This window comes from Herbidospora yilanensis (assembly GCF_001570565.1).
Lineage (GTDB): Bacteria > Actinomycetota > Actinomycetes > Streptosporangiales > Streptosporangiaceae > Herbidospora > Herbidospora yilanensis.
Map to the genome: position 1 here is coordinate 1 of NZ_BBXE01000034.1, position 56,876 is coordinate 56,876.

Annotated in this window: 54 protein-coding genes (1 of these 54 running past the window's edge); 30 read left to right on the forward strand and 24 right to left on the reverse strand. The window is 69.8% G+C overall.

All coding sequences use genetic code 11. The features are described 5' to 3' along the window. From AW273_RS26695 to AW273_RS26710, 4 genes are all read right to left on the reverse strand, one after another. The coding region (locus AW273_RS26695) for an endo-1,4-beta-xylanase (RefSeq protein WP_198168376.1) at positions 1-381 on the reverse strand (381 nt) is incomplete at its 3' end. Positions 382-468: 87 nt separating this feature from the next. After that, a complete protein-coding gene (locus AW273_RS26700) occupies positions 469-2,520 on the reverse strand; it encodes an RICIN domain-containing protein (protein ID WP_198168377.1) in 2,052 nt (683 codons plus the stop codon). Next, entirely contained in the window at positions 2,517-5,213 is a 2,697-nt protein-coding gene (locus tag AW273_RS26705) for a beta-L-arabinofuranosidase domain-containing protein (protein WP_062353705.1), read from the reverse strand. The genes AW273_RS26700 and AW273_RS26705 overlap by 4 nt, the downstream gene beginning before the upstream one ends. A 162-nt stretch (positions 5,214-5,375) precedes the next feature. Further along, a complete protein-coding gene (locus tag AW273_RS26710) occupies positions 5,376-5,663 on the reverse strand; it encodes a hypothetical protein (RefSeq protein ID WP_062353708.1) in 288 nt (95 codons plus the stop codon). Positions 5,664-6,136: 473 nt separating this feature from the next. On the opposite strand from AW273_RS26710, the gene AW273_RS26715 reads away from it, so the two are divergent. After that, positions 6,137-7,180: a LacI family DNA-binding transcriptional regulator gene (locus tag AW273_RS26715; protein ID WP_062353711.1), complete on the forward strand. Its 1,044-nt coding sequence runs from the start codon at positions 6,137-6,139 to the stop codon at positions 7,178-7,180. A gap of 7 nt (positions 7,181-7,187) precedes the next feature. Here the strand turns inward: AW273_RS26715 and AW273_RS26720 are convergent, their stop codons facing one another. Next, positions 7,188-8,000 carry an MBL fold metallo-hydrolase gene (locus AW273_RS26720; RefSeq protein ID WP_062353714.1) on the reverse strand — a complete coding sequence of 271 codons (813 nt, stop codon included), beginning with the start codon at positions 7,998-8,000 and terminating at the stop codon, positions 7,188-7,190. 330 nt (positions 8,001-8,330) lie between these two features. Between AW273_RS26720 and AW273_RS26725 the strand changes: the two genes are divergently transcribed. The 5 genes from AW273_RS26725 (at position 8,331) to AW273_RS26745 (ending at position 15,469) form a co-directional block, all read left to right on the forward strand. After that, complete coding sequence (locus AW273_RS26725; RefSeq protein ID WP_232327613.1) at positions 8,331-11,645, forward strand: S8 family serine peptidase; 3,315 nt, start codon at positions 8,331-8,333, stop codon at positions 11,643-11,645. Positions 11,646-11,752: 107 nt separating this feature from the next. Continuing rightward, on the forward strand, positions 11,753-13,240 hold the full coding sequence (locus tag AW273_RS26730) for a gamma-glutamyltransferase family protein (RefSeq protein WP_232327614.1): 1,488 nt from the start codon (positions 11,753-11,755) through the stop codon (positions 13,238-13,240). 77 nt (positions 13,241-13,317) lie between these two features. After that, positions 13,318-14,097, forward strand: a complete 780-nt coding sequence (locus AW273_RS26735) for a maleylpyruvate isomerase family mycothiol-dependent enzyme (RefSeq protein WP_062353720.1) — start codon at positions 13,318-13,320, stop codon at positions 14,095-14,097. 51 nt (positions 14,098-14,148) lie between these two features. Then, complete coding sequence (locus AW273_RS26740; RefSeq protein ID WP_157556186.1) at positions 14,149-15,144, forward strand: right-handed parallel beta-helix repeat-containing protein; 996 nt, start codon at positions 14,149-14,151, stop codon at positions 15,142-15,144. A 31-nt stretch (positions 15,145-15,175) separates the two neighbouring features. Further along, positions 15,176-15,469: a PASTA domain-containing protein gene (locus tag AW273_RS26745; RefSeq protein ID WP_062353726.1), complete on the forward strand. Its 294-nt coding sequence runs from the start codon at positions 15,176-15,178 to the stop codon at positions 15,467-15,469. Between the two features lie 48 nt (positions 15,470-15,517). Here the strand turns inward: AW273_RS26745 and AW273_RS26750 are convergent, their stop codons facing one another. Both AW273_RS26750 and AW273_RS26755 read right to left on the reverse strand, forming a co-directional pair. Beyond that, the gene (locus AW273_RS26750; RefSeq protein ID WP_062353729.1) at positions 15,518-15,988 is read right to left on the reverse strand and encodes an SRPBCC family protein; all 471 of its coding nucleotides are present in this window, start codon (positions 15,986-15,988) and stop codon (positions 15,518-15,520) included. Continuing rightward, complete coding sequence (locus AW273_RS26755; protein WP_030457079.1) at positions 15,985-16,317, reverse strand: metalloregulator ArsR/SmtB family transcription factor; 333 nt, start codon at positions 16,315-16,317, stop codon at positions 15,985-15,987. The genes AW273_RS26750 and AW273_RS26755 overlap by 4 nt, the downstream gene beginning before the upstream one ends. A gap of 65 nt (positions 16,318-16,382) precedes the next feature. Here AW273_RS26755 and AW273_RS26760 point away from each other — a divergent pair, with 65 nt between their 5' ends. Continuing rightward, a complete protein-coding gene (locus AW273_RS26760) occupies positions 16,383-17,474 on the forward strand; it encodes a carboxylate-amine ligase (protein ID WP_062353731.1) in 1,092 nt (363 codons plus the stop codon). Positions 17,475-17,669: 195 nt separating this feature from the next. After that, complete coding sequence (locus tag AW273_RS26765; RefSeq protein WP_062353734.1) at positions 17,670-19,523, forward strand: DUF2075 domain-containing protein; 1,854 nt, start codon at positions 17,670-17,672, stop codon at positions 19,521-19,523. On the opposite strand, the gene AW273_RS26770 is transcribed toward AW273_RS26765, so the two are convergent. The 3 genes from AW273_RS26770 to AW273_RS26780 form a co-directional block, all read right to left on the reverse strand. Then, positions 19,492-21,297: a DUF2075 domain-containing protein gene (locus AW273_RS26770; protein WP_083950078.1), complete on the reverse strand. Its 1,806-nt coding sequence runs from the start codon at positions 21,295-21,297 to the stop codon at positions 19,492-19,494. The two genes, AW273_RS26765 and AW273_RS26770, sit on opposite strands and share 32 nt — an antisense overlap. An 84-nt stretch (positions 21,298-21,381) precedes the next feature. Further along, positions 21,382-21,702, reverse strand: a complete 321-nt coding sequence (locus tag AW273_RS26775; RefSeq protein ID WP_062353737.1) for a nucleotide pyrophosphohydrolase — start codon at positions 21,700-21,702, stop codon at positions 21,382-21,384. Between the two features lie 9 nt (positions 21,703-21,711). Next, a complete protein-coding gene (locus AW273_RS26780; protein WP_062353740.1) occupies positions 21,712-22,176 on the reverse strand; it encodes an MSMEG_6728 family protein in 465 nt (154 codons plus the stop codon). A 73-nt stretch (positions 22,177-22,249) separates the two neighbouring features. Here AW273_RS26780 and AW273_RS26785 point away from each other — a divergent pair, with 73 nt between their 5' ends. Continuing rightward, positions 22,250-22,783 carry a DUF6232 family protein gene (locus AW273_RS26785; protein WP_157556188.1) on the forward strand — a complete coding sequence of 178 codons (534 nt, stop codon included), beginning with the start codon at positions 22,250-22,252 and terminating at the stop codon, positions 22,781-22,783. Positions 22,784-22,791: 8 nt separating this feature from the next. Further along, positions 22,792-23,124 carry a hypothetical protein gene (locus tag AW273_RS26790; protein WP_062353746.1) on the forward strand — a complete coding sequence of 111 codons (333 nt, stop codon included), beginning with the start codon at positions 22,792-22,794 and terminating at the stop codon, positions 23,122-23,124. Here the strand turns inward: AW273_RS26790 and AW273_RS26795 are convergent. Beyond that, the gene (locus tag AW273_RS26795; RefSeq protein WP_062353749.1) at positions 23,114-23,998 is read right to left on the reverse strand and encodes a helix-turn-helix transcriptional regulator; all 885 of its coding nucleotides are present in this window, start codon (positions 23,996-23,998) and stop codon (positions 23,114-23,116) included. The genes AW273_RS26790 and AW273_RS26795 overlap by 11 nt on opposite strands. Before the next feature lie 39 nt (positions 23,999-24,037). Between AW273_RS26795 and AW273_RS26800 the strand changes: the two genes are divergently transcribed. The 5 genes from AW273_RS26800 to AW273_RS26820 are packed head-to-tail and all read left to right on the forward strand — an operon-like array spanning position 24,038 to position 27,440. After that, positions 24,038-24,496, forward strand: a complete 459-nt coding sequence (locus tag AW273_RS26800) for a hypothetical protein (RefSeq protein ID WP_062353752.1) — start codon at positions 24,038-24,040, stop codon at positions 24,494-24,496. Next, positions 24,493-24,936 (forward strand): hypothetical protein, encoded by a 444-nt coding sequence (locus AW273_RS26805; protein ID WP_062353754.1) that lies wholly within the window; start codon positions 24,493-24,495, stop codon positions 24,934-24,936. Before AW273_RS26800 ends, AW273_RS26805 begins: the two co-directional genes overlap by 4 nt. A gap of 25 nt (positions 24,937-24,961) precedes the next feature. Continuing rightward, the gene (locus AW273_RS26810; RefSeq protein ID WP_062353756.1) at positions 24,962-25,354 is read left to right on the forward strand and encodes a VOC family protein; all 393 of its coding nucleotides are present in this window, start codon (positions 24,962-24,964) and stop codon (positions 25,352-25,354) included. Then, positions 25,351-26,286 carry an NADP-dependent oxidoreductase gene (locus AW273_RS26815; protein WP_062353758.1) on the forward strand — a complete coding sequence of 312 codons (936 nt, stop codon included), beginning with the start codon at positions 25,351-25,353 and terminating at the stop codon, positions 26,284-26,286. Before AW273_RS26810 ends, AW273_RS26815 begins: the two co-directional genes overlap by 4 nt. 38 nt (positions 26,287-26,324) lie before the next feature. After that, positions 26,325-27,440: an acyltransferase family protein gene (locus AW273_RS26820; RefSeq protein ID WP_062353760.1), complete on the forward strand. Its 1,116-nt coding sequence runs from the start codon at positions 26,325-26,327 to the stop codon at positions 27,438-27,440. Here AW273_RS26820 and AW273_RS26825 read toward each other — a convergent pair. After that, entirely contained in the window at positions 27,422-29,689 is a 2,268-nt protein-coding gene (locus AW273_RS26825; RefSeq protein WP_062353762.1) for a right-handed parallel beta-helix repeat-containing protein, read from the reverse strand. The genes AW273_RS26820 and AW273_RS26825 overlap by 19 nt on opposite strands. 175 nt (positions 29,690-29,864) lie before the next feature. On the opposite strand from AW273_RS26825, the gene AW273_RS26830 reads away from it, so the two are divergent. Continuing rightward, positions 29,865-30,230, forward strand: coding sequence for a hypothetical protein (locus tag AW273_RS26830; RefSeq protein ID WP_062353765.1), 366 nt, complete (start codon positions 29,865-29,867; stop codon positions 30,228-30,230). Here the strand turns inward: AW273_RS26830 and AW273_RS26835 are convergent. The 3 genes from AW273_RS26835 to AW273_RS26845 all read right to left on the reverse strand — a co-directional run bounded on the left by AW273_RS26835 (position 30,205) and on the right by AW273_RS26845 (position 33,415). Continuing rightward, on the reverse strand, positions 30,205-30,546 hold the full coding sequence (locus AW273_RS26835) for a DUF742 domain-containing protein (protein ID WP_062353768.1): 342 nt from the start codon (positions 30,544-30,546) through the stop codon (positions 30,205-30,207). The genes AW273_RS26830 and AW273_RS26835 overlap by 26 nt on opposite strands. Continuing rightward, entirely contained in the window at positions 30,543-32,669 is a 2,127-nt protein-coding gene (locus AW273_RS26840) for a sensor histidine kinase (RefSeq protein ID WP_062353771.1), read from the reverse strand. The genes AW273_RS26835 and AW273_RS26840 overlap by 4 nt, the downstream gene beginning before the upstream one ends. A gap of 371 nt (positions 32,670-33,040) precedes the next feature. Continuing rightward, positions 33,041-33,415, reverse strand: a complete 375-nt coding sequence (locus AW273_RS26845; RefSeq protein WP_083950081.1) for a barstar family protein — start codon at positions 33,413-33,415, stop codon at positions 33,041-33,043. Positions 33,416-33,945: 530 nt separating this feature from the next. On the opposite strand from AW273_RS26845, the gene AW273_RS26850 reads away from it, so the two are divergent. From AW273_RS26850 to AW273_RS37495, 5 genes are all read left to right on the forward strand, one after another. Further along, positions 33,946-34,776, forward strand: coding sequence for an EamA family transporter (locus AW273_RS26850; protein ID WP_063910116.1), 831 nt, complete (start codon positions 33,946-33,948; stop codon positions 34,774-34,776). Continuing rightward, positions 34,773-35,381 (forward strand): GntR family transcriptional regulator, encoded by a 609-nt coding sequence (locus AW273_RS26855; protein ID WP_062353774.1) that lies wholly within the window; start codon positions 34,773-34,775, stop codon positions 35,379-35,381. Before AW273_RS26850 ends, AW273_RS26855 begins: the two co-directional genes overlap by 4 nt. Before the next feature lie 58 nt (positions 35,382-35,439). Next, the gene (locus AW273_RS26860) at positions 35,440-35,781 is read left to right on the forward strand and encodes a hypothetical protein (RefSeq protein WP_030457060.1); all 342 of its coding nucleotides are present in this window, start codon (positions 35,440-35,442) and stop codon (positions 35,779-35,781) included. A 71-nt stretch (positions 35,782-35,852) separates the two neighbouring features. Then, positions 35,853-36,917: an aminoglycoside phosphotransferase/kinase family protein gene (locus tag AW273_RS26865; RefSeq protein ID WP_062353777.1), complete on the forward strand. Its 1,065-nt coding sequence runs from the start codon at positions 35,853-35,855 to the stop codon at positions 36,915-36,917. Between the two features lie 146 nt (positions 36,918-37,063). Then, entirely contained in the window at positions 37,064-37,558 is a 495-nt protein-coding gene (locus AW273_RS37495) for a hypothetical protein (RefSeq protein WP_157556192.1), read from the forward strand. 147 nt (positions 37,559-37,705) lie between these two features. On the opposite strand, the gene AW273_RS26875 is transcribed toward AW273_RS37495, so the two are convergent. Further along, positions 37,706-37,897 (reverse strand): hypothetical protein, encoded by a 192-nt coding sequence (locus tag AW273_RS26875; RefSeq protein ID WP_062353780.1) that lies wholly within the window; start codon positions 37,895-37,897, stop codon positions 37,706-37,708. A 73-nt stretch (positions 37,898-37,970) separates the two neighbouring features. Between AW273_RS26875 and AW273_RS26880 the strand changes: the two genes are divergently transcribed. Further along, positions 37,971-38,873 (forward strand): NmrA family NAD(P)-binding protein, encoded by a 903-nt coding sequence (locus tag AW273_RS26880; protein ID WP_198168379.1) that lies wholly within the window; start codon positions 37,971-37,973, stop codon positions 38,871-38,873. Here the strand turns inward: AW273_RS26880 and AW273_RS26885 are convergent. Continuing rightward, the gene (locus AW273_RS26885) at positions 38,866-39,762 is read right to left on the reverse strand and encodes an LCP family protein (protein ID WP_062353787.1); all 897 of its coding nucleotides are present in this window, start codon (positions 39,760-39,762) and stop codon (positions 38,866-38,868) included. The genes AW273_RS26880 and AW273_RS26885 overlap by 8 nt on opposite strands. A gap of 472 nt (positions 39,763-40,234) precedes the next feature. On the opposite strand from AW273_RS26885, the gene AW273_RS26890 reads away from it, so the two are divergent. From AW273_RS26890 to rfbD, 4 genes are read left to right on the forward strand one after another with little or no spacing between them, the layout of a single operon-like run. Continuing rightward, on the forward strand, positions 40,235-41,596 hold the full coding sequence (locus tag AW273_RS26890; protein ID WP_232327615.1) for a sugar transferase: 1,362 nt from the start codon (positions 40,235-40,237) through the stop codon (positions 41,594-41,596). A gap of 4 nt (positions 41,597-41,600) precedes the next feature. Then, positions 41,601-42,668: a glucose-1-phosphate thymidylyltransferase gene (locus tag AW273_RS26895; RefSeq protein ID WP_062353793.1), complete on the forward strand. Its 1,068-nt coding sequence runs from the start codon at positions 41,601-41,603 to the stop codon at positions 42,666-42,668. Continuing rightward, positions 42,665-43,606 carry a dTDP-glucose 4,6-dehydratase gene (gene rfbB, locus AW273_RS26900; protein ID WP_062353796.1) on the forward strand — a complete coding sequence of 314 codons (942 nt, stop codon included), beginning with the start codon at positions 42,665-42,667 and terminating at the stop codon, positions 43,604-43,606. Before AW273_RS26895 ends, rfbB begins: the two co-directional genes overlap by 4 nt. Then, positions 43,603-44,427: a dTDP-4-dehydrorhamnose reductase gene (rfbD, locus tag AW273_RS26905; protein ID WP_062353798.1), complete on the forward strand. Its 825-nt coding sequence runs from the start codon at positions 43,603-43,605 to the stop codon at positions 44,425-44,427. Before rfbB ends, rfbD begins: the two co-directional genes overlap by 4 nt. Here rfbD and AW273_RS26910 read toward each other — a convergent pair. From AW273_RS26910 to AW273_RS26935, 6 genes are all read right to left on the reverse strand, one after another. Beyond that, a complete protein-coding gene (locus tag AW273_RS26910) occupies positions 44,424-45,383 on the reverse strand; it encodes an FkbM family methyltransferase (protein ID WP_062353801.1) in 960 nt (319 codons plus the stop codon). The genes rfbD and AW273_RS26910 overlap by 4 nt on opposite strands. A gap of 105 nt (positions 45,384-45,488) precedes the next feature. Continuing rightward, a complete protein-coding gene (locus tag AW273_RS26915) occupies positions 45,489-47,111 on the reverse strand; it encodes a PQQ-binding-like beta-propeller repeat protein (RefSeq protein ID WP_062353803.1) in 1,623 nt (540 codons plus the stop codon). A gap of 19 nt (positions 47,112-47,130) precedes the next feature. Continuing rightward, positions 47,131-48,144: a YncE family protein gene (locus tag AW273_RS26920; RefSeq protein ID WP_062353807.1), complete on the reverse strand. Its 1,014-nt coding sequence runs from the start codon at positions 48,142-48,144 to the stop codon at positions 47,131-47,133. Further along, complete coding sequence (locus AW273_RS26925) at positions 48,122-49,390, reverse strand: MATE family efflux transporter (RefSeq protein WP_062353810.1); 1,269 nt, start codon at positions 49,388-49,390, stop codon at positions 48,122-48,124. The genes AW273_RS26920 and AW273_RS26925 overlap by 23 nt, the downstream gene beginning before the upstream one ends. Continuing rightward, entirely contained in the window at positions 49,390-50,547 is a 1,158-nt protein-coding gene (locus AW273_RS26930) for a GumC domain-containing protein (protein ID WP_062353813.1), read from the reverse strand. The genes AW273_RS26925 and AW273_RS26930 overlap by 1 nt, the downstream gene beginning before the upstream one ends. Positions 50,548-50,608: 61 nt before the next feature. Beyond that, a complete protein-coding gene (locus AW273_RS26935; protein ID WP_062353816.1) occupies positions 50,609-51,727 on the reverse strand; it encodes a glycosyltransferase family 4 protein in 1,119 nt (372 codons plus the stop codon). 72 nt (positions 51,728-51,799) lie between these two features. Between AW273_RS26935 and AW273_RS26940 the strand changes: the two genes are divergently transcribed. Next, positions 51,800-52,891 (forward strand): DUF1972 domain-containing protein, encoded by a 1,092-nt coding sequence (locus AW273_RS26940; RefSeq protein ID WP_062353818.1) that lies wholly within the window; start codon positions 51,800-51,802, stop codon positions 52,889-52,891. Further along, positions 52,888-53,745, forward strand: coding sequence for a phosphotransferase (locus AW273_RS26945; RefSeq protein WP_062353821.1), 858 nt, complete (start codon positions 52,888-52,890; stop codon positions 53,743-53,745). Before AW273_RS26940 ends, AW273_RS26945 begins: the two co-directional genes overlap by 4 nt. On the opposite strand, the gene AW273_RS26950 is transcribed toward AW273_RS26945, so the two are convergent. Further along, a complete protein-coding gene (locus AW273_RS26950; protein WP_062353824.1) occupies positions 53,723-54,619 on the reverse strand; it encodes a sulfotransferase domain-containing protein in 897 nt (298 codons plus the stop codon). The two genes, AW273_RS26945 and AW273_RS26950, sit on opposite strands and share 23 nt — an antisense overlap. A gap of 97 nt (positions 54,620-54,716) precedes the next feature. On the opposite strand from AW273_RS26950, the gene AW273_RS26955 reads away from it, so the two are divergent. After that, positions 54,717-55,991, forward strand: a complete 1,275-nt coding sequence (locus AW273_RS26955) for an O-antigen ligase family protein (protein ID WP_062353827.1) — start codon at positions 54,717-54,719, stop codon at positions 55,989-55,991. Between the two features lie 10 nt (positions 55,992-56,001). After that, positions 56,002-56,876: the 5' portion of a hypothetical protein gene (locus tag AW273_RS26960; RefSeq protein WP_062353830.1), read on the forward strand. The gene runs 757 nt beyond the window's last position; 875 of the gene's 1,632 nt are visible here — the first part of the coding sequence; its start codon is at positions 56,002-56,004; the stop codon falls past the right edge of the window.

A 56,876-nucleotide genomic window follows, 5' to 3' on the forward strand; every position in this document is an offset into this window, starting at 1 on the left:
GTCGGAGCCCTCCATCCCGCGCGCCCAGCCCGGCTGCTGCTGGTGCCAGAGGAGGGCGTGGCCGCGGATCTTCATGCCCCGCGAGATCGCGTGGTTGGCGATGCGGTCGCCGTTGCTGAAGTTGAAGCTGTTGCGCGACGGCTCGGTCGCGTCCCACTTCATCTCGTTCTCGGCGGTGACCTGGTTGAACTCCCGGTTGAGGATGTTCATGTACGTCGAGTCGCCCATGCGGCCCGCGGCGATGGCCGCGCCGAAGTAGCGGCCGCCGCGTTCGGCCGCCGAGGCGCCCAGTGTCGACGCGGCGTCGGCCGGCCCGGTCAGCGTCACCGACAGGCCGGCACCGAGCAGCGCCGCGGTGACCAGTGACAAGAGTCGTTTCATGAACGTACTTGCCTTTCTTGGGTAGGTGGTCGCCCGGCCGCCCGGTCCGGTCGTCCTGCCACGAACGGACCGGGCGGCTCGGATGTGCTACGGGGTGGTGAGGTCGAAGCGGTTCACGGTCACCGCTCCGCCGAGCGACTGGGTCGCGTAGTTGAAGATCCCGAAGCGGTAGCCCATGAAGAACTGCCAGGCGTTGTTCAACGTGAAGGCCGGGCCGAGGGTGGTGAAGTTCGTCCCGTCGGTGCTGTAGGAGAAGCGGGCCGTCCTGCCGGAACCCGGCCTGATGTCGGCGTTCACCCGCAACCAGATCCGGCCGCCCGAGATGTTCGCGCCCGCCTGTTCGCTGCCGGTGCCGGTGGTCGCCCAACTGCTGTTCATGGTCAGCCCGTTGGTCATCACGACCCGGTAGGCGCCGTTGTCGCGTCTGACCCCGATCCAGGCCGACTGGTCACGCAGCATGGCCAGGCCGGCGCGGTCGCCGTTGGCCATCTGCGAGTAGTCGAGCTCGATCGTCGCCGTGGACGTCGGACCCTGGATGCGGTGGGTCAGCGTGTTGCGGGCGTTGTAGAGGTCGTTGGTCACCGTCGCGGTCTGCAGGCGCAGGCCGTTGCCGGTGGAGAATCGGCTCGTGTCGGGGTTGTGGTTCCACTCCCACCGGTGGCCCAGGCTGCTCCCGGAGAAGGTGTCCGGGCCGATCATGGACGCGACCGTGCGGTTGGTCTGGATGTTCGGCTTGGGGTAGTTCACACCCCAGCCGCCGTTCACGGTCTGGATGACCGGCCAGTCGTTGACCCAGTTGATCGGCGCGAGCGCCGGCACCCGGCCGCCCGGGTAGGCGTCGACGAAGGACATGTAGTACCAGGCGCCGCTCTGGGTCTGGACCAGCCCGCCCTGGTGCGGCGTGCCGCCGCCGGAGATCGGGCTGGGCATGTTGAGCAGGACCTGCTGCATCGTGTACGGGCCCCACGGCGAGGTGGAGCGCAGCACGTACTGGCCGTTGGCGGGGCGGGTGAGCCAGATGTAGTAGTAGTTGCCGCGCTTGTAGAAGCGCGCGCCCTCCAGGGTGCCCACGCTGCTCGGGGTCTGGAAGACCTGCTGGGCGCGCACCTGGCTGAGGCCGTCGGCCGAGAGCTGGGCGACGCTGATCGTCCCGTTGCCGTACGCGACGTACATCGTGTCGTTGGTGTCGATCAGCAGGCCGGCGTCGTAGTAGCACTGGTTCATCCGGGCCCGCTTGGTCCACGTGCCGTCGACGGCGGAGGCGGTGTAGACGTAGGTGCGGTTGAACTCGGTGCAGCCGTACCAGTAGTAGGTGCTGTTACTGGGCCGGTAGTTCAGCGTCGAGGCCCAGATGCCCTTCACGTACGCGCGCCCGCCGTTGAGGTCGTAGGCGTTCGAGTCGAAGTCGAGGCGGGGCACCGAGTGGCCCGCGTACTCCCAGTCGACCAGGTTGTAGGAGCGCAGGATCGGCGCGCCCGGCGAGTAGTGCATGGTCGAGGCCGAGTAGTAGTAGGCGTCGCCGACCCGGATGATGTCGCCGTCGGCGAAGTCCTGCCAGACCACCGGGTTGGTGTAGTTGCCGCCGGGGTTCGGCGTGGGAGTGGGCGTGGGGGTCGGGGTGGCACCGCCGACCGGCACGAACTGCCACTGCTGGTTGGCGCCGCCCCAGTCGTCGTACTGGACGATGTTGCCGCCGTCGGCCGTGGAGGCGCTCTGCACTTCCAGGGCCTTGTTGCTGTGCCGTGCGATCAGCCGGACGTAGCCGTCGGGGGAGTCGGCGAGCCGCCACTGCTGGTTGGTGCCGTTGAGGTCGGTCCACTGGACGACGGCCGCGCCGTTGGCGGTGGAGACGCCGGAGACGTCGAGCACCTTGCCGCTGTGGCGCGACTTGACCCGGTAGTAGCCGCCGCCGGAGTCGACGAACTGCCACTGCTGCTGGTTGCCGTTGTTGCGGGTCCACTGGGTGATGCGGGCGCCGTCGTTGGTCGCCAGGTTGTAGACGTCGAGCGCCTTGCCGCTGTTGCGGTTGACCAGGACGTACCACGCGTTGGTGTCGACCGTCGCGGCCGACGCCTGCTGGGTGGTGATGAACGCCCCCACCAGCAGTAACGAGGAAAGTATCGCCAGCAGGCGTCTCACAGGAACCTCCAGAGGTTGTTGGCCGAGCCGTTGTCGTCGGCGAGCACCGCCTGCGCGCCCTGAGCGGTGCCGCTCAGGCCGAGGACGCGGCCGCCGTTGGCGCACTGGATGCGGAAGGCGGCGTTGGACCCGTACCGCAACCGCCAGCGGTGGTCGTTGGCGCCGTTGTCGGCCCACTGCAAGATGCGCGACCCGGCGGCGGTGGCGGCGTTCTCCACGCCGAGCACCTTCTGGCTGTTGGAGTTGCGCAGGCGCAGGTAACCGGCGGTGTCGACGACCGCCGTCCACAGGTGGTCGGCGGTGCCGGTGTCGCCCCACTGCACGACGAGAGCGCCGTCGGCGGTGGACATGTTCGTGACGCCCAGGACCATGCCGGTGCCGACGTTCTGGATGCGGCGGGCGCCGTTGGGCACGAACCGCCACAGGTTGTCGGCGCTGCCGTTGTCGGAGTCCTGGACGGCCTGCGCGCCGTTGGCCGTGGAGCCGTTCTGGGTGCCGAGCAGTTTGGCGCTGTTGACGTTGCGGATCTTGACCGCGCCGTCGCCGTTGTCGGTGATCGTCCAGCGGTGGTCGGCGGTGCCGTTGTCGGCCCACTGGAGCACGCGGGCGTTGTCGGCCGTCGACATGTTCTCGACGCCCAGCACCTTGTTGCTGTTGACGTTGCGGAACCGCAGGGCGTTGCCGTCGACGATGGGCACCCAGTCGTGGTCGGCGGTGCCGTTGTCGGTCCACTGCAACGCGAGGCCACCGTCGGCGGTGGACATGTTCTGGATGCCGAGGGCCAGGCCGCTGGCCGCGTTGAGCAGGCGGAAGCTGGCCTGCGTGCCGCCTCCGCCGCCGTTGGTCGCCCAGTAGACGACGTAGTTGTGGTTGTGCGCGTCGTAGAAGGGGCCGAGGTTGACCGAGCCGTTGGCGGTGAAGGCCAGCGACGAGGTGCTCGTGCGGGTGATCGTCGAGGGGGTCAGGGCCGGGGCCGCCGACAGGGACGTGTTGCCGTAGTTGCCCGACAACACGACCGGGCCGTACACGATGGCCTGGAGGTTCGGGTTGTCGTTGGCGGCCTTCATGATCACGCGCATCGGGAGCTGCACGGTCACGGTGTCGCCCGAGGTCCAGGTGCGGGTCAGGGCCGCATAGGTGCCCGGCGTGGTGGTGATGTTCTGCGGCACGCCGTTGACGCTGATCGTCGCGCCCAGGGTCCAGCCCGGGATGCGGATCTGCATCGTCCACGAGCCGCTCACGTTGCCGGTGACCTGCAACGACGTGGTGTCGCTGACCGGATAGGAGGTGGTCTGGGTGACCGTGATGCCGCGCTGCGACCAGTTGAGCGTGGAGGGCTGGAACAGGTTCACGAACAGCGTGGTGCCGTTGTGGAAGTAGATCGAGTCCATCAGCTTGGTGTTGGTCTCGATGCCGGTGCCCTGGCAGCACCACATGGAGTTGTAGTCGGTGCTCCACGTGCCGCCGCCCCAGGCCGGGCCGACGCCGCGCCGCCCGCCGGGGTTGAGCGGGGTGAAGTAGGTGACGTGGCCGCGTGCGTCGGCCGGGTTCTGCTGCCCGATCAGGTGGTTGATCAGCGCGTTCTCGTAGAAGTCGAAATAGTCGGCCCGAGAGGGGTTGAGCTGCCAGAGCTCCCGGGTGAGCTTCAGCATGTTGTAGGTGTTGCACGCCTCCCCGGTGTCGCGGCTCAGGTAGCCGGCGATGGCGTTGGGGGCGCGGAAGTGCTCGGCCTGGCTGTTGGAGCCGTTGGCGTAGCTGTGCGCGTTGACGGTCATGGTCCAGGCGTTGGACGCGATGTCGCGGTAGCGCGTCGTGCCGGTGGCCTTGTACTCGCGGGCCGCGCCGATCCACTTGGGCACCTGCGTGTTGGCGTGCAGGCCGTTGAGCTGGTCCTGGTTGCCGGCCAGCGGGTTGAAGACGGCGGCGTGGTCGAACCGCTGGGCGGTGGCGAGCCAGCGGGAGTCGCCGGTCATCTGGTAGATGTCGGTCAGCACGGCGTTCATGCCGCCGAACTCGGTGCCGAGCATCGACTGCATCTGGCTCGACGACAACCGCGACGTGCGGGTGTCGACCCAGCCGGCCAGGTTCAGCAGCACCGTCCTGGCCTCGGTGTTGCCGATCAGCCGCCATACGTCCAGCAACCCGGCCAGGGTCTTGTGGATGCAGTAGTAGGGCACGTTGCCGTTCGACAGGGTGCGGTTCTCCACCGCGGTGATGTCCGACTCGGGGAAGCCCGACAGGTAGCCGTTGGACGCCTGGCATTTGGCCAGCTCGGCGACCATGTAGTTGGCCTTGTCCCGGCAGGTCGTGTCGCCGAGCACGGCGTAGGCCTGCGCCCAGGCGGTCAGGAAGTGCCCCTGCATGTGCGAGCGGAAGGGGAAGTTGGGGGCGTCCCACCCGCCGTTGGCCGCGGCCCCGTTGGTGGACCGGCCGTGGTTGGCGCGGAAGACGTACAGCAACCGGTCGACGTCGACGAACCGCAGGTAGGCGAGGGTGCGGTTCTGGTTGTCGAGCCAGCGGCCGGAGGTGAGTCTCACCTGGCCGAAATCGAATTCGTAGGCGGACACGCCGATGTCGGCCCGGGCCCAGGGCAGCGCGGCCTGGGCGGCGGAGGTACTGATCACCTGGCCGGCGGCCGAGAACGCGACGGTCGCGCCCGCGGCCTGGAAGAGCTGGCGACGGCTCAAGGACATGGGGGAGCTCTCCTTGGGGAGGGGGGAGACGACCGGCGGGTTGGCTCACGGCCGGTCATCGGTTTTCACCTGGTCAGGCCGGGTGACGGCCTGCGGATTCTGTTAGCGATAACATTCAGCGCCGGAGAACGCCCGGCGGAACATTGCTCTGCGCCGCGGCGCTCAGACGTGGAAGCGCCTGCACCGATGGGGTGCGGGGGTGGTCGGCGCGGCGGCGTCGCGTTCGGGCTCTGTCTGGGGACCGGTCTCGACGACGGCCTGATGCGCGTCCGTCGAGTCGGTCCGGTTCTCCGCGGTTGCGATGGCGCGGAGATAACCGCTGTTCCGGCAGGTGGCAAAGGCGGAAGGCGGGGTGGTCGCCGTGGCGCCGGCTCTGGAGGCGGGGGCGGCGGCGAGGGTGGGGGTTCGTCGGGAAGAGTGCGCGATGGTCAGGATCGCGGTGGGGAGCATGCCGGTTCCTTGGGGGGTGAGGAGTCAGCAGGTAGGACGGTCCGGTCAACGGGCGTGATCACCGAAAATCTGTTATCGCTAACATTCGTGATCTCAGTGATCCATGGTCTGCTCCTGCGGGGGGTTCGCGGTCGCCTGAGTACACCCAACTGCCGATTCGGCGTCAACAGTGCCGCCACCCTCGCTGAGCTGGGCATTACCGGCGAGACAGCGCCCGGCCTGCCCATTCGCCCCGCGGGGGGCCGCACCTTTCGGTCCGTGCATGTGAAAATTTCATAGAAGTTACCAGTTGGCAACCGTAGATTTCCGCCATGGTTCGGACGGGTGTCAGAGGGGGTGAACCCCGGTTCCTAGAAAGTTTCAGGCAAGTTGCGAAAAATTTCGGATTCAGGTCCGTGCCGAGATGGGAAGTGTTCGCACCAGCAGCACAAACGACGCCGCGTGACGTCCGAAAACACCCATAGAATTCCGCTATGACCTCGACCGACGATGCCCCCCACGCCGGTCCGGCGTCCTCCGAAGCCCTGACTCTCTCACAACTCGCCGAGATGGCCGGCGTCTCGGTCGCCACCGTCTCCAAAGTCGTCAACGGACGCTCCGAGGTCGGTTCCGACACCCGGGCACTGGTCGAGCGACTCATCAGGGAGCACGGCTTCCGGCGGCAGCGCCGTCGCGTGAAGCCCGCCGGCCTGATCGAGCTCGTGTTCCACGAACTGGCCGGCGACTACCCGATAGAGATCGTCAAAGGCGTCAAGTCGGTGGCCGGGCAACACGGCCTGAGCGTGGTGGTCTCCGAGCTCGGCGGCCGGCACGTCCCCGGTCAGCAGTGGATCCAGGACGTGCTCAGCCGCCGTCCCGCCGGTGTCATCACGGTCTTCTCCGGGCCCACCGAGGAGCAGCGGATGCTGCTCGCGACCCGCGAGGTTCCGCTGGTCGTGCTCGATCCGGCCGGCGACCCGGGCCGGGGGGTGCCGTCGGTGGGGGCCACCAACTGGAGCGGCGGGCTGGAGGCCACGCGCCACCTCCTCGAACTGGGGCACCGGCGGATCGCCATGATCACCGGCCCCGACTACGCCCTCTCCAGCCGGGCCCGCCTCGACGGCTACCGCGCCGCCCTCGACGCCGCCGGAGTGCCCGTCGATCCCGACCTCATCTGCCACGGCGCCTTCCAGGTCGACGACGGCGTCGTCCACACCCAGCGGCTGATGGAGCTGCCGCAGCCGCCCACGGCGATCTTCACCGCCAACGACGGGCAGGCGATCGGCGTCTACCACGCCGCACGACAACTGGGCCTGCGCATCCCCGACGACCTCAGCGTGGTCGGCTTCGACGACATGCCTCCGTGGAGGTGGGCCATCCCGCCGCTCACGACCGTACGCCAGCCGTTGACCGAGATGGCGGCGATGGCCGCCCTCATGCTGATCAACCTGGCCGAGGGGGAGCCCCTCCTCCAGCGGCGGGTGGAACTCGGCACCGAACTGGTGGTCCGGGACAGCACCGCCCCGCCCCGGGGCTGACCGCGTGTCAGCTCCGCAACGACGACCAGGTCCCGTGGTCGGCCACGCGGAGCACGGCCGACAGGCCGGCCTCGTCGAAGGCGGTCTCCACCTCGGCCCGGCCCTCGGAGAAGTGGGTCCACCCGTCGTAGTGGGCGGGGATCACCACGCCGACGCCGAGCACCGCGGCCGCCGCCGCGACCCGCCGGGCGTCCATCGACACCGGGCGTTCCCGGAACTTGCCCCGGACCCGCGCCGCCCCCGCGTTCAGCACCGCGGCGTCGATCTCCGGCACCCGGCGGGCGATCTCGCCCACGGCGCGCATCGAGGCGTTGTCGCCGCTCACGTAGACCGTGGGCAGGCCACGGCCGGACAACACGAAACCGGTCACCTCGCAGTTGACGAAGCCGTCGGCGTCGCGTTCGCCGTCCTCCGGGCCGTGGACGGCGGGCACCGCCACCACGAACAGGTCGCCGCCGCCGTCGGGGCGCGGCACGGTGAAGGTCGTCCAGGGGGCGAGGCCGGTCGCGCCCAGCCGGGCGGCGGCGCCCGGCGCCGTCAACGTGAGCACCGCCTCGGAGGCGAACGCGCGGCCCCGGTCGTCAAGGTTGTCAGGATGCGCGTCATGGCTGACCAGCACCATGTCGACGAAACCCAGGCCCGTCTCATCGACCACAGGAGGAAGGGTTTTGGTCAGATGGCCGTGTGGCCCCGGAGCGTCGAAAGTGGGATCCACGACTATCCGGAGGCCACCCATGTCGATGACGGCCGTCGGACCGCCCAGAACCGTCGCCGCGCACTCCTGCCTCGGCAGGTTCTGCTCGTTAACTCGCTCGCTCACGGTCCAATGCTGCCGGTAGGCAAGTCCCCTCTGTGGCCGACACACCGCCCTGGTCGTCCACCGAAGCGCAGGTAGAGGGCCATTTATCAGCGAAAGCGCGCGGCGTCCCAATCTGGACAGCCCACTTGGCAATATCTCATCTAGCGGGACAAATAAGAGCTAACTAAACTCCCTGACAGATCGGAACGTTCTAAGCCGAACGCTCCGGTTATCGTCAACCAACCGGGGAGGGTTGCAGCCCTTTTGCGCGTCCAATTTCGGACGCTGCCCGGGGGGTGGCGCGATTCCTCCTTGTGCGGTGACGAGTCCCCCAGCACCCATGGAGGTTTCGTGTCAAGGTTAAGACTGACCGTCGCCACGGCCGCCGCAGTCGGCCTGGTGGCTGCGTTGGTCCCGGCTGGGTCGGCGATCGCCGACCCCACCCCGACTCCCAAGCCCTCGTTCACCGCCGTCCCGCTGACCGACCCCGAGGTGGTCACCGGGGCCAAGTCGCTGACCGGCCAGCTCGCCAAGAGCGACGAGGCGCTGCTCAAGGCGACCTCGACGGAACCGGTGAACGTCGTCGTCAAGCTCGACTACGACTCGCTCGCCGCCTACAAGGGCGGGGTCAGCGGATACGCCGCGACCAGCCCCAGCGCCACCGGCAAGGGGCTCGACCCCGAGAGCGCCGCGGCCGAGAAGTACGTCAAGCACATCGAGGGCATCGAGAACAAGTTCCTGGCCGCGCTGCCCGGCGAGGTCGCGGGCGCCAAGGTCGGCCAGAAGCTCCGCACCGTCTACGGCGGCGTCGCGCTGACCGTCCCGGCCAACGAGGCCAAGGACCTGCTGAAGCTGCCCGGTGTGGCGGCCGTGCAGGAGGACGGTCTCGAGAAGCCGCTGACCGACTCCAGCGCCGAGGCCATCGACGCCACGCCCGTCTACAACTCGCTCGGCGGCGCGCCGAACTCGGGCAAGGGCGTCATCGTCGGCATCCTCGACTCGGGCGCGTGGCCCGAGCACCCCTCCCTCGCCGAGAAGCCCAACCTCCCGGCGCCGCCGGCGAAGGCCGACGGGACGCCTCGGACCTGTGACTTCGGAGACAACCCGCTGACCCCGGCGGCCGACGTCTTCGTCTGCAACAACAAGCTGATCGGCGGCGAGCCGTTCCTCGACACCTACAACCTCGTCGTCGGCGGGGACGTCTACCCCGACTCGGCGCGTGACTCGAACGGCCACGGCACCCACACCGCCACCACCGCCGCCGGCGGGCCGGTCGCGGACGCCAACCCGCTCGGCATCTCGCGCGGCCCCATCCACGGCATCGCGCCGGCCGCGCACGTGTCCGTCTACAAGGTCTGCGGCGCCGAAGGCTGCTACCAGACCGACTCGGCCGCGGCCGTCGGCCAGGCGATCCTCGACGGCGTCGACGTGATCAACTTCTCGATCTCCGGTGGCGCGAACCCGTACACGGACCCGGTCGAGCTGGCCTTCCTCGACGCCTACGCCGCCGGCGTGTTCGTCGCCGCCTCGGCCGGCAACGCCGGTCCCGGCGCGGCCACGACCGACCACCGCTCGCCGTGGGTGACCACGGTGGCGGCCAACACCCAGAAGCGCACCTTCGAGTCGACCATCACCTTCGGCGGTGGCGGCCCGACCATCAAGGGCGCCTCGATCACCGAAGGCATCTCGTCGGCGACCCCCGTGGTGCTGGCCTCGGCGCCGCCGTACAGCGACGCGCTCTGCATCAACCCCGCTCCTCCCGGCCTCTTCGCCGGCAAGATCGTGGCGTGTGAGCGTGGCCCGAACCGCGTGCTCAAGAGCTTCAGCGTGCGGCAGGGCGGCGCGGTCGGCATGATCCTGTACAACAGCACGCCGCTCGACGTCATGACCGACAACCACTGGCTGCCGACCGTCCACATCGACAAGCCGGCGACCGACGTCCTGCTCGCCCACCTCGCCGCCACTCCCGGGGCGACGGCGACCTTCACGCAGGGCACCAAGACCAACTGGCAGCGCGACGTGATCACCACGTTCTCCTCGCGCGGTCCCGGCGGCGACTTCCTCAAGCCCGACGTCACCGCGCCGGGCCTGCACATCCTCGCCGGTACGACGCCGACCCCCGAGTCCCCGCTGGAGGGCCCGCCCGGGAACCTCTACCAGGTGATCGCCGGCACCTCGATGTCGTCCCCGCACGTCGCGGGCGCGGCGGCGCTGGTGTTCGCGGCCAACCCCGGCTGGACCCCCGGCCAGGTCAAGTCGGCCCTGGAGACCACCGCCCGCACCAACGTCACCAAGCAGGACCGGGTCACCCCGGCCGACCCGTTCGACATGGGCGGCGGCCGCATCGACCTGAGCCAGGCGTACAACTCGGTTCTGACCATCGACGAGAGCGCGGCCGACTTCGCGATCTCCGCCGACGACCCGCTGAACCGCATCGACCTGAACATCCCGTCGGTGAACGCGCCCACCATGCCGGGCCAGATCACCACCACCCGTACCGTCAAGAACGTCACGGGCGAAGAGGTCGAGTACACCTCGCGCGGCAAGACCACCACCGCCGGCACGCACATCACCGTCACGCCGGAGCGCTTCACCGTCCCCGCGGGCGGCACCAAGGAGCTGACCATCACGATCAGCGCCCCCGACGTCCCGGACGGCCAGTACTTCGGTGAGATCGACCTCCGCCAGGAGGACGGCAACAAGGACCACCGCATCCCGGTGGCCTTCTACCGCCAGGAGGGCGCGATCCCGGTCGACCAGACCTGCGCCCCGTCGACCATCGCCAAGAACGCCGAGACGACCTGCACCGTCACCGTCTCCAACGGCACCCTGGACGACACCGAGGTCACCGCCACCAGCGTGCTCGACGGCCGTCTGCGGCTGAACAGCGTGACCGGCGCGACCCAGGTGAGCAGCCAGGAGGCCACGGTCACCACCACGCTCGACGGCCGCCAGCCCGACGCGCCGGTGATCACCCCGGGTGGTCTGTTCGGCTACATCCCGCTCGACGCCTTCGGCACCACGCCGACGCCCGTCGGCGACGAGCAGGCCGTGAACTACAACGTCCCGGCCTACCGGTTCGCCGGGCAGACATTCACCCGGATCGGCATCACGTCCAACGGCTACCTCGTGGCCGGCGGCACCAACGGCTCGGCGGACATCCAGTTCACCCCGCAGACGCTGCCCGACGACACCCGCCCGAACGGCGTGCTCGCGCCCTTCTGGACCGACCTCGACGGCACCGGCGCCCCCGGCGTCTACGCGACCACGCTGACCGACGGCGTGTCCGACTGGATCGTCGTCGAGTGGCGCCTGCGCCTCTACGGCACCAACACGCTGCGCACGTTCCAGGCGTGGATCGGCGTCAACGGCGTCGAGGACGTCAGCTTCGCCTACCCGGGCCCGCTGCCCTACCCGGGTGACGCCTACGGCCTGACCGTGGGCGCGGAGAACAGCGACGGCACCGCCGGCAGCCAGATCCCGGCGGGCACCGGTGTGACCAGCGACTACACCATCGCCAGCACGCCCGGCGCCCCGGGCGAGACCCTGACCTACACGATGAAGGTCAAGGGCGCCATCACCGGCGTCGGCTCGGTGACGACCTCGGTCGTCACCGACCAGGTCAAGGGCGTCACCCAGGAAGTCGACAAGATCACCGTCCAGTAGTCCCGGAACGGTGGACGGGCCCGGCGGTTCTCCGCCGGGCCCGTTTCTCGTCGAGGGCCGCATCGTAGAGTCCTGATATGACTTCCACCCGGTATGCAGCAAACGGCATGGTCTGCACCATTGACCACCTCGCGTCGGCCGCGGGTCTGGTCGTACTGGAGAAGGGCGGGAGCGCCGCCGACGCGGCGGTGGCGGCGAACGCGGTGCTGGCGGTCACCGCGCCGCACATGTGCGGCCTCGGGGGAGATCTGTTCGCGCTGGTCCACGACGGATCGGGCGTCCACGCCCTGAACGCCTCGGGACGCGCCGGCAGCGGCGCGGACCCGGCCCGGCTGCGGGCCGAGGGGCACGACCGGATGCCGCATCTGTACGACATCAGATCGGTCCCCGTGCCCGGATGCGTCGACGGGTGGCTCGCCCTGCACGGCAGGTTCGGCCGGTTGCCGCTCGCCGAGGTGCTGGCCCCGGCGATCCGCCTGGCGGCCGGCGGCTTCCCGGCCTCCCCGCTGCTGGCCCCGGGCGCCGCGTTCATCGGCACCCTGCAGAGTGACTACGCGCACGTGCAGAACGTCGGCGACCCGATCAGGAGACCGGGCGCGGCCAGGGTGCTGGAGGCCGTCGCCGAGACCGGGCGGGCGGGGTTCTACCAGGGCGAGTTCGGCCAGGGCCTGCTGAAGCTCGGCGGCGGCGAGTACACCGAGGACGACCTCGCGAGAGACCAGGCCGACTGGGTGACGCCGCTGTCGGCGAGCGTCTTCGGGCACGGCGTCCACACCATCCCGCCCAACTCCCAGGGCTACCTGCTCCTGCTCGCCCTCAAGATCCTGGAGGGCCTCGACGTCCCGGGCGACCCGGCCGACCCGGCCTGGGCCCACCTGCTGATCGACGCGGCCGTGGCCGCGGGTCACGACCGTCTCGACGTCCTGTACGAGAACGCGACCGCCCCCCTCGACACCGCCGAGGCCCGCCGGGCACTGGTCGGCGCCCCGGGCCTGACCGCCCCGGCGAAGAAGGGCGACACCACCTATCTCTGCGCCGTCGATTCCGACGGCATGGGCGTCTCGCTGATCCAGTCGAACGCCGCCGGGTTCGGCAGCCTCCTGTTCGAGCCGTCGACCGGCATCAACCTGCACAACCGCGGCATCGGCTTCTCCCTGGCCGAAGGCCACCCGGCCGAATACGGCCCCGGACGCCGCCCGCCGCACACCCTCGCGCCCGCCCTGATCACCCGCCCGGACGGCTCGCTGCGCACCGTCGTCGGCACCATGGGCGGCGACGCCCAGCCGCAGATCCTCCTGCAGCTCGTGACGCGGCTGCTCGTCCACGACCAGGCCCCCGGCGAGATCATCGCCGCCCCGCGCTGGGCGCTCGGCTCGGAGACCGGCTTCGACACCTGGCGGGGCGGGGAACACCTCGTCGAGGTCGAGGACGGCGCCCCGTGGGAGGCGGGACTGGCCGAGCGCGGCCACCGGACCGTGCGGGAGAACTACGGCGACGGGTTCGGGCACGCCCACCTGATCGACGTGCTGCCCTCCGGCGTGCTGGCGGGGGCGGCCGACCCGAGGGCGAAGATCGGCGCCGCCCTCGGGCGGTGAAACAGGGATGATCCTTGAGGTTCGTGGCGTTCGCGTTGTCGACGCCACTTACCTCGCGTACACGGAGAACCCCACTCATGACCGACCAGGCGACCAAGACCCTGCGTTCCACCTTCGACGAACTCGCCGCGCAGGTCCGCGCCTTCGCGCCGGAGGACCTCGTCCGACAGTCGGGAGCATCCGACTGGGACGTCTCGCAGGTGCTCAGCCACCTCGGCAGCGGCGCCGAGATCAACCTCGCCGCCCTCGAAGGCGCCCTGAACGGGACCGGAGCCCCCGAAGGCGACACGATCCGGGCCATCTGGGCCCGCTGGGACACGATGTCCCCCGAGGAGCGCGCGAACGCCTTCCTCGACGCCAACGAGAACCACATCGCCCGCCTGGAGGGCCTCGACGCGGATACCCGCGAGAACCTGCGGATCGCCCTGTGGTTCCCGATCGACCCGCTCGACGTGGAGACCTTCGCCAAGTTCCGGCTGAGTGAACTGGCCCTGCACACCTGGGACGTCCAGGTCACCTTCGACCAGGCCGCCGGGTTGGGCCCGGACGCCACCGACATCCTGCTCGACCGGATCGGCGGCATGCTCGGCTGGACCGCCAAGCCCGACCGGCTCGGCCGCGCGGTCACCCTGGCCGTCCACGTGACCGCGCCCGAGCGGTCGTTCGGCCTGGCGATCGGGGAGCAGGCCGAGATCGTGGACGTCCCGGCCGAGCCCGACGCGGTGCTGACCGCGCCGGCCGAATGGTGGCTGCGGCTGGTGACCGGGCGGCACGCGCCCGAGCACACCCCGCCGGTCGTCGAACTCACCGGTTCGATCACTTTGGAGGAACTGCGACAGGTTTTCCCCGGCTTCTGATTATTAGAGCGGGCCGGCGAAACTTGTGACATCTGTGACTCCACTGACAGGATGCTCAAGGTGGAGACGAGATATGTGGTGGGCGCGTTGCTCTTGGCCACCAGTGGAGTTATGGTCGCCGGCCCCGCTCAGGCCGCCGCGCCGACCGGCCCCGGGATGGTGAAATGCCCACGCGCGACGAAGACCGTGGGCACCGCGAGCCAGCTCAAGATCGCGCTTGCCGGTGCCCGCGCGGGTGATGTGATCAAGTTACGGCCCGGCATCTACCGGGGGAACTTCGTCGCCCAGAAATCGGGCACGCAGAGCCGCCCCATTTTCGTCTGCGGCACCGCCAAATCGATCATCGAAGGCGGCGGCCCGAAGGGCGGTTACGGTTTCCACATCAACAAGGGAAACTACTGGCGCCTGGTCGGTTTCACCGTCAGGAAGAGCCAGAAAGGCGTGATGGCCGACCGCACCCGCGGTTCGGTCATCCAGTCGCTGACCGTGCACTCCATCGGTGACGAGGCCATTCATCTGCGCAATTTCAGCACCAAGAACATCGTCCAGTACAACCGCATTTACAACACCGGTCTCCGGCAGCCGAAATTCGGCGAAGGCGTCTACATCGGCAGCGCCGAGTCGAACTGGAAGAAGTACACCGGCGGCCAGATGGACCGCAGCGACGGCAACTGGGTGCGCGGCAACGAGATCAAGTCGACCGCCGAGGCGATCGACATCAAGGAAGGCACCAGCGGCGGCTGGATCGTCGGCAACGTCTTCGACGGCTCCGCGCTCGTGAACGACGGCACCAACGATTCCTGGGTCGACGTCAAGGGCAACGACTATGTCATCGAGAACAACCGGGGCCGGAGAACACCGCTCGACGGATTCCAGACCCACGAGATCGTCGACGGCTGGGGAACCGGAAACGTCTTCCGGCGGAACGTCATCAATCTTTCCGGTGCGAAGGGCGTCGGCGTCAACGACACCGTCGGCGGAAACACCATCGCGTGTGACAACAAGGTGACCGGCGGGCCACTACTCAAAAAGGGTGCATGTTCGTAATCGACACTTACGATCGGGTTCGGGAGGTTGCATGAACCTGATCGAAGTGGAAGTCCCGGACTTCCGGGGCATGCAGGCACTCAACGCATGGCTGGTGGGTCACGACGCGGGCGTTCTCCTGATCGGCCCGTCCCCCGACGGACCCGAATCGGTCATGCACGGCATCGTGACCAGACAGGAACCACTCCCCGGCGCGAGGGTGTCGCGCTGGGACACCGTCAAGGTGTGGATGAGAGACGGCGGTGGCGGCTCGGCGGGAGTCCGTGAGCCGCGCACCCCGAAACCGCCGGTCGGCGGGCGGGCGGAAGAACCACCGGACCACTGAGGCGACCAAGAAGGGGAGCCGCCTTCGAGGCGGCTCCCCGTCAAGCCCTCAGGCCCCGAGACCGTCGTAGTACGGCTTCATCTCCGGGTAGTAGTCGGCGAAGTCCGGCGCGGGCGCCCCTTCGCGGGCCGCCACCAGGCAGTCGAGGTAGTACTCCCAGCCCGGCCCCACCTCTCCGGCGCTCGCCGGGTCGATCCGGTGGTGGACGAACAACAACTCGGTGACCCCGTCGATCTCGGTGACGGTCAGTTCGACGTGCCAGGCGCCGTGTTCATCCTGGGACGACAGGGCCAGCCGCCGGGGCGGCTCACACGCCTCCACTCGCATGTCGACCCAGGGCGCGCCCTCCTCTGAGGTGAGCTGGACCTGGATCATCGGGTCGGCGTCGCCCCGCCAGGGGCCGAACCAGCGGGCGGTGCGCTCCGATTCGGTGACGCTGGCCCACACGTCGGCGGCCGGGGCCTTGAAGCTGCGGGTCAGATGAAGGTCGGCGCCGAAGAGGCGGCCGGTCGGGTTCACGCGGTCTCCCTGTTGTCGCGGCGGGCCCGGTAGACCTCGGTCTCCAGCGCGTCGAGGCGCTGCTCCCAGCCCGCGGGGGTCATGAGGTCGGACAACCATCGATGCAGTTCGGTGAGGCCGTCGGGGTTGAGCGAGTAGTAGCGGTGCCGGCCGGACAGATCGTCGTCGACGAGCCCGCTCTCCCGGAGCACCCGCAGGTGCCGGCTGACGGCGGGTCGGCTGACGGGGAACCGGGCGGCGATCTCACCGGCGGTGAGCCGCTCGTCGCGCACCATGCGCAGAATCGCCCGTCTGATCGGGTCGGCGATCGCCTCCGCGGCCTGGTCCATAGGGTAAAGCGTAACCTATAGGTTACGCATTTACATAACCTCCGCAGAGGGGGTAGGGGACCGGCATGGGGCGGACATTCGGGGTCGAAGAAGAATTCCTGCTGGTCGACGGGGTGACGGGACGACCCGCCCCCGACGTCGAGAAGGTGCTGGCCGACGCCGGCCCGCATCCCGGCGCGGGAGGGGTCTACAGCGCCGAGTTGTTCCAGACCCAGGTCGAGGCCGCCACCGGCGTCTGCGCCGACCTCGCCGACCTGCGCGCCCAACTGTCCGGCGCCCGCACCCGCCTGGCCGAGGCCGCCCACGCCCACGGCCTGCGCCTGGTCTCGGTCGGCACCCCCGTGCTCCCCGGCTCCAGCCCGCCCGTCTCCGCCGGCGACCGCTACGCCGACATCGTCCAGACCCACCGGGCGACGATCAGGGACTACCAGTGCTGCGGCTGCCACGTCCACGTGGGCGTGCCCGACCGCGCGACGGGGGTGGCGGTGCTCAACCACGTCCGCCCGTGGTTGCCCACACTCGTGGCTCTGGGGGCCAATTCCCCGTACGACAAGGGCCGCGACTCCGGGTTCGCGAGCTGGCGGATCGCCGAGCAACTGAGGTTCCCCGGCTCCGGCCTACCGCCCCGCTTCGCCGACCTCTCCCACTACGACGAGACCGTGAGCCAGTTCATCGAGTGCGGCGTCCTGGTCGACACCGCCATGACGTTCTGGATCGCCCGGCTGGGCGTCCGGACCCCCACGGTCGAGATCCGCGCCGCCGACGCGGCCGGCTGCGTCGACGACGCCCTCCTCCAGGCCCTGCTGACCCGCGCCCTGGTGACGACCGCGCTGACCGAACTGGCGGCCGGCCGGGAGGGCCCCGACGTACCCGAGCCCGTCTGCACGGCGGCACTGTTCAACGCGGCCCGCAACGGACTGGCCGGAACCGGGATCTGCCCGGTCGAGGGACGCGAGATCCCGGCGACCGAACTGGTCGACCGGCTGCTGAGGCACGTGGGCGACGCGCTGGAGGAGACGGGGGAGATCGGCGAGGCGCGGCGGCTGCTGGAGTGGATCGGTCGGACGGGCACGGGGGCCGACCGGCAGCGGCGGGCGGCGGAGCGGGGGCCGAAGGCGATCGTCGAGATGCTGGCACGGCAGACGACGTATTCATAATGTCGGGCGCATATTCGTGAGATATCGTCTTCCGGTCGAAGCTGCGGCCCGACGGGCTTTCTCTTCTGAGGACATGCCCCCATACCGCACGAAGTCCTTTCGTGCTGCCTGGGGGAAATCGTGGCGAGCGTTCCGGCTCCCGCCGAGCGGTTGTCTGCCAAGAGTCTCTATGACCTGCTGCTTCAGCCGCGTTCCATGGTCGAACGGACCTTCGTCGCGGCTCTCGCGGCGAAGGTGAAGGAGACGACCGGCCGCGTCGCCCGGGAATCCGAGAAACGCGCCTGGGTCAACAGCCTGTCCGATCTCTCCCGCTCACTGATGGACGCGGAACGGGGCAGGCTTGAGGTTTTCCTCGAATTCCCCATGCCGGGCAACAAACGCAGTTCGGCCGACGTCGTGCTGGCCGGATACGATTCCGCCGGCCGGGTCGCCTATGTGGTCGTGGAACTCAAGCAGTGGAGCGAGGCGGCGCTCTTCGAGGGAAACGACGCGCTCGTCGACGTGCCGGGGATGCGCCCGCACCAGAGCCATCCGGCCGTACAGGTGAAGGGCTATCGCGACCAGCTCAGAAGGACCTGCTCGGCGCTCGACGGCCGCCCCGAGGCGGTGAGCGCCGTCGTCTACCTGCAGAACGCGCGGCGGGATGACATCCGCGACCTCTACCAGAAATCGGTGACCGAGGAGGTGCCGCTCTTCTGCCGGAGCGAACGCGGCGCCTTCGTCGAATACCTTCAACGGCGGTTCTCCGACGAGCCCGGCCAGTCCGCCGGTGACATCCTGGACAACGGGGCGATGGTGCCGACCGGCGAACTGCTCGACCGGGCCGCCGACGTGCTGCGCGGACGCGACCAGTTCGTGCTGCTCGACGAGCAGCAGGAGGCTCTCCAACTGGTGCGCCACGACATCCGGACCGCCTTCGAGGCCAACACCAAACGGGTCGTCATCATCACCGGCGGCCCCGGCAGCGGGAAGACCGCGATCGCGCTCTCGTTGCTCCGCGAATTCGCCGAGGCGCGCGACCGGGTCGCCTACGTCACCGGCTCGCGCACGCTCACCAGGACCTTCCGCCGCGCCATCGGCGGACGCGACAAGGACATCGCCGGGCTCTTCCAGTACTACAACGACTACGCGAACGCGCCCAGGAACCGGCTCGACATGATCATCGTGGACGAGGCCCACCGGGTGCGGGCGAAGTCGCAAGACCGCTTCAACGCGGCCCGGCGCAGCGACCGCCCGCAGATCGAGAGCCTGATGGAGGCGGCCCGAGTGCCGGTCTTCCTCCTCGACGAACACCAGGTCGTCAAGCCCGGCGAGGTCGGGACCGTCGCGGCGATCGAGGCGCAGGCCCAGGCCCTCAACATCAAGTACCACCGGGTCAACCTCGATGGACAGTGGCGCAGCGGCGGCAGCGCCGTCTACGACGAATGGGTCCGCGGGCTGCTCAACCTCGGCGCCGCCGACAGCCAGTGGGACGGCGACTCCGAGGCCCGGCCATGGCCGGGAGACGAGCACTTCGAGGTCCGGCTCGCCGACTCGCCCGCCCAGATGGAGGAGTTCCTGCGCGCCCGCATGGTCGAGGGGAGCACCGCCCGGATCACCGCCGGATACTGCTGGCCGTGGAGCGACCCGAACGACGACAAGAGCCTCGTCGACGACGTCGTGATCGGCGACTGGGCCCGGCCCTGGAACGCCAATGGCGACGGTGTCCGCGTCGGCAAGGCGCCCACCAGCCAGTTCTGGGCCACGCTTCCGGGCGGCTTCGACCAGATCGGCTGCATCTACACCGCCCAGGGCCTGGAGTTCGACTGGGCCGGGGTCATCGTCGGTCCGGATCTGATCGCCCGCGGCGGCGGTTTGCGTACGGTCCGCGAGGCGAACCGGGACAGCGACCTGGTCAAGCGCTCGGTCAGCGACGAGCAGTTCGACCGGCTCATCCGCAACACCTACAAGGTGCTGCTGACGCGCGGTCTCAAGGGGGTCGTCATCTACGCCTGTGACGACCAGACGAGGGAGCACCTCAGGGCACTAGTTCCGCCAGTAACCTCCTGACGGCCGGGTCCACCGCGTACAGAACGGTCCCGCGCATCCCCCTGGTCAGCAGCACCTTGTAGACGTTCCGGACGAGCTGGTCGAACTCGGCGTCCGGGACGCTCTTGACGCTCTTGAAGGCCGGGTCGCGGTTGGCGCTCCGCACGGTCGCCAGCACGCCGTCGCGGACGGTCAGATCCGGACCGAGGATGACCCCGGCCCAGTCGTACTCGAATCCCTGGGCCGTGTAGACGCAGCCGACCTGGCCGAACCCAGAAGGCTCGGTCGCCCACAACATGCTGGGCGGGGCGTCGCCGACGGCGCGGTGCTTCTTGACGTTCCACGGTCGGGCCCAGTCGCCGATCACGACGTCGTCGACGAGGGTGAGGTCGGACCTCGGGTCGCTCCAGGGCCAGCAGTATCCGGCGGTCATCCGGGCGGTGCCGGACTTTCCACGGAGGATCGACTCGAGTTCCTCGGGGCTGCCGGCGAGACGCACCTCGAAGCTGGGGTCGCCCGTCCATGGCGACGGGCTCTCGCCCGACAGGCCCACGAGGTCGAGCACCCAGCGTTCGTAGACTCTGCTGCCGCCGCAGCGGAACTGCTCGTCGAGGCTGACGTGGCTGACGGTGTACCCCTTCGATCTCGCGAAGGCTTCGATCGCCTGGACGGTGCCGAGTTCGCCCGGCCGCACGACCTGGTGTTCGTCCAGCAGGAAGACGGGCACCTTCGCGGCGCTCAGGAGTTCGTCGAGCTGCGGGCGGCCGGTCCTCTTGGCGGCGGGGGTGAAGCGGTTCGAGGAGGTTTCCCTGATGCGGTGGGCCTCGTCGCAGACCAGCACGTCGAGCCCGTCGGGCTTGGCGTCGGTGAGGCTGTTGAAGTAGACGAACAGGTTCTTGATCCGGGTGTTGCCCCTGCCGGGATAGCGCCGCATGGTCTCGGTGAACGACTGTGAGCCGGTCGCGTGCAGGGCGGTGCGACCCCGCCGGAACAGTTCGCCCAGCAGCGACAGGGCGATGACGCTCTTCCCGCTGCCCGGACCTCCGGTGACGATGACGACCCGCTTCTCGTCGGTGTCGACGGCCCGCATCACCAGTTCGAAGGCGACCTGCTGCTCGTCGAGGAGGGTGAACTGCTCGCGCTCCCGGATCTCCTTGGCGGCGTGCGCCATGAGCTGGCGGCTCGGCGCCACGGGGCTCCCCAGCAGCCGTTCGGCCGCGGCGTCGCCGGAGTCGGGAGCGAGCCTCGACCGCAGGAAGGACCGAAACATCTCGCGCCGGCTGCCGGTGAAGACCTCACCGGCGAGGTCGGCGACGTCGAGATCCATGGCGTTGTGGAGGTAGGCGGCCGTGCTCACCGACTCGGGGGTGAGCACGTCGAGGAAGTCGACGAGGTACTCGCCGTAGCGGCGCACCTGCTCGGCCGGGTGCAGGACCTCTCGGCCGCCGGTCAGCACGAGACGGTCGCCGAGCTCGGACAGTTCGGCCTGGGTCCACTGCTTCAACTCGACGAGGACATACGAGTCGGCGCCGGTCTCCGGATGCGCCCCGGCCAGTAGGACGTCGACGCGGCGGCTGGACAGCGGCAGCTTGTACTCGGCGAGCAGCGTGACCCCGCCCAGCCCGGCCGCCACGAGGTCCTCGGCGAGCACGGGCAGGCTGTTGCGCCACGAGAGCACCTCGGCCTTCGACGGTCCCTGGCCGGTGGTGGCCCTCACATGGTCGGCCAGCGCTCCGGCGAACGCCGTCTCCGCAGGGGAAAGCAGGTCTTCCACCGACAGCCGAATCGCCGACACGGGCGTCCCCCAGGCAGCACGAAGTCACTCGTGCGGGTGGGGGCGTATCCGGTCGCCGGAAGCCCGTCGGGCCGCATCACATGGTCATCTTGAGGTTAGCGGAGGGTAGCGTTTGTCGACCTCGTCGATTTTGGCGTGGATCGCGTCGATCAGGTCGACGCCGAGGACGTCGGCCAGCCGGATCAAATAGGTGGCGACGTCGGCCATCTCCGACTTCACCCGCCCCAGTTCCTCCCCGCTCAGCGACGCCGACTCCTCCGGGGTGAGCCACTGGAACTCGGCGAGCAGTTCGCCCGCCTCTCCCGCCAGCGCCATCGCGAGATTCTTCGGCGTGTGGAAGGGCTCCCAGTCGCGGGCCGCCGCGAAAGCCCGCAGGCGGGCCGCCACCTGTTCGATCTCCGTCACGCCACCAGGCTAGGGCCGGTCGGAATCGGGCCAGACATAGGGGAGATCGTCTGGTTCGTCACCGAACAGCGGGCGGTAGAAGGCCGGGTCCTTGCGCAGCAGGGCCGACCGGTGGCTCCGGTGGAAGGCGGGGTCGCCGAGCCACGGCGGCAGTTCGCCGGCCGCGCCGAGGGCGGCCTGGGTGCGGATGGCGGCGCGGCCGGTGAAGCGTGCGAGGTCCTGCCGCAGGGTGGCGGCGCAGGTGTCGGCGCGGCCGGTGGAGCACCATCGGTCGCAGATCTCCAGGCCGTACCGGACCAGCGCCTCCTCGTAGCCCCGCCACATCCTGGCCGCCGGGTGGTGCCGCCAGCCGTAGTCGTCGACGGACGTCGCGCGCAGCACCTGGATGACCTCGACGCGCTGTTTGCCCAGGCGGCGGTCGTCCAGGACCTCGGCGGTCGCGGTGAAGTCGGGGTAGGGCAGGAAGGTCTGCACCGGTTCACGCTAGGGCGAGATGAGTAGGGGGCTACTCAAGCGCGCCGGGGGATCGGCGCCGATCATGGCGGGCATGGCCAAGAAAAAGGTCGGCGAGATTCGCATCAGCAAGCGGATCGTGCGGATCGGGCACGAGGTGTATCCGCTGGCGAACATCTCCCGTGTGCAGACGTTGCGGGTCGTCTTCAAGGGGCGGCTCTCCACCTTCTATCCCCTCGGACAACTCGTGGTCGTGGCGGCGCTGGCGGCCGCGGCGTCGTTCGTGGCCGAGGAGGTGCTTCCGGAGGCGCGGGAGTTCCTGCCCACCGCGCTCGCCGTCGCGGGGGTCTGGGGCGGGCTGCTCGCGCTCTGGTTCCTCTACCGGCTGATCTTCCGGCGGACCCCGTATTCGCTGGTGATCGAGACCGCCGGGACGCAGTACACCGCGCTGACCGGCACCGATCTGGGGGAGATCCGCCGTATCGAGGGCCTGATCGTGGCCGCCATCGAGGATCCTCCGCACAAGGAGGAGGGGCACCCGATCTACGGCGACGTCTATATCGGCAACACCTTCGGGCGGGACACCTACAACGTCAGCGGCGGCGGCCGCGCGACCGTCAACAACTAGGAGCGGCGATGGGCGACACCTACTACGGACGGGACACCTTCAACGTCCGCGACCAGGGCAACGTGACCGTCAACAACCGGGGTGACGACCGGGTCGACGTCGCCGCGGCGGTGGCCGAGCTGCGGGCGCTGATCGCCGAGCTCGGCCGTGCCGGGGCCGTCGCCCCCGACGGGTCGGTCGCCGACCCGGGGGCCGTGGTGGCGGCCGTACAGGAGCAGCCGGGACGGCTGAGGGCGCTCGGGGCCGCGGTCGCGGGCGGCGCCAAGGACGCCGTGTTGTCGATCGTGCAGGGGGGCGTGGCGTCGCTGATCGTGGCGCTGGTGTCGCGGGCTACGGGATAGGGCGGTAGAGCGCGGCCACCTCGGCCGCCAGCCGGGCCACCTCGTCGCGCAGTTCGGGGGGTTCGAGCACCTCGACCGAGGGGCCCCGCGACAGGAAGTGGCGGGCCGCCCTCGGGATCGACTCGATGGGGACGGTCCGCTCGACGCCGTCTTCCCGGACGACGGCCTCGCCCTGCTGGAGGAAGGCGTGGAACCGTTCCTGGTGGTCGCGCCAGTAGGCCGGGAGGTCGAAGTCCGCGGGCACGTCGAACTCCTCGGCCGAGGTGCGCAGCGCGAGGATCTGGTCGACCCGGTAGGTGCGCGGCCCCGGCCCGGCCACGAGGTACCAGCGGCCGGCCTTCAGCACGAGCCCATACGGCTCCAGCACCCGATCGACCTCCTCGGGCGCCTTCCACCTGCGGTAACGCACGTGGAGCAGGCGTCCGCGCCAGACGGCGTCGGCGACCGCGCCGAGGAACGGGACGGAGGTGTCCTTGGTGTACCACCCGGGCGCGTCGAGGTGGAAGCGGGCCCGCATGCGGTCGGCCTGGGCGCGCAGGTCGGGCGGCAGGGCCGCGCGCAGTTTGAGCTGCGCCCCGGCCAGCGCGTCGCCCATGCCGAGTTCGCCCGCCGGGCCGGGCAGGCCGGAGAGGAACAGCGCCTCGGCCTCGGACGGGTTCAGCCCGGTCAGGTGGGTGCGGTAGCCCGCGACGAGCTGGTAGCCGCCCTGGTGGCCGGCGTCTCCGTAGATGGGGACGCCCGCGGCGTGCAGGGCCTCGACGTCGCGGTAGACGGTGCGGACCGAGACGTCGAGCTCCTCGGCGAGCTGGGCGGCGGTGCGGCGGCCCTTCGTCTGGAGCAGCAGCACCATCGCGAGTAGTCGGCTCGACTTCACTGACACACCTTGGCAGTGGAGGCTCCCTATCGTCCAGGCATGGCTTTCGCGGAGAAGATCCTCACCGTGCCGCCGCCGATCGAGGTCGGTGGACGCCACGTCAAGCGCTACCATGTGGGCTCCCCCGAGCCCCACGTGGAGAAGGCCGCCTACACCCTGCTGCCCGACCTGCTGCCCGAGGCCGACGGCACCCCGCCGGCCTCGTTCGTGGTGTTGCACCGGGGCGGCGACACCGGCGCCTATTTGAACGTCTACTCCTGGGCCTGGGACAACGCGCTGCGCTTCACCGGCGCGGCCGGGGGCCAGCCGTTTCTCGGTTGTCCCGACGACGACCCGGCCCACTTCGTGCGGCTGGCCCCCGACTTCATCGGCTGCGTCTACGAACTGCCGCCGATCACCCACGAACGCGACGCCTGGGTTCGGCACGTGCTCACCCCGGAACGGCCCGACCTGGCCGCCTACCTGACCGACTCGCTCCCCGAAGGGATGACCGGATGACCGGCTTCGACTTTCTCATCGGCGACTGGACCGTCGCCAACCGCCGCCGCCTGAACTACCTCGACCCGGACAGCGCGTGGGAGGAGTTCACCGGCCACTCGACCTGCCGCCCGCTGTTCGACGGCTCGGCCAACATCGAGGAGATGGTCTGCCCGACCTTCAGCGGCATCACGCTGCGCCTGTTCGACGTGGAGAAGAAGGAGTGGTCCCTCTACTGGTCGAACTCCCGATACGGGGTGCTCCAGCCGCCCGTCGTCGGCACCTTCACCGACGGCGTGGGCGAGTTCTTCGGCCGCGACCTCTACGACGACGAGGAGATCCACGCCCGGTTCATCTGGAACGCCATCACCCCCGAGTCGGCCCACTGGGAACAGGCCTTCTCCCAGGACGGCGGCCAGACCTGGCTGACCAACTGGACCATGGACTTCACCCGCCGCTAGATCATCGGCGGGTAACGTAGATCACGTGACTGAGGTTCGGGAACTGCGGCTGGTCGTGACGGCCGAGAACTACGAAGAGGCCCTCCACTTCTACCGCGACGTGCTCGGCCTCCACGAGATCGCCGACTTCTCCTCCGACGACGGCCGGGTCCGCCTGCTGTCGGCGGGCCGGGCCACGGTGGAGATCGTCGACGTACGCCAGGCGCAGTTCATCGACCGGGTCGAGGTCGGCCGGCGGGTGGCCGGGCACATCAGGGTCGCCCTGGAGGTCCCCGACGCCGAATCCACGGCCGCCCTGCTGGAGGAGCACGGCGCCGACGTGCTCGCGCCGCCGACCCGCACCCCGTGGAACTCGCTCAACGCCCGGCTGACCGCCCCCGACGGGCTGCAACTGACCCTGTTCGAGGAGCTCGGATGAAGGCCGTCAGCCAAGACGTGCTGGGCGGGCCCGAGGTCCTGCACACCGTCGACCTGCCCAAGCCGGTTCCCGGGCCGACCGAGGTGCTCGTCCGGGTGCACGCCGCCGGGCTCAACCCGACCGACTGGAAACACCGCGCCACCGGTGGCCTGCTCGGGGAGCCGCCGTTCGTGCTCGGATGGGACGTCTCGGGCGTCGTCGAGGCGGCCGGCGTCGGGTCGGTGATCTACAAACCGGGCGACGAGGTCTTCGGCATGCTGCGCTACCCGTTCGGGCACGGCTCCTTCGCCGAGTACGTCACCGCCCCGGCCCGCACCTTCGCGCCGAAACCCGCGGCGCTCGACCACGTCCAGGCCGCCGGGGTCCCGCTGGCGGGGCTGACCGCCTGGCAGGCGCTGGTCGACGTCGCCGGCGTCCGCGAGGGCGGCGAGGTGCTGGTCCACGCGGCGGCCGGCGGGGTCGGGCACCTGGCGGTGCAGATCGCCAAGGCCCGCGGCGCCTACGTCTACGGCACCGCCAGCGCGGCCAAGCACGACTTCCTGCGCCACCTCGGCGTCGACGAGGTGATCGACTACCGGTCGACCGACTTCACCACCGTGTGCGACGGGCTCGACGCCGTGATCGACACCATCGGCGGCGACTACGGCCCGCGCTCGCTCACCGTGTTGCGGCCCGGCGGGGTCCTGGTCTCGCTCGTCCGCACCCTGGAAGCCGCCGACCTGCGCGAACAGGCCGCCGCGCAGGGCGTGCGGGTCGAGTCGATGCTGGCCGAACCCGACCTGTCGGCGCTCAAGAGCCTCGCGGCGCTGATCGAGGCCGGGCGGCTGCGGGTCGCCATCGCGGCGGTCTTCCCGCTCGACGAACTCGGCAAGGCCATGGAACTGGGCGAATCCGGCCGCACCACCGGGAAGATCGTCCTCACCGTGCCGTGATCTGGCGTCCGGCGCCCCGGGGGCCGACACTGGCTGGCATGGTCACCCAGCGGACGTCCACCCGACGCCCGGAACTCGATCTGATCCGGACCGTCGTGGTGTTCGCGCTGATCTTCGCCCACGCGGCCCTGGTGTTCGACGCCGAAGACGACTTCTACGTGAAGAACGCCGACACCACCTCGGTCACGATGATCATCGCCGGCTTCCTGGTCATCTGGGCCATGCCGATGCTCTTCCTCGTCTCGGGCGTCGCGGCCTTCCACTCCCTGCGGAAACGCGGCGCGGGCGGCTTCGTGAGAGACCGGCTGCTCCGCCTCGGCCTGCCGCTCGTCGTCGCCGTCATGACGATCGTGCCGATCCCGCAGTGGATCAGGACCGGGATGACCGAGAGCTACTGGGCGTTCCTGCCGAAGTTCTTCGACGTCCATATCGACCTCGCGAACTTCCCGTTCGTCCTGCGCGGCGAGTATTTCGAGGCCGGGCACCTGTGGTTCGTGGTCATGCTGGTCACCTGGTCGCTCATCCTGGCCGTGGTCGCGCGCTGGATCCCGTCGGATCACGGCTTCCCCACCCGCCGCGGTTTCGTCCTGCTGCCCTTCCTGCCGATCTCGCTGGTCTGCGCCTTCGCCGGGCTCGAAGAGGAGTTCGCGGCCTGGAGCCGATGGGCCTACCTGCTCTTCTTCCTGTACGGCTACCTCATCGCCGCCGACGACCGGCTCCGGGAGGCCATGCGACGGGACGCGCCGCTGGCTGCCCTGGTCGGCGCGGTCCTCTTCGGCGTGGGCACGCCCGGGTTCCTGCTGGTCCCCGGCGATCCGATGACCGACATGGAGCCCTACCACCTCGCCGTCCGGGCGCTCTACGGCGCGGCCTCCTGGTGCTTCTGCGTGGCCATCCTCGGCTTCCTCGACCGGCGTGCCTGGCCGGAACAGGGCGGCTACCTGACGGCCGCCGCCCTGTTCGTCTACATCGTCCACCAGCCCGTCGTGGTGGTGGCCGCCTATTTCGTGGTCCAGTGGCAGGCGCCGATCATCGTCAAGTACGCCGCCATCGTCGCGGTGTCGTTCGCGGTGACGCTGGCGGCGTACGAGGTCGTGCGGCGCATTCCCCACCTGCGGGAGCTGTTCGGGGTGCGTCAGGCCGGGCGGGCGTAGAACGCGATGTGCTCGTAGGTCCAGCCCTCGGCGATCGCCGCGTCGCGGGCCTGGGGGCCGACGACGTAGTTGTGGTAGGCGCCCTTCCTGAGGCGGTAGACGGCGACCGTGCCCGGGGTGTTCTGGTTGACGGCGTAGAAGGTGACGCCCTCGTAGACGTAGCCCGAGCGGTTCACCGCGTTGTCGCGTTCGACGGTGTTGCGGGCGAACAGGCGGTCGCCCGAGGTCGGGTGGACCAGCCGGTGGATGGGGACCAGGCCGTTGGCCGCGCGCCCGGAGACGAACAGCGTCACGCCCTGGTCGACGTAGCCGTAGCGGGCCACGGCCTTGTCGGCCTCGCCTCGGCTCAGGGTCAGCAGCGAGTGGCCTTCGGTGGGGTGCGTGACGACGTACAGCGGCCTACGCAACAGCTCCAGCACCGGCGCGAGCGTCTGCGAGGGGGAAGGCGCCGGCGTGGGGGACGGGCTGGCCGACGGGGTGGCGCTCGGTGAGGCCGTGGGCGACTGTGTCGGGGTGGGTGTCGGGGTGGGCGTCGGCATCGACGTCGGGGGCGGGGGCGTCGTCTCCACGGACGGGCCGCGTAACACGCCCAGCGGGACCTTCTTGCCCGCGTCGACGCCGATCGCCGCGGCGACGTCCTCGGGCAGTGGGGCGCCGGCCGAGGCCGCGGGCGAGCCGGACTTCAGCTTGTAGTCGCCGCCGCTGAAGTAGCCCTCCGTGCCCTCCTGGTAGTGGGCGTTGCTCTCGCGGCCGGTCGACCTGAGCTGGGTCAGGCTGGTGAACGCCTGGTCGTTGCCGGCCGGGAGCGCCCACTTCGCCACCTGGGAGGCGGCCGTGGGCCGGTAGTAGCCGTTGTTGTCCATCTGCCCGGCGGGGATCATCTTCGCCGCGCCGACCCGCTTGCCGGACGACGCGCTGTTGGCGTCGACCGTGTCCACGAGGGCGCCGCCGCCGGAGCGGCCGGAGAAGATGTTGTTGATCAGGGTCACATCGGCGGTGTCCCAGGTCACCCCGCGTGCCACCGCGTCGGGAGCGGGGCAGTTGTCGGCGTTGCAGCGGTCCAGGTGGGGGCGGGGGTCCTCGGCGATCTGGATCGGCGAGGCGTTGTCGGCCATGGTGTTGTTGTAGACGCGGACCTTGTTCGAGCCGCTGATCTTGAGCCCGAACTGCCCGTTCCCGGCGAGCAGGTTCGAGGCGATCAGCGCGCGCGAGGACACCTCGTAGTACATGCCGTGCTTGGCGTTGCCCCGGGCCACGTTCCGGACCAGCCGCACGTTCTCGCACGACAGGTCGCACCAGAACCCGGCGCCCTGGTTGCCGTCGAACACGTTGTCGCGGATGTTGGCGTTGACGAGGAAGGTCGCCTTCATCCCGGCCCCGGCGAGGCTGGAGACCGCCACCAGGCCGATCTTCTCGGTGTTGTTGCCCGAGACGACGTTGCCGTACATCGTGAGGTTGGCGGCCTTGTGGGAGCTGATCCCGGTGAAGCCGTTGGCGGTGATCGTGTTGCCGGTCAGGCGCATGTCGTCCGCGAGCGCCGACACCCCGGCCGCCGCGTTGAGGGTGACCGTGTTGTCCTCCAGCACGACGCCCCTGGCCTGCGAGATGATCGCGGCCGGCTTCTTGCGGTAGTCCTGGCTGGTCGCGTAGTGAGCGAAGCCGAGGCCGCGGAGCACGGAGTTCTCCGAACCGGGCAGGAAGTGCACGGCGTAGGCGATGGAGGACAGTTCGACTCGCGCGCGAGCGGGGTCGCTGCCGAGGTAGACGGCGCCGCGGCCGTCCCAGAAGAAGGTGCCGGCGGTGACGGCCGCGCGGGAGGTCACCTGCTGGAGCGGCTTGCCGCCGTAGAAGGCCATCTCGGGGTCGCCGCCGACGAGGTTGCCCGTCGTGATGTCGGGCGGGTACACGCAGGCGCTCCGGCAGATCGCGGGGTCCCACCCGTCGAGGCGCCAGGCTGCGCCGTCGCGGACGAACTTCGCGGCCGGGATCTCGGTGCTGCCCTTGAACCAGGCCTGCTCCCCGGGCGCCGACTGGATCGTCACCGGCTTGGCGATGCTGCCCAGGGACTCCCGGTATTCGCCGCCGCGGAGGACGATCGTCGTCATCACCCCGCCCTTGGCGCGCTTGAGGGCGGCGGCGACGGTTCGCAGCGGCGCGCTCTCGGTTCCCGGGTTGGCGTCGTCGCCCGAGCTCGCCGACACGTGGATCGCGTCTGAGGCGGGCGGGGCCGCGATCGCCTGAGTGGCCATGTCGACTCCGATCGCGCCGCTGACGGCAAGCGAACAGATGACGAATCTTCTATAACGAAGAGGCATAGGCCCTTTCATACCGAGAGGGTCGTGATCGTGTACACAGAAGTTACAAAAACGGCCTGAGTCCCTCAGGTCACAGCGAATGCCTGTATTAACGAGGATTAACCGAGCCGTGCGCGACGATCTTCTCCGGGCTGTCATGGCCACTGCCAGCGCTTTTTCCGAGGCCGGTCGTGACCTTTACCTCGACTTCCATCCCGACGTCCGGCGCTGGGCGCCGATCACCGATCTCGTGGGAAAGGTGCGCCTCGGGGTTTCGTTCACCCTTCCCGACGGCCGCGAACTGGTCTGTGAGGTGCGGCTCCGCTCCCACGGCCCGGTCTGGACCGTGGACGGGACGGTCGACCTCGACGGCGAGGAGTTACTTCTGTTACCCGAAGGTCCGGCGGACCTGCTCGGCGACTACACCGAGCAGGTGCTCGAACCGGCACGACGGCACCTCGACGAGGCCCTCAGAGGGCTCGCAAACCCTGGATGACCTCGCGCAGGATCCGCTCCTCCGGCAACTGGGCCACGGTGGCCTGCGGCCGGGCGGTGATGATGTTCCGGTCGCGGAGGCCGCTCAGCAGGATCCTGACCACGTTCAGCGACAGGGCCACGTCGGAGGCGAGGTCGGCGACCGACGCGGGCGACTGGCAGACCCGGACGATCCGGAGCTCCTCCGGTGTGAGCCCCCCGAGCCGCGCGCCCGGCACCGCCCGGATGATCGTCATCAGCTCGAACTCGGGCCCGGTGGGCCGGGTTCTCCCTCGGGTGAGGGTGTACGGGCGCAGCAGAGGTGGTTCTTCGGTCACGCTTCGTCTTCCTCCGCTCGGCGCCAACCGGCCTGGAAGGAAGAGTACAAGTCGGGCTTGCCCTGCTCCTCCCGCAGTTGCGGCGCCATGTTCGCCTGCCTGACCCGCCGGGGCAGGTTCGTCTCGGCCGTCGCCCTGGCCTCCGACGCGTGCCGGCCGGAGACGGGTGACAACACCGGCGCCTCGGTCGGCTGGGCCGGCACCAGGCGCTCGGCCGCCGCGATCTCCGCGGGGTCGGGCACGACCACCATCTCGGCCGGGATCAGCACGATGGCCGTGGTGCCGCCGTACGGCGACGGCCGCAGGTTGACCGTGATGTCGTGCCGCTTGGCCAGCCGTCCGACGACGAACAGGCCGAGGCGGTCGCTGTCGGCCAGGTCGAACTCCGGCGGATCGGCCAGCCGCTCGTTGATGGCGGCCATCTCCTCGGAGCTCAGCCCGAGCCCCCGGTCCTCGATCTCCAGCACGAACCCGCGCGCCGCCAGGTCGCCGTGGACGGTGACCCGGGTGTGCGGCGGGGAGAAGATCGTCGCGTTCTCGACGAGCTCGGCGATCAGGTGGATGGCGTCGGTGACGGCCGGGCCGACCAGCTTGGCGTGGTGCGGCACGTTCACGTCGACCCGCAGGTAGTCCTCGACCTCCTCGACCGAGGCGCGCACCACGTCGAACAGGGCGACCGGTTCCCGCCAGCCGCGCCCCGGGACCGCGCCCGAGAGGATGATGAGGCCCTCGGCGTGCCGGCGCATGCGGGTGGTCAGGTGGTCGAGGCCGAAGAGCTGCTCCAGCAGGTTCGGGTCGTCGGTCTGCCGCTCCAGGCCGTCGAGGATGCCGAGCTGCCGGTGCAACAGCGATTGGTTTCTGCGGGCCAGGTTCAGGAACACCTTGTTGACGCCCTGCCGGAGCTGCGCCTGGCCGACCGCCGCTTGGACGGCGGTCGACTGCACCGACGTGAAGGCGTTGGTGACCGTGGCGACCTCGGCGGTGTTGCCGGGCACCTCGACCGGCGGGGTCTCGGCCCTGACGTCGACGTCGTCGCCGCGGCTGAGCCGCCGCACGATGTCGGGCAGCCGCCGGTCCGACAGGTCGACGGCCGCGTTCTGCAGGGCGCCCAGCTCGGCGGAGATCCGGCGGCCGAACCTGACCGACACCAGCAGCGTGACCACGAGGGCGATCAACCCGACGACGGCGAGCACGCCGAGCCGGATGAGCACGTTCATGACGGCCGGCTGCATGCGGTTGCCGATCTCGACGCTGGCCTGGCCGCCCAGCTTGTCGAGGGTGATCGAGAGGGTCTCGGTGGTGGCCTGCCAGCGGCCCGCCTCCGGCGGCAGTGGCACCTCCGGCCGGACCTTGTCGCGGACTGTCCCTTCGAGCTTCACGAAGTCGAGGTAGGCCGCGGAGCCGTTCAGCTTCACGTAGGGGTCGCGCATCGACCCTTCGAGGCCGCTGAAGCCGAGGTCGTAGAGAAGGGAGCGCTTGGCGGCCATCTCGACGAACATCTCCTGCTCGCGTTTGCTCATCCGGCCGGTGCCCAGGGTGCCGGAGAGTAGCGCCGACTGCTGGCTGACGATCTCGCGGGCCCGGCCGACCAGCACGACCGCCTTCGTCTGGCCGATCAGGTCGAGGTCGGGGGCGATCATCATGCGGTCGTACACCTGCCAGCCGACCTCGGCGATCTCGCTGTACTGGGTGAGCGCGTCGAGGCGGCCGATCTCCCGGTTCTCCACCTGGCTGCGCAGCGCGTCGAGCCGGTCGAGCTGCCGGAGCAGTTCCTGTACGCGCTCCCAGAGCGCCGGCGGCGCGTATTCGCGCCCGGAGACGGCGTGCCCGGCCAGGCCGGCCGCGATCTCGTCGGTGCGCTTCTGCTGGGTGTCGAGGTCGGCGTGGAAGGAGGAACCGCCACCGAGATAGGTGACCGACATCAGGCGCTCGTGTTGTAACTCGGTCAGCACGGCGCGTGAGGGCAGGACGATGTGCTCATAAACCATCCCGACGCGGAGGTATTCCCGGCCGGAAGTGAGGGTAATAGCCGCGGTCAACGCCCAGATGACCGCGAGAGCGGTCACGGGGGCGAACAAGACCGCGAAGATCTTGAACCGGATGGAGCGTTTGCGGCCAGCCATGGGACCTCAGCAGAGGGCGAACACATGCGTTAATAGTGGCGAAACAATAGCAACGCGTGAGCTGTGGAACTAGGTGGCGTTCGCAACAAAATGGGGGCTATTCAGGTTTGACACCGATTCGCGGCTTTCTGTCGCGGGGCGCCGAGTGAGGTTCCCCTCGACGATGACACTCCGTCGTCTGCGAATCCGTTCCCCACCTGCATTGATGGCTGATCTATCGTCGGCGAGGGTGACGGCGGTCACACTCCGCTGTGTAGCCCGCCGGTCGCGGATACGAAGTAGGACGCCACCCGAAAGCAACGTTTCGGTCAACGTAGTGGACGCATGTGGTCAGCGGTGACCCCGGATGGCCGTCTGGCGAACGACCCGGTTCAGTTGTCGAGCATGATCACCGTCAGCGTGGCGTCGCCCTTGGTGCCGTCGGTGGCGGCGTCCGACAGCGCGGAGCCGAGGCCGTCGTAGGCCGTCGCGTCGAGCTTGCGGAGGACCGACGGCTTCGACCAGATGAGGACGTGCTCGCCGGGCGACAACCACGACAGGTCCGTCAGGTGGTCGTAGAGGGAGTCGAGGCAGTGACCGAAACCTTCCGGAAAATCGAGAGCGCGGGCGATGGCTTCGAAGGCGGCGGCGGAGGTGATCATTTCGGCGCCGTCGAGGAGGTGGGGGGTGGCCCCCCGCTCTTTGACCTCGGCGATGGCGGTGGCGACCCCGACGGTCCGGGGAGCCCGTACAAACCGACTCAGCATGGTTGCGGTCTTCCCCGAGAGAGGCGCTTCCCACGTGTCTGGGAATCATCCGGGTAAAAACAACTCTTCTCATTAACTAATGCACCGCTTTTTCGGTGCATTGTCATGGGGTCTGGCCTGGCAAGTCAATGATTCCTGTCAGATCTTTACTGCGGGTCATAAATGGTAGTCGGCGGCAAATCGCTTGCGATCGTGTGTCTGGTTGTCAGACAATCTGACGCATGGGCATCTCAGGGGCGGCTTCGCCACGCGACCCACGGCAGGACTCCGGCCGTCAGGGGGTCGCCACTTCTCAGGCGGGTTCACCCGGTTCCGGCCACCCGCGCGAGCCGCGGCTCGGGTCTTCTCGGGCGGATTCAGCGAGTGAGCCACGGCCGTCCTTGGGCCGGCCGCGTCTCCTGTCTCCTCGGGCGGGTTCGCCGAGTGAGCCACGGCCGTCCTTGGGCCGGCCGCGTCTCCTGTCTCCTCGGGCGGGTTCGGGGAGCGAGCCACGGCCGGCCTTTGGCCGTCCGCCTCTCGCTCTTCTCGTCGTGCTCGCCGCCGTGCTCTGGGGGACCGCCGGCACCGCCGGAACCTTCGCCGCCGCCGGGGCGGTCGCGCTGGCCGCCGCCCGGCTCGTCATCGGCGGTTCGGCGCTGGCCGCGTTCGTCCTGCTCAGGCCGGGGGTGAGGGTTCGGCCCAGCCCAACGCTGTTGCTCGGCGGGCTGTGCGTGGCGCTCTACCAGCTCTGTTTCTTCGTCGCGGTGAACATGACCGGCGTCGCGATCGGCACCGTCATCCTGATCGGCAGCGGCCCCGTCTTCACCGGCCTGCTGTCGTGGGCCCTCGACCGGCGGGCTCCCAGCCGCCAGTGGATGTGGGGGACCGCCGCGGCGATCGTCGGCTGCGCCGTGCTGCTGCTGCCCGGCGGCGGCACCGTCGACCCGCTCGGCGTGGGTCTGGCCCTGGTCGGCGGCTTCATCTACGCCTCGTACGCCGTCATCGCCGCCCGCGCCATCGTCGCCGGCCGGCCCAGCGACGACGTGATGGCCGTCATGTTCGGCGTCTCGGCCGTGATCATGCTCCCGGTCCTGCTGGCCGGCGACCTCTCCTGGCTCACCGACCCCGCGAGCCTGGTCACTCTCCTCTATCTGGGCCTGGTCACCACGGCCCTGTCCTATGTCCTGTACGGCCGGGGCCTGCGCGGCACCCCCGTCGCCACCGCCAGCACCCTGGCCCTCGCCGAACCGGCCGTCGCCGCCCTGCTGGGCGTCGCGGTCCTGGGCGAGACCCTGAGCCCCGGCTCGTGGGCCGGTCTGGCGATGCTCGCCGTCAGTCTGATCGTGGTCGCCCGGCCGGAAAAAGTAGGCTCTCCGGCGTGAAGCTGCGCCCCGTCTCCACCGTGGAAGCCCTCGCGGACGCCCTGCGCACCCGCATCCTGTCGGGTGACGTCGCCCCGGGCACCCAGTTCCCCGAGCAGGAGATCTCGGCGACCTACGGCGTGGCCCGCCCCACGGTCAGGGAGGCCATCGCCGCCCTCGTCCACGAGGGCATCCTGCGGCGGGAGCGCAACAAGTCGGCGTACGTGCCCGACTTCACCCGAGACGACCTCGACGACCTCCTCTACGTACGCCGTCCCCTGGAAGACCTCGTCGGCGCCGCCGTGGCCGGGCGGCGGATCGAGGAGGCGCGCCGGGCCCTCGACACCATGGCCACGCTCCCCGACGACGCCCCCTGGGCCGGCGTCGTCGCCCAGCACATGGCCCTCCACGAGGCCCTCGCCCGCGCCGCCGGGAGCCCCCGGCTGCTGCGCCTCTACCTGTCGTTGTCGGCCGAGACCCGTCTCGGTGTGGTCCGCCTCAGGGAGGCGTACCCAGATCGAGATGAAATGGTGACAGAGCACCGCGAACTGCTCGAACGACTGGAAGCGGGAACCCCGCAGGACGCGGCGAAAGCCGCCCGCGACCACCTCGTCTGGCGCATCTGAGCCCGGGTGAATCCGGGCCATCTTGCCGGACCACCCAAAGCCCGACACAATCGCGCCCATGCACGTGCCGGATACCTACGTGTACGTCACCGAAGAAGGCGTGACCCGCCACTACGCCGACGGTTCCGTCGAGGCGCTGGCGTGGGAGGACGTCATAGAGGTCAGGGTCGGCGGCGTCACCGAGTCCGACGTGCTCATCGTCCTGGAGGACCGCGCCGGCGACAACTGCGTGGTGCCCCGTTCGGCCACCGACGCGACGTTTCTGGCCCGCCTCCGCTACCTCCCCGACTTCGACCTCGAGCGCCTTTCGTGGGCCGTCGAGAACGCCGACGACGGCTTCGTCGTGGTCTGGCGCAGCCCTGATCCACCCCATCCGCTTCCAGATTTGGAATACGACTAGCCAAGATCACCCCTGAATCCGACATAGAGTGACAAAGAGTGTCTCTTGTCACCTGGGTTTGGATTCAGATCATGAACGGCGATCTGCGCAGTCTCATCGCGCGAGTCTGGGAACCGGCCGGCGACGTCGTCCGCGTGACCACGGGAGAGATCCCGCCGGGCTACCGCGAGGCCGAACGCTACTCCTACACCGGCGGAAAGCTCCGTCCACGTGGTGTGTTCGCCCTCCACCCGGTGGTCGTCAGCGTCCGCGCCGACGCCGACCCCGGCCAGACGCTGCTCGTCTCCTGGCTCACCGGCCTCCTGGGCCGGGGCCCTCTGCGGGCGTCGTTCTCCCTGCGCCCCGAGCGCCCCTACGTGTGGCTCCACTCCCGGGGCCGCGCCGTCGCCCGGGCGACGGTCGGCTGGAACACCGCGACGAGCGTCCTGGCCGTCAACGAGGCCGTGACCGTGTCGGCCCTCGACGGCCACAGACTGGCCCCCCGCCTGCTCGCCGAGTCGCGGTGGCAGGGCCACCCGGTGACCGTCACCTCCTGGACCGGCCGCCCCCACCGTCAGGGCGACCCGGCCCCGTCACCCCAGATCATCAGGGACATCGCCTTCAGCGGCCCGCGCAGCCGGGTGATCCTCGGCGAGTCGGCGTACTGGAGGCGCCTGCGCGGGGAGATCGCCGCCCTCCGCGACGCCCCCCGCCTGGCCACCGTCGCCGACCGCCTGGCCGAACGCCTGGAACGCTGCTACGGCGACGTGCCCCTGACCTTCGGCCGCTGGCACGGCGACCTGATCCCGGGAAACGTCCTGTGGTCGGGCGGCAGACCCCGCCTCGACGGCTGGGGCCTCAGCGCCCCCGACGTGCCCCTGGGCTTCGACATCCTCCACTGGCACTTCCACGACGCCCTGACGACCCGCGGCGCGTCGCTGCACGAGGCGTCCTCGGCGGCGGGCGTCGCGGCGGTCCGGCTGCTCGGCGAACTGGGCGTCCCGAGGGAGGCCCGCCCGCTGGTGGCCTGGTTGTTCCTGCTGGAGACGGCCCTGCGGGCCCACCGCGAACGGCTCGACGGATCGGCCTGGAACCCGGCGATCTACCCGGCGATCATCCACGTGCTGTCGGAGGGCGGCGTCTACGCCGCCCCCTGAGAAAGACACTTTGTGGGGCGAAGTTCGCCCTGTTCGACGAGGATCCCTGCTATAGATCTCATGAGTAGAGGTCTAGGGGTCGTCTATGTTCATCGCTTGGGGAGACGAGTCGGGGTCGGACACTCTGCTCCATCGGGGAGCCCCGGGTGGTCTCGCATGTACGTGAGCAGATGCGGGGGCTTCTCCTGCGGGGGCAACGCAAGGTCCATTGGCGGGACGAGTCTCACGATCGCCGGCTCAAACTGGTCGACGCGATAGCCGACCTGCCCGTCGAAGGCTTCGTCGTCGTCCGGGTGGCCGGGGAGGCCGATCGGCCGGAACGTCGCCGCCGGAAGTGCCTTGAAGTGTTGTTCCGGGAGCTGGCCGTTCTGGAATGCGGCGAGCTGGTGCTGGAATCGAGAGGTCCGGCTGACGACCGCCGTGACCGCGAGATGCTGGAACACCTCCGGCGTCGGCGGTGTCTCGCCGCTCCGTTGCGCCTCTTCCATGAACCTGGGCCCAGTGATCCGATGTTGTGGATCCCGGATGTCCTGTGCGGTGCGGTCGGCCACTCTCGGACGGGTGCCGTGGAGTACCTGGAACGGCTCACCTCTCGGGTGACCGTGCACCTCATCCGGGCAGATGGTCAAGGCGAGAAATGACGCAAGCCCCGGGCCCTGTCGTCCGGCAGGATCTCCCGAGGCTCACTTCCGGATCTCACCGCAGTGGACCCGTCACTGAATGTAAGGCTAGCTGTGGAAATCGCCCGAGGTCAATTCGTTCGGGCGGGCACGGCCGGGAAGGTGGGGTTACAGCTCTTCGGGGTAGCGGGTGTCGCAGGACGGGCAGGCCCACTTCTCGTCGCCGACCACGCAGCCGCCCAGCACGAGCCGTTTCTCCTCAAGGGCCAGCTTCAGTTCGTCGGTGAAGTGCGGATATCCGTACGCGATCGGGACCAGGCGGCCCGTGCCGCACCCCGGGCACAACGGTGGCGAGATCATGCGGGGGTAGACGCCCCGGACGGCCGCGAAGTTCGTTTCCGTATGATCACTCAGAGTGACATAGGGGGTTGTGGTGGCCGGAAGGCTGGTTCTCGTCCCGGGATCCCGGGGCCTGGGGCGCAAGGTCCTGGAGCGGTTGCACCGCATGGACGTGCCCGTCCGCGCCATGGTCCGCCACGACGACCGGCGCGCCGAAGACCTGCGGGCCCTCGGCGTCGAGGTCGTCATCGGCGATCTGACCAGGCCGGAGACCGTCGCCGCGGCCCTCGACGGGGTCTCGCGGATGTACTTCGGGATGGCCGTGTCGCCCGACCATCTCCTGGCGGCGGCCGTCGTGGCGTCGGTGGCCAGGGACATGCGGGTGCTCGACGGCCTGGTCGACCTGTCGCAGATGACGGTGTCCCAGATGACCTCCACCAGCACCGCCGAGTCGGACCAGCAGCGTCTCCACTACCTGGCCGAGCGGGTCTTCGACTGGTCGGGCCTGCCGGTCACCCACGTCAGGCCGACCGTCTTCCTGGACAACCCGCTGTTCACCACCCTGGCCGCGCGGTCGATCCGCGAGAACGGCACCATCGCGCTCCCGTTCGGCTCGGGCCGCACCTCGCCCATCGCCACCGACGACGTCGCCCGCGTGGTCGCGGTGATCTTGCGTGACCCCTCTCCGCACATCGGCGAGGTCTACCAGTTGACCGGCCCGAACACCCTCGACATGCACGGCGTGGCCGAGGAGTTCGCCAAGGCCCTCGACCGGTCGGTCACCTACCGCGACGTCCCGCTCGACCAGTGGATCGCCGACGTCCTGCCGAAGACGGGCCTGCCGCCGCACGCTCAGCAGCACGTCGCGACGATGGCCCGGCTCCACCGCGAGAACCGCTACGACCGCCACACCGACGACGTCTTCCGCGTCACCCGTCACCCGGCGCAGACGGTCGAGCAGTTCGTGGCCGCGCACCGGAGCCTCTACGTCAGTTGACCTGTTTGGTGTTGGACGTGCCGCCGTAGTCGTCGAAGTACTGCTCCAGCTTGTCGTCTCTGATCGCCGCGTACATGATCTTCGCCGCCTTCTCGTTGAGGCGGACGATGCTCGCGCCCTTGACCGTGTCGGTTCCGGCCAGGGGCAGGGTCGAGGCGACCAGGCTGCCGCCGCGGATGTTGCGGAGTTCGATCGCCAGGTCGCGCAGGGTGCCGATGGAGACGCCGGAGTCGACGCTGATCGATTTGGTCAGGGCGCCGAGGAAGTCGTTCAGGGCGAAGGGGTCGGTCAGCACGCCGCCGTTGATGAGTTTGTCGGCGACCGCGCGGAGGAAGGCCTGCTGGCGTTTGATGCGGTCGAAGTCGCCGCCCGGCAGGCCGTAGCGCTGGCGGACGAACAACAATGCCTTCTCGCCCTCAAGATGCACCGTTCCCTGCGGCCAGGTGATCTTGTTGGCGGAGTCGTACGTCTCCCGTGAGACCTCGACCTCCACTCCGCCAATGGCTTTGCTCATGGCGACGAAACCGCTGAAGTCGAGTGCGGCGAAATGGTCGACGCGCACTCCCGTGAGCTTTTCCACGGTCGAGATGAGCAGTTTGGGGCCGCCATAGGCGTACGCGGAGTTGATCTTATCGGTGCCGTGGCCGGGGATCGGCACATAGGAGTCGCGCGGGATCCCGACGAAGAACACCCGCGCCCGGTCGGCGGGCAGGTGCACCAGCATGATCGAGTCGGCGCGGTTGAAGCCCTTCTCTCCCGGGCGGGCGTCCGAGCCGATGAGCAGCCAGTTCTGGGCCTCGCCCACGGGCTTGGCCGGGCGTTCGGGCTCGGCGGGGAAGACGTCGTCGATGCGGGTGATGTTGCGGTCGTAGGTGTACTGCCGCTCCATCGCGATGGTGAAGAGGGCGGCCAGCGGAAGTGACAGAACCAGTAAGGAAACGATAAGAATGTTACGTTTGCGTGTAGAACGCTTTTTCGGTGCTGGCTCGTCTGTGGTTTGGCTCACGTCAGGACGTCCCGGGTGGAGAGCTGCGAGGATGCCGAAAATATCCAGGTCGAAGTGGATGTGCGCGCAGCTGTCCAGAGCCGCGTCTGAAGTATAAATGGCCTTATGTGGACATTCAGATGAACTTTCCTCTATGTTGCGGCGATCTTACGATCGTTCCACCGCTCACTGGCTTCAAGGTCAACAAGATCGGTCAGTGATCTAGGTAAACCAACGGTACAGGTGGGGCGTCCGTCAGGTAACAAGTGTGGGGGAAAGGCGCATCTGCGACATGGATGTTGCTCTTGAAGAGGTGGTTCGCTCCGGGGTCAATGATCCCGGCTGGTCACGGCGCTACATCCGCGCCGCTGTCGCCATGGACACCCTGAGTGGTGCCGTGGCCATTCAGGGTGTCCTGCTGGCGCGCTTCGCGCTGGGGATCGCCCATCCCATCGAGGTGCCTCTCGGGCTGGCCATCGCCACCGGCTGGCCGCTCACCGTGGGGCTCGTCGGGGGGTACGACCGGCGCCACATCGGTGACGGCGCCGACGAATACCGAAAGATCATCCACTCCGCCGCCATCCTCGCGTCGGTCGTCGCGATCAGCGCCTACGTCACCCAGACGTCGATCGCCCGCTCCTACGTCATGGCCGGCATCCCGATCTGCGCGCTGCTCACGCTCGGCGTCCATTACGCCCTGCGCAAGCGGCTGCACCGCCGGCGTCGCAACGGCGAGTGCCTGCGGCGGGTGGTCGTCGTCGGACATTGGACCTCGGTGCTCGACCTGCACGCGCAGTTCTCCCGCGAACGCCACCACGGCATGCGGATCGTGGCCGCGTGCGTGCCGCCCGACCAGGCCGGGCAGTTACCCGCGCAGGTCGACGGGTTCCCGGTGCTGGGCGACTTCGGGAACGTCCCGGAGGTGGTCGTGGCGTCGCAGGCCGACAGCGTGGCCGTGCTCGCCTGCCCCGAACTCGACGGCCACGCGCTGCGGCGGCTGGCCTGGCAGCTTGAGGAACGCGGCACCGAGCTGCTCGTCGCGACCGCGCTGATGGAGGTGGCCGGGCCCCGCATCAACATCCGGCCGGTGGCCGGGCTCGCGCTGCTGCACGTCGAACACCCCGACATCAGGGGCATGCGGCAGGCCGTGAAGAGCGTGTTCGACCGGGTCGTGGCCAGCATGGTGCTGCTGATCCTGCTGCCGTTCATGCTGGCCATCGCGGCGGCGGTCAGGATCAGCAGCCCGGGGCCGGCGCTGTTCCGGCAGGCCCGGGTCGGCAAGGACGGCGAGGTCTTCACCGTCTACAAGTTCCGCACGATGACGGTCGACGCCGAACACCGCAAGATCACGCTTCGAACGTTCGGCGACGACGGCAACGGGGTGCTCTTCAAGCTCAGGAACGATCCAAGGGTCACCCCGCTCGGAACGTGGCTCCGGCGGTACTCCCTCGACGAGCTGACCCAGCTCATCAACGTCATCAAGGGGGAGATGTCCCTCGTGGGACCACGCCCGCCGCTGCCCGAGGAGGTCGCCCAGTACGGCGACGACGTCCGGCGGCGGCTGCTGGTCAAGCCCGGCATGACGGGCCTGTGGCAGGTCAGCGGGCGGTCCGACCTGACGTGGGAGGAGTCCGTGCGGCTCGACCTGCGCTACGTCGAGAACTGGTCGCTCACCCTTGACGTGCTCATTCTCTGGAAGACGTGGTCGGCCGTGTTCGGCGGGCGGGGAGCGTACTGACACCATGAAGGCCCTGGTTCTGGCGGGGGGCTCGGGCACCCGCCTGCGGCCCATCACGCACACGTCGGCCAAGCAGCTCGTACCGGTGGCGAACAAGCCGGTGCTCTTCTACGGCCTGGAGGCCATCGCCGACGCGGGGGTGCGCGACGTCGGCATCGTCGTGGGCGACACCCAGGCCGAGATCGAGGCGGCGGTCGGCGACGGCTCGCGCTTCGGCCTGAACGTCACCTACCTGCGGCAGGAGGCGCCGCTCGGGCTGGCGCACGCGGTGAAGATCGCCCGTGAGTTCCTGGGCGGCGACGACTTCGTCATGTACCTGGGTGACAACTTCATCGTCGGCGGCATCCGCTCGCTGGTCGCCCGGTTCGGGCACGACCGCCCGGCCGCGCAGATCATGCTCACGCAGGTCCCCGACCCGACGCAGTTCGGCGTGGCCGAACTCGACGGGAACGGCCGGGTCGTCGCCCTCGAAGAGAAGCCGAAGGCGCCCAAGAGCGACCTCGCGCTGGTCGGCGTCTACCTGTTCACCGCCGCCGTCCACGAGGCGGTGGCCGAGCTCAAGCCGTCGGCGCGCGGCGAACTGGAGATCACCGACGCGATCCAGTGGCTCATCGACGACGGCCGCCGCGTCGAGTCGACGGTCATCTCCGGCTACTGGAAGGACACCGGCAACGTCGCCGACATGCTGGAGGTCAACCGGCTGGTGCTGGAGTCGCTGCAGCCGGAGGTGCGCGGCCACGTCGACGCCGCCTCGGAGCTCATCGGGCGCGTGGTCGTCGACGAGGGCGCGGTCGTGACCGGCTCGCGCATCGTCGGCCCGGTCGTCATCGGGCCGGGCGCGCTCGTCCGCGACTCCTACGTCGGGCCGTTCACCTCGGTGGCGGCCGGCTGCGTGATCGCCGACAGCGAGATAGAGTATTCGATCCTGCTGGCGCGCTCGTCCATCACCGGGGTGCGCCGGGTCGAGGCGTCGCTGATCGGCCACGACGTCGAGGTCACCCCGGCTCCCAACACGCCCCGGGCCCACCGGCTGGTGCTCGGCGACCACAGTAAGGTGCAGATCTCCGCATGACACGTGTCCTGGTCACCGGCGGCGCCGGGTTCATCGGCTCCCATTTCGTGCGCACCCTGCCCGACGCGAAGATCACCGTCCTCGACAAGCTCACCTACGCGGGCAACCGCGCCAACATCGAGGGCGTCGACCACGACTTCGTCCACGGCGACATCTGCGACCCCGATCTGCTCGCGGAGGTCGTGCCGGGCCACGACCTGGTGGTGAACTTCGCCGCCGAGAGCCACGTCGACCGGTCGATCGACGGCGCGGCCGACTTCGTGCGCACCAACGTGCTCGGCGCCCAGACCCTCATGCAGGCCTGTCTCGACGCCGGCGTCCCCAAGGTCGTCCAGGTCTCCACCGACGAGGTCTACGGCACCATCGAGACCGGCTCCTGGGACGAGAGCGCCGCGGTGAACCCGCGCTCGCCCTACTCGGCGGCCAAGGCCGGGGGCGACATGATCGCCCGCGCCTACGCGGTCACCCACGGCCTCAACGTCTCGATCACCCGCTGCGGGAACAACTACGGCCCCTACCAGTACCCCGAGAAGGTCATCCCGCTGTTCGTGACCAACCTGCTCGAAGGGCGGCGGGTCCCCCTCTACGGCGACGGCGGCAACATCCGCGACTGGGTGCACGTCGACGACCACTGCCAGGGCATCCGCCTCGTGGCCGAACTCGGGGAGCCGGGCGAGGTCTACCACATCGCCGGCACGGCCGAGATGTCCAACCGCGAGCTCACCGGCCACCTGCTCGCCGCGTGCGGCGCGACCTGGGACAGCGTCGACTTCGTCGACGACCGCAAGGGCCACGACCGCCGCTACAGCCTCGACGACACACGGTTGAGGGCCCTCGGTTACGCCCCCCGCCAGGCCTTCGACGAGGGCCTGGCCGACACGGTCGCCTGGTATCGCGACCACCCGACCTGGTGGAAGCCGCTGAGGGGCTGGGCATGACGCGCTGGCTCGTCACCGGCGGCGGGGGCATGCTCGCCTCCGATCTCGTCCGCGTCCTCGACCGTGCCGAACTCGGCGCCGACGTCCGCGCACCCTCCCGCGCCGAACTCGACATCACCGATGAGGCCGCCCTTATAGAGGCCGTGAGCTGGGCCGACGTGGTCGTGAACTGCGCGGGCTGGACCGCGGTCGACGACGCGGAGACCCACGAGGAACAGGCACTCAAGGTCAACGCGCCGCACGCGCTCGCCGAGACCGCGGGCCGCAAGCTCGTCCACATCTCCACCGACTACGTCTTCTCCGGCGAGGGCGGCGAGCCCTGGCCGGAAGACGCCCCGACGGGCCCGATCAACGCCTACGGCCGCACCAAACTGGCCGGGGAGAAGACGGTCCTCGACCATCACGGCACGGTCGTCAGAACCGCCTGGTTGTACGGCGCCCACGGCCCCAGCTTCGTGCGCACGATGGCCCGCCTCGAACGGTCGCACGAGGTCGTCACCGTCGTCGACGACCAGCACGGCCAGCCCACCTGGACCCACGACCTGGCCCGCCGGATCGTCGACCTGGTCGATTCGGGCGTCCAAGGGGTCTTCCACGGCACCAACTCCGGCGCCACCACCTGGTACGGCCTGGCCCAGGAGGTCTTCCGCCTGCTCGGCGCCGATCCGGCGAGGGTCCGGCCGGTCCCCTCGGAGGCGTTCCCCCGCCCGGCGCCCCGCCCGAAGAACAGCGTGTTGTCCCACGGCGCGTGGGCGTCGGCGGGCCTCAAGCCGATGCGCGACTGGCGAGAGGCCCTGCACGACGCCTGGCCCGAGCTCTAGAGACCCTTCTCCGCCGGCACGACGATCACGTCCCGGGAGCCGTAGCGCGGCAGCGGCTCCTCGGACGCCAGTTCGGCGTCGGTGATGACGTGCAGGGCGTCGTGGCCGATGGCGCGGATCTCGTAGTTCTCCGCGCGCAGGTCGCGCAGCACCTGGCGGAGGGCCGGAACGTTCCTGAGCACCTCGACGACGATCGTGGGCCGGGAGGCCAGCAGTTGCGGCCAGACCGCGCGCAGCACGCCGGCCTCGTAGCCCTCGATGTCGAGCTTGATGAGGTCGACGCCCTCGACCAGGTCCGACATCCGCACCGTAGGCACGGTGATCGTCCGGGAGGCCGGGCGGTTGCTGATGCCCTCGCCGCCCTCCGACAGGTAGGCCCCGGTGGGTGCGACGTAGCTCTCCTGGTCGGGCAGCGACAACTCCAGCGTGGCGGGGGCGTCGTCGGGCACCACGGCGGCCTGGATCACCTTCACGTTGGCGAGCCCGTTGAGATCGGCGTTGCGCGACACGATCGCCGCCGCCTCGGGGTTGGCCTCCACGGCGACGTACGGCGTCGTCCCGGCCGCCTCCGCGCCCTGGACGGTGTAGTAGCCGATGTTGGCGCCCAACTCCAGGATGGAGGTGGCCTTGGCGCACAGGTCCCGCCAGCAGGCCGTCTCCATGCCCTCGTAGCCGCGCTCGCCGTACCAGAACAGGATGCGCACCAGGCGCGACTCGACGGCGGCCAGCCGGATGCGGGGGTTGTCCGGCAGGGCGAAGTCCGCGACGAATCCCAGCGGGCGGTGCCGCAGCACCTTCACCACCTGGCCGAGCAGGGTGCGCGACAACCCGGAGGAGGAGTGGAATCCCGAGCGGGTCTTCATCGTCACTCCGGGCGGCACCACGACGAGGGCGCGGGAGAGCAGTTCCCGGGCCCGGACCCGGGCGCGCAGGACGGGCGAGAGCTTTTCGACCATGGACTTCTCTCGAATCGGGGCAAAGGTATCGACCCACAATAAGGGTGACCATGGTCGTTTATGGGGGCCCAATTCGATCAGGAAAGTCGCGCCCGCCCCGCCGTTTCAGCGCGCCCGCAGGCGCAGGTCGAAACTGATGTCGCTGGAGTCGGGCCGGTCCTGGTGGATCTCCACCGTGATCGTGTTCTGGCCCTGCTGGAGCTGGCCGGGCGACAGGGACACGTCGGTCCACTGCGACTCGGCCGTGCCCGAGATGGTGGAGAGCGCCCGGGTGGCGGCGGTGACCGTGCCGGTCGGCAGGTTGTCGCGCCAGATCTCCGTCCCGTTCAGGTAGACGACCGCGCCGTCGTCGCGGATCACGCTCATGGTGACCTGGCTGAACGCGGCGGCGACGCCGAAGGTCGTGCGGAAGTAGTAGGTGATGCGGCCCGGCGCGACCTGCTGCCGCTCGTCGCCGTCGCCGAACCCGAACTGGGCGAGGCCCTGCGGCCAGCCGGAGTCGTCGAACCCGGCCGCCCGCCAGGCCGTGCCCTGGTCACTGCCGTCGTCGAGGTAGCGCCACGACGAGCCCGCCGGCACCAGCATCACGTCGCCCGACGCCGGGATCAGCGGGAACTCGGTGTAGTTGGGCCGGGAGACCCCGTTGAGCTGGCTGTAGCCGCCGCCCGCGCGCAGCGCGTCGGGCCCGGCGTGCAACGCGAACACCTGCCCGTTGGCCGTGGGCGCGAAGTCGGTGTCGACCGCGCCGGTCCCGGCGTCGACGGCCACGAAGTCACAACGCTGGAACCCGGAGAAGTCAGGGCAGAAGTGGCCGGCGGCGTACACGTAGGAGCCGCGCACCGCGACCGACTCCACGTCTCCGTCGGCGGTACGCTCCCAGCGGCGCGATCCGTTGCTCAGGCGGTAGGCGGCCAGTCGTCCGCCGACCCCGGCGATGGCGGCGTACACGCTGTCGGCGTCGGCGGCCAGGTCGAGCACCCAGCACTGGTTGCTCGGCACGTCGCAACTCGCGGGCGGGGTCCAGCCGGTGACCGCGCCGTTGAGGCCGACCGACCCGAGGAACAGCCGCGTCGCGCCGCCGAGGGTGCGGAACTGCCCGCCGACGATCACGCTGCCGCCGTCGGGGGCCGCCGCCATGGCCATGATCGTGTTGTTGGCGCCCGGGTTCCAGGCGCGCAGCGCGCCGCTGTTCAGGTCGACGGCCGCCAGCCGGGTCCGGTTCTGCCCGGCGACCTGCGTGAACGCGCCACCGGCGTAGAGGGTGTCGCCGATCACGGCCAGCCCGCGCACCGTGCTGTTCGCGGCGGGCGTCCAGCCGCCGACGACGTTGCCGGTGGCCAGGTCGATGGCCGCCAGCCGGGTGCGGCCCTGCCCGGCCACCGTGGTGAAGTCGCCGCCGAGGAAGACCCGGCCGTTCCCGACCGCGAGCACCTGCACCGCGCCGTTGACCGCGGGCGACCACGTGCGGATCAGGTCTCCGCTGGCCGCGTCGAGCAGGGCGACCCGCTGACGGCCGACGGTCTCGCCGGTCGTGGAGTGGCGCAGGCTGGTGAACTCACCCGCGATCACCACCCGGTCGCCCGTGTGGGCGATGGCCAGGACCCGGCCGTTCGGCAGCCAGTTGGCGCGGGGCTGGGCCGAGTAGTCGGCCGCCCACGCGGGGGCCGCCAGCAGCCCGGTCAGCAGGAACGAGAGAGACAACACGGCCAGGATCGAGCGTCTGCGCATGGCCGGAGTATGAACCCGATTAACGCCTCAGTCGACGGATGACCGCGCCGATTCCGATCAGCACCACGAGCCCCGCCGCGCCGCCCAGCATGAGCTGCGGCAACCTCGACGGCTCCGTGGCCCTGGCGGTCTGCTGGATCGCGTTCGGGTCGGGCTGCGGCCCGGGTTTGCGGATCGGGCCGGTCACCAGGTCTTTGGGCAGCGCCCACGCGAACACCGCGCTCTTCTCGCCCTCGCTGCCGACGAGCAGCGTCTTGCCGTCGGCGCTGAGGGCCATCGACTCGCCCTGCGGCTGCTTCGGCGCGTCGATCGTCTGCACCACCTGCCCGGTCACGTCGGTGAAGATGCGGATCTTGTTGAGGCCGCGCAGGTACATGCGGCCGTCGTAGCCGATCAGGCCGTCGGAGATGACATGGGGGACCGCCACCAGCTTCTCCAGCCGGTTGGCCACACCCGGCACCAGCGACGCGGGGGCGCCGTAGACGGCCCCTCCGGTCGGGGTCTTGCTGACGAAGTAGAGGTTGCCGTTGGTCGGGTTGATCAGCACGGCCTCGGAGTCCTGCGGGCCGTCGGGGTAGACGATCGGATAACGCTCGGCGGTCACCGTCGTGTCGGCCAGGACCTTCGGCTCGGGGAAGACGAACAACGTCACCCCCGCCTGGCGGGTCTTGTCGTTGTCGCCGGTGTCGGCCAGGTAGACGAGGGCGTTGCCGCGCTGGTCGACGAAGCCGCCCATGGCCTCGGTGTCGACGGCCGCGGGGCCCTCGACGGTGACGGTCGCCAGGGTCGTGCCGTCGGGGCCGATGGCGTAGAGGGTGGCCGGTCCGGCGCCGTCGTTGTGGGTCCAGACGACGCCGGGGTGGAGCGGGGAGGCGTACAGGCCGCTGGATTCGGTGATCTTCGGGTTGTCGATGACCCGGTCCTGCTTCCAGGTGGCCCTCAACGGCGCCGGGGGGGCCGGTTCGGCGTACGCGGGCACCGCCGCCGTCAGGGCGAACGCCAGAACGGCGCTACTCAGCAGCGTGCGTCTCATGGGGGATCTCATTCCGTGACGGGACGGGGGCCGTGCGGCGAAGGTGCCACCATAGGAGGAAACCCGAGGCCAGGCCGCCGAATCCGATGCAGTAGGGAGCCAGGTGGGCCAGATCGGGGGCGACCGCGAGCACGACCAGCATGGCCGTCAGGCCGATGCCGGTCTCGGCCGCCCTGACCATGAACACCAGGCGGGACAGGGTGTAGGCGGCCGCCATCATCGACAGCGGCAGCGTGGCGGAGAAGCTGACCGTGTAGGCCACCCAGCCGCCCACGGTCACCGCGTCGAGGGTGAACGCGCCGCCGGTGATGAGCGGGCCGGCGTACCCGAGGACCGCGATGGCCGCCACTCCGCAGGCGAGCGTGCCGGCGATGAGCACCAGCGACGCGGCCAGCGCGTTGCGCGGCCGGATCGGCGCCCCGGCGTCGCGCCGCCGCACGAACGTCGGCAGCAGATAGGAGCCCGCGCCCTGGACGACCGTCAGCGCCGGCGACATCAGCAACCGCCCGGCCTCGACGGCGGCCAGCACCGCACGCGACGCGAACGTGTCGATCGCCACCCGCATGACCAGCAGCGCGACCGGCCGCAACGACGCCTGCGCCGACCGCCACGCGGCGAAGGAGGTCACCTCGCCGAGCCCGGCCAGGCTCGGGCGCGGCAGCCGGTATTCCGCCGACGGCAGCAGCGCCAGCGTCAACCCCAGCGACACGAGTTGCCCCGCGCACATCGCGCCCAGGATCCACGTCAGCGTGAACGGCGTGCCGGTCAGCCAGAGCCCGGCCAGGATCGCCAGCGTCACCCCGACGTAGACGACGTCGTTGAGCACCAGGCGGCCGAACTCCAGCCGCGCGTTGAGCAGCCGCCGCGCGCTCTCCTGCGGCAACCACAACACCGTGAGCAGCGCGAACGCCGCGACGCCCGGCGCGTCGGCCAGGCGGAGCGCCAGCGCGAACACCACGCCGACGAGGGTCCCGGCGGTGGTCAGCCCCAGGATCGAGGCGCACAACGCGGCCCGCACCCGCGGATTGAAACGGTCCAACACGGTGAGCGAGTCGCCCACCCATGAGGAGAAGACGGTGGTGACCGCGACGAGCACGGCCATCATGATCGCGTAGGCGCCGAACGCCTCGGGGCCGAGGAACCGGACCGCGATGAGCTGTAAGACGACGCTCCCGCCCGCCGTGACGGCCTGGGAGGTGACGGAGCCGCCCGCCCGTGCGAGGAGCCCGCGGAGGGAACCGGCCATCAGGAGGCGGCGCCGGTGTCGATCGTCACCACGGGCTCGGCGTCGTCATCGGGCGGATCGGCGGGCGCCTTGGTCGCGGGTTTCCTGGACGCGGGCGTCTTGGCAGGCGGCGGTTCGGGCCAGCTCCGGATCGGCGGCGGAGGTGTCGGCCGCTCCGGCGCGGGCTTCTCGGCCGCCGCTCTCTCGATCGCGGGGGCCGCGGGCTCCGGTGGTTTGGCGGGCAGGCTGATGCGCTCGAATGCGGCCGTCGGGCGGTCGTCGTATTCGGCCTTGACGGGGGCCGAGCCGTTGATCTCGGGCCGGGGCAGCAGCGGGCGGCGCGGCTGGGCGGGCTTGTGGCGCTGACCGGTCGGGGTGGTCACCTCGCGGATCGTGCCGATCGGGTTGGTGGCGCGCAGGAACGCGATGACGATGGCCAGCAGCGCGCCGACCGCGAGGCCGATCGCGATGTTGGTCGGCACCTTGCTCGGCGTGATCTTCAGTGGGTTGGCCTGGTCGACGAACCGCACACCGCCGCCGAACTGGGCGAGGTCGATCGTCGCCTCCGACTCCTTGAGCTGGAGCTGCACCAGCGCCTCGGTCAGCGACGACTCGGTGGCGCTGCCGTTGGGGGCCCGCTTCAGATCGTCCTGTACGCGGGCGCGCGTGGACCGCACGCTCTTGAGCAGCTTCTCCTGCTCGCGCTGCGCGTCGGCCTCGGTGAGGATCTGGTAGGCGGCGACCACCGCGTTGGCCATCTGCGCGGCCAGTTTGTCGGTCTTGGCCGTCGAGGTGACCACGACGATGCCGCCGGCCGTTCCGGGCGAGGCGGTGACGCTCTGCCGCAGGGTCTCCAGGTCGACGACGACCTTCTGCTCGTTCTCGAGAAGCTGCCGGGCCCGGTCGAGCACGCCCGCCGACTGGGCGAACGCGGCCCGCTGGGCGGTGTAGGCGATGTAGCTGCTGTCGGAGGACACGCCCATGCGCAGATAGGTGGTGCTGCGCGGGTCGACCACCGCGAACCGGGCGGTCGCCTCGACGTTGCCGAAGACGAAGAAGGTCGCCGCCCCCGCGGCGACCGCGGCGACGAGGATCAGTACGAGCGACGACCATCGATAGCGCCACACGGCCTCAAGAAGACCGACCTCGGGGGTCTCGTCACGTTGGTCTGTGGCCACGAATGCCTGTTCTCCCCGCTTGTGCATTCCTCTTCACGTAAAGAAGTGGTCGATTCACAGTTTAGACATCAGCGTCCGGCCCGAGAATCGCCCGCTCCATCGCCGTCGTGTAACGCAATAGGCCGAATCGGGACGTGGCGTCGTCGAAACCCCTGTTCGCGAGGGCTTTCGCGGCGGTCCAGTCGTTAAGCAGGGTTTCGACGGCGTCGGCGAGCGCGACCGGGTCGCCCGGCGCCACGAGCAGGCCGTTCTTCCCGTCGTCGACGATTTCCGCCAATCCCTGCACCCGGCTGGCGACCACCGGGCGGCGGGCCAGCATGCCCTCGACGGCCACCAGGCCGAAGGGTTCGACCCGTGAGGGCACCAGCACGACGTCGGCCGTGGCCAGAAGCGGCCACACCGGGTCGGTGAACCCCGCGAAGACCACCCCGGGCCCGAGTTCCGCCGCCTTCGCGCGGAGCTCGGCCTCGTACCACTCGTAGCCGGGGAAGATGGTGCCGGCCAGCGTCAGCTTGATCGTGTGACCCCGGCCGACCAGGAGTTTCGCCGCCTCGACCGCGACGTCGTTGCCCTTGCGGGGAGACAGGCGGCCGACCAGGACCAGGTGTCCCTCGTGCTCGGGGCGGGGATCGGCGGGCGGGGGACCGGCGACGCCGTTGTGGATGACGGTCGTTTTGCCGTCAGGGCCGCCGTCGGCCACGATCCGGTCGCGCACGCTCCGGCTGATCGCGATGATCGTGTGCGCCAGCCGCAGCGGCAGGGTCAGCGCCCGCCTGATCGGCCCGGGAACCCCCTCCTCCGCCTCGTGTACGTGGCACACCACCTTCGGCACCCGCGCGAGCCGCCCGGCCAGCAACCACCAGGGGATGGTGACCGTGTTGACGTACAGCACCGAAGGACGGTCGCGCCGCAGGTAGGACACCATGCGGGGGAGTGTCGTGGCCAGCGCCCAGGCCAGCCTCACCAGGCCGGCCGGCTTCAGATAGGCCTTGCGGAGCACCGGCACGGGCAGGATCTCGACCTTCGCCCCGGCCGCACGAATCAAAACGGACAAAGGGCCGTCGGTGGGCAAAGTGACCGTGATTTCGGCTTTTTCCGCCAGGGCCCGGACCGATTCGACGAGCATGCGGTCGGAGCCGTAGAGATCGGGCGACGGGTGGGCCATCACCACTCGAACCATGGTTGCCGCATCCAAATGTTTGATTACCGTTTACGGTTGGATGTTCATCTTGTCATCCATCGAAGGGGACGCATGCGGATCGCCATGATCGGGACTCGCGGGGTGCCGGCCCGTTACGGGGGCTTCGAGACCGCCGTCGAGGAGATCGGGGCACGCCTGGCCGACGCCGGGCACGACGTCCGGGTCTACTGCCGGGGGGCGGTGGAGAAGATCCCGGCGTACAAGGGGATGACGCTCGTCCATCTTCCCGCCGTGCGGCACAAGATCATGGAGACGCTCAGCCACACCGCGCTGTCGGTCGGCCATGTGCTGCTGCACCGCACCGACGTCGCGCTGGTGTTCAACGCGGCCAACGCGCCCTTGCTGCCGTTCCTGAAGCTGGCGCGCATCCCGGTGGCCACCCACGTCGACGGGCTGGAATGGAAGCGGGCCAAATGGAACGGTGCAGGGCAGCGCTACTACCTGGCGGTCGAGAAGTTGTCGGTGCGCTGGTCGAAGCAGATCATCGCCGACGCCGTCGCGATCCAGGACTACTACCGCGAGACCTACGCGGCCGGCAGCGTCATGATCCCCTACGGCGCGCCCGTCCAGGAGCGCTGCGACGACGACCTGCTGAAGGCCGAAGGCTATGAACCCGGCGGCTACCACCTGGTGGTGGCCCGGTTCGAGCCCGAGAACCACGTCGACCTGATCGTCGAGGGCTACTCGCGCAGCGCCGCCCGGCTGCCCCTGGTCGTCGTGGGCTCGGCGCCCTACGCCGAGGAGTACGTGCGGAAGATCGACGACCTGGCCGCCAAGGACGAGCGGGTGAAGCTGGTCGGCGCCGTCTGGAACCAGGACCTGCTCGACGCCCTCTACGCCGGATGCGCCACCTACCTGCACGGCCACTCCGTCGGCGGCACCAACCCGTCGCTGCTGCGGGCCATGGGCGCGGGCGCCCCGACGATCGCCTACGACGTCGTGTTCAACCGCGAGGTCCTCGCCGAGTCGGGCGTGTTCTTCGGCGGCCCCGACGACCTCGCGACCGTGATCGAACAGGCCGAAGACGACCCGGCCGCGTGCCGCCACCGGGGCGACCTGGCCCGTGGGCGCGCCCGCGTCCACTACACCTGGGACGACGTCGCCGCCCGCTACGAGAAACTCTGCCAGGACCTGCGCGGATGAGTTTCGTGCGCTACCCGCCGGGCCGGGCCAACGTCTGGATCCCGGTCAGCGACGCCCGGTCGGCCGCCGCCGGGCTGTCGCTGCTCACCTTCTCCAAGCCCCTCCCGCTGCTGGCCCAGCGGATCCTGCACCGGGTGGTGCTGGTCGGCGGGCCGTGGTTGCTGCCGGGCCGGCGCGAACGCTGGGAACCCCCGGTCGAACGCTGGGACCAGATCCTCCGCGAGGTCGCCGGGGTCGTCGGCCCGATCGACGAGGTCGCCCTCTACCTGCGCCCGCAGGCGTCCCGGCCGGGCGCCGCCGCCCTCCTGATCCAGAAGGGCCATCCCGTCGGGTTCCTCAAGGTGCGCGACGGGCTCGACCGCGAGGCCCGGGTGCTGCGGCTGCTCGACGGCGGCGACGGGTTCCGGGTGCCGGTCGTCCTGGGCGAGGGCCACTCGTGGCTGCTGATCTCGGCGATGGAGCCGGTCCCCGCCCGGCCGGTCAGGAAGGTCGACGTCGTCGACCTCACCGGCCGCATCCAGCGGCTGCTCGCCCGGTTGCCCAAACCCCCCGGCACCCCCGGCCACTGGCTGCCGATGCACGGCGACCTCACTCCGTGGAACCTGCGCCGCACCCGGGGCAGGGAACCGTGGCTGATCGACTGGGAGGACGCCGCCTGGGCGCCCCCCGGCGCCGACGAGGTCTATTACCGGGCCGCCGAGACGACCCTGTTCGGGGTCGACCCGGTGCCCACGGGCTACGCCGAGGCGGCCGCCCACTGGGAGGCCGTGATCTCCAAGCGCAGCGACGACCTGCCGCTCAACGGCGGCATGCTCGCGGCGCTTGAGGTGCTCAGCCGGCCGTCCAGTCGCTGAGCCCGCGCCCGAGCATCTCCTCCAGCCGCCGGTTGTGCGGGGCGAAGTGGTGGGCCAGCCTCTTGCGCACGTCGTCGGGCATGTCACCCGGGGCGGCGGCGTTCCAGACCTTGCCCGCCGCGGGCAGGGGCGCGGGCGGCAGCCCGAGGAACTCCGCCGCGCCGTCGCAGGCGGCCTGTGGGTCGCGGTAGAAGTCCTCGCTGGTCAGGATGTGGAACCGGTCGCGGGGGAAGTGGGCGAACCACCGCTCGAGACAGCGGGCGTACTCGCTCTGGGCGACGTACGACTGCTGCTCGTGGGCGTAGGACAGGTACGCCGGATCAGCGATGATCTTCGCCTCCTCCCCGGCGGTCCGCGACTCCTCGGCGGCCAGGGCCTCCTCGAACGACAGGGTCTCCGCGCCCGCGCGCACCCGCTCCCGGTAGTGGGAGAACGTGCGCTCCACCGGATCGCGTAACACCAGCAGGATGCGCGCCGTTGGCACGTTCCCGGCGGCGCGTCCGGCGGCCAGCGGATGGTGGAGGTAGTAGGGCGAGCCCTCCCCCGCGACCACCGGGCCGCCCGCCCGGCGCTCGGCCCGCGCCCGGCTGAACCGGCTCGGCAGGTGCGAGCGGTACCACCGCATGCCGCGGGTGTAGTTCGAGTCGAAGTAGTGCACGCCCTTCGTGTGGTTGGCCTTGGGCAGCAGCCCGGCCGCCGGGAACAGCGGAATCACCCTCGGATGCTCGAGCAGTGCGAAATAGAACGACGTCGATCCCCCGCGTTTGGCCCCGATGAGCAGGAAATCGGGGTCGGGCCGGAACGCCGCCGTCGCCATGCCCCAGCCCCGGATGGCGGTTCGGCCCGCGTTCATCACAGGTTCAGGGAGCTTCATCTGACTCGTCCTCTCAACCGGTCCATAGTGAAAAGTTATTAACCGCTCGTATGCTGGCACACGTCACCAAGCGGAGCGGCGATTCGGGGGGACCGGCGTGAGAGGTGCGCGCCACCGGCGGCTCCGCACGCAGTGGTGGCCGACGCTGCTGCCTCTCGGCATGATCCTCGCGAGCGACTACAAGTTTCGTTCGCGCGACGTGTCCGAAGCGGTCGGCGGCGGCATCGACGCCACCGTGCTGCTGGAGATCGGCGTCTACGGCCTCTGCGCCCTCTACCTCTATCGCCGGTTCGGCCTCCGGGCCCCCCGGCGGGCGGCTCCGGCCGCGTTGATCCTGGCCTGGTTGTTCGCGGCCTACTGCGCCCTGTCGGTGTTGTGGACCCCGTTCCCCCCGTTCGCCGCCGTGCGGGCGAGCCAGCTCCTGGTCACCGCGATCGTCTGCCACGTGATCGCGACCCGGGCGCGGCGCGACGACCTCTACCGGCTGGCCCACGTGTTCGTCGGCCTGGTCGTGGTCTCGGTGGCGTTCGGCGTGGCGATGCCGCTCAAACGCACCCCCAACACGGTCGACCGGTTCAACTGGCTCTACGTGCATCCCGTCACGGCCGGCATGTTCCTGGGCGTCGCGTTGCTGCTGTGCCTGGCGTTCCTGCTGCCGAACGGGTTGCCGAGACGTTTCCCGTGGCCGGTCTACGCCGGTTCCGCGGCGGTCACGGCCGCGGCGCTGGTCGCCACCGGCACCCGGGGGGCGGCGGTCGGCATCCTCGCGGGGGTGGCGGCGTTCCTGCTCACCGCCCGGGGCACCCGGGGCCGGATAGAGGTGATCATGGTCGGCACGCCGATCGTGGTGCTGCTGCCGCTGCTGTTCGGCGACAGGCTCCTGGAGTTCGCCACCCGTGGCGAGACCGTCGAACAGTTGGAGAGCCTCAACTCGCGTACCGACCTGTGGACCTTCGCCTACCAGGCGGTGATGAACCGGCCGGTGTTCGGCAACGGCATGTCGTCGGCGCGTGGTCTGTTCCTCGACGCCCTGGGGCTCGGCGGCGGTCACAACATCTTCGTCAACGTGCTGGTCGAAGGCGGCCTCGTCGGCGGGGCGATCTTCTGCCTGCTCCTCGTCGTGGTGCTGACGGTGAACCTGTCGTTCACCAGGGTCAGGGAGGTCCGGGTCGAGGCGGCGCTGCTGCTCGGTTTGATGACGTTTCTGGTGATCGACGGCTTGACCGCCGATCAGATGGCGGGCGCGGCGAACGTCGCGTCCATCTGGATGTTCCTCATCGTGGCGTGGACTTGTGTCATCACACGTAAACCTGTGAGACGTGACGAGCGTCACGATACGCGTGAGACCGGTGTGGTCTCACCTGTGCCCTGAAGGGGACCAAATGCGCAAGACCCTGATATCGGGCCTGATCGCCGCGTTAGCGGTGACGCCCGTCCCCGCGGCGATGGCCGACACGGCCCCCGCCACCGGGGAACTCGCCACGGTCACGGCCGACGCGCTGCCCACCTGGCAGACCGACGGCGTGGTGTTGACGATCGAGATCGTCAACGGCGTGACCTATGTGGGCGGCAACTTCGACAACGTCCGGCCGCCGGGCGTCCCCAAGGGGGGCGCGGGTGAGGTGCCGCGGGTCGGGCTGGCCGCGTTCGACACCGCCACCGGCGACCTGCTGCCGTGGAACCCGGTGGCCTTCTCTCCGACGTTCACCAGCGACACGGCGCAGAACGAGTGCGACAAGATCTCCGCCGACACCTACCGCTGCGACACGGTCTGGGAGATCAAGGCCTCGCCCGACGGCTCGAAGATCTACGTCGCCGGCGACTTCAACAAGATCGACAACTCGCGGCGCGACCGCATGGCGGCCTTCGACACCGCCACCGGCGCCCTCGACCCCGACTTCAAGCCGGTGTTCAACAACCGGGTGCGCGCGGTCGCCGTCTCCGACACCACCGTCTACGCGGGCGGCCACTTCACCACCGTGAACGGCGAGACCCGCACCCGCCTGGCCGCCTTCGACGCCTCGACCGCCGTCCTCACCTCGTGGGCGCCGACGGCCGACAGGCGCGTCAACGCGATGGCGCTCACCCCCGCGGGCAACCGCCTCATCGTCGGCGGCGACTTCGACCGCATCAACGGCGTCAAGCAGCACGGCCTGTCGGCGGTCAACGTCAGCGACGGCTCCAAGGGCACGTTCAACAGCAACGACATCCCGGCCGAGAGCTCCACCAAGCGCTCGTGGGTGACCGACATCGTCTC

Coding starts and splice junctions, on each gene's coding strand:
- AW273_RS26730 (WP_232327614.1), top strand. CDS start 11,753: ATGGTCTGCACCATTGACCACCTCGCGTCGGCCGCGGGTCTGGTCGTA.
- AW273_RS26815 (WP_062353758.1), top strand. CDS start 25,351: ATGAAGGCCGTCAGCCAAGACGTGCTGGGCGGGCCCGAGGTCCTGCAC.
- AW273_RS26910 (WP_062353801.1), bottom strand. CDS start 45,383: ATGGTCGAAAAGCTCTCGCCCGTCCTGCGCGCCCGGGTCCGGGCCCGG.
- AW273_RS26800 (WP_062353752.1), top strand. CDS start 24,038: ATGGCTTTCGCGGAGAAGATCCTCACCGTGCCGCCGCCGATCGAGGTC.
- AW273_RS26895 (WP_062353793.1), top strand. CDS start 41,601: ATGAAGGCCCTGGTTCTGGCGGGGGGCTCGGGCACCCGCCTGCGGCCC.
- rfbB (WP_062353796.1), top strand. CDS start 42,665: ATGACACGTGTCCTGGTCACCGGCGGCGCCGGGTTCATCGGCTCCCAT.
- AW273_RS26760 (WP_062353731.1), top strand. CDS start 16,383: ATGGGGCGGACATTCGGGGTCGAAGAAGAATTCCTGCTGGTCGACGGG.
- AW273_RS26920 (WP_062353807.1), bottom strand. CDS start 48,144: ATGAGACGCACGCTGCTGAGTAGCGCCGTTCTGGCGTTCGCCCTGACG.
- AW273_RS26745 (WP_062353726.1), top strand. CDS start 15,176: ATGAACCTGATCGAAGTGGAAGTCCCGGACTTCCGGGGCATGCAGGCA.
- AW273_RS26785 (WP_157556188.1), top strand. CDS start 22,250: ATGGCCAAGAAAAAGGTCGGCGAGATTCGCATCAGCAAGCGGATCGTG.
- AW273_RS26915 (WP_062353803.1), bottom strand. CDS start 47,111: ATGCGCAGACGCTCGATCCTGGCCGTGTTGTCTCTCTCGTTCCTGCTG.
- AW273_RS26755 (WP_030457079.1), bottom strand. CDS start 16,317: ATGGACCAGGCCGCGGAGGCGATCGCCGACCCGATCAGACGGGCGATT.
- AW273_RS26820 (WP_062353760.1), top strand. CDS start 26,325: ATGGTCACCCAGCGGACGTCCACCCGACGCCCGGAACTCGATCTGATC.
- AW273_RS26740 (WP_157556186.1), top strand. CDS start 14,149: ATGCTCAAGGTGGAGACGAGATATGTGGTGGGCGCGTTGCTCTTGGCC.
- AW273_RS26885 (WP_062353787.1), bottom strand. CDS start 39,762: ATGGAGCGGCAGTACACCTACGACCGCAACATCACCCGCATCGACGAC.
- AW273_RS26715 (WP_062353711.1), top strand. CDS start 6,137: ATGACCTCGACCGACGATGCCCCCCACGCCGGTCCGGCGTCCTCCGAA.
- AW273_RS26940 (WP_062353818.1), top strand. CDS start 51,800: ATGCGGATCGCCATGATCGGGACTCGCGGGGTGCCGGCCCGTTACGGG.
- rfbD (WP_062353798.1), top strand. CDS start 43,603: ATGACGCGCTGGCTCGTCACCGGCGGCGGGGGCATGCTCGCCTCCGAT.
- AW273_RS26805 (WP_062353754.1), top strand. CDS start 24,493: ATGACCGGCTTCGACTTTCTCATCGGCGACTGGACCGTCGCCAACCGC.
- AW273_RS26710 (WP_062353708.1), bottom strand. CDS start 5,663: ATGCTCCCCACCGCGATCCTGACCATCGCGCACTCTTCCCGACGAACC.
- AW273_RS26865 (WP_062353777.1), top strand. CDS start 35,853: ATGAACGGCGATCTGCGCAGTCTCATCGCGCGAGTCTGGGAACCGGCC.
- AW273_RS26765 (WP_062353734.1), top strand. CDS start 17,670: ATGGTCGAACGGACCTTCGTCGCGGCTCTCGCGGCGAAGGTGAAGGAG.
- AW273_RS26950 (WP_062353824.1), bottom strand. CDS start 54,619: ATGAAGCTCCCTGAACCTGTGATGAACGCGGGCCGAACCGCCATCCGG.
- AW273_RS26945 (WP_062353821.1), top strand. CDS start 52,888: ATGAGTTTCGTGCGCTACCCGCCGGGCCGGGCCAACGTCTGGATCCCG.
- AW273_RS26935 (WP_062353816.1), bottom strand. CDS start 51,727: ATGGTTCGAGTGGTGATGGCCCACCCGTCGCCCGATCTCTACGGCTCC.
- AW273_RS26860 (WP_030457060.1), top strand. CDS start 35,440: ATGCACGTGCCGGATACCTACGTGTACGTCACCGAAGAAGGCGTGACC.
- AW273_RS26840 (WP_062353771.1), bottom strand. CDS start 32,669: ATGGCTGGCCGCAAACGCTCCATCCGGTTCAAGATCTTCGCGGTCTTG.
- AW273_RS26790 (WP_062353746.1), top strand. CDS start 22,792: ATGGGCGACACCTACTACGGACGGGACACCTTCAACGTCCGCGACCAG.
- AW273_RS26925 (WP_062353810.1), bottom strand. CDS start 49,390: ATGGCCGGTTCCCTCCGCGGGCTCCTCGCACGGGCGGGCGGCTCCGTC.
- AW273_RS26875 (WP_062353780.1), bottom strand. CDS start 37,897: ATGATCTCGCCACCGTTGTGCCCGGGGTGCGGCACGGGCCGCCTGGTC.
- AW273_RS26890 (WP_232327615.1), top strand. CDS start 40,235: ATGGACACCCTGAGTGGTGCCGTGGCCATTCAGGGTGTCCTGCTGGCG.
- AW273_RS26845 (WP_083950081.1), bottom strand. CDS start 33,415: ATGCTGAGTCGGTTTGTACGGGCTCCCCGGACCGTCGGGGTCGCCACC.
- AW273_RS26825 (WP_062353762.1), bottom strand. CDS start 29,689: ATGGCCACTCAGGCGATCGCGGCCCCGCCCGCCTCAGACGCGATCCAC.
- AW273_RS26705 (WP_062353705.1), bottom strand. CDS start 5,213: ATGTCCTTGAGCCGTCGCCAGCTCTTCCAGGCCGCGGGCGCGACCGTC.
- AW273_RS26735 (WP_062353720.1), top strand. CDS start 13,318: ATGACCGACCAGGCGACCAAGACCCTGCGTTCCACCTTCGACGAACTC.